Raw genomic sequence first — 57,671 nt, forward strand, 5'->3', positions numbered from 1 at the left:
GAAACAACAGCGAGTAGTGGAACAAGTAGTTGTTCAGCGTCATCAACATGTGGATCATCGTCGTGCTGCGGTTCATGCTAAGGTTTCAAATATCCTAAAGATTATGAAGGGAATTCAAATGAAAGATATAAGAATATATAATTACAAAAAATCACAAGATCATTATATTATTCGTTTATTAAGAGAATATACTAAAGACATAGGAGCATATTATATTGCTCGCTCGTGGGAACATGGTCCACATATAGTTGTAACTTTTAGTGAAACGGTGCCTTTGGAACAGATACTTGTATTGAAAAATAATATACAACAACAAATAGATCAAATTTCAATAGACCCAGAGCAGTATGAAGAGATAAAGAGTAAATATCAGAAAAGTCTAGAGACCATCGCTTTATTAGAAAAAAAAGAAGCGGGTAACGTTTTAAAAGAACATGGTACTGTCGAAATTCAAGAAAATAAGTTTGTATACTACAATCAAGAACTAACTAATGTAATACATCAAGCTCGTATTCAGTTACAACCTATTTTAGAAGAGACATACTTATATCTATATGAAAATGAAATAAAACCTGAAGTAATGTATCCAGCTTTATTTCATGCTGTTTCAGAATGTTACAAAGTAGATGGTGCAAATAAAGGGTATTTCTCTTTTATATCTCATGTTCAAGGATTTTTAGAGCTCTCTAAAAATCAATCATTAAAATATACAGAGAGTGGATTTGAAATGTTTTTTGAAAAAAACATTTCTGAAGTTCAAACGTTTGCTAACGAGCATCAAGATTTTATTGCTAGATGGCAACGAGAGTGGCAACTAATATTTGAAAGTTATGCAGAAAAAATTATTGAAAATATTGATAAACAATATCTTAAGGATCTAGAAACAACATTTTCGGAATTAGAAGGGAAATTTAAAAATGATTTTCATAGCAAGTTTGCTATGTATGCTAAGAATACAAATTTTGCTTCAAACCAAAATGCAACAGTATATCGATTCTTAATTAATATTCTCTATCTTTCGTTTCCCTTTTTGAAAATCAGCGCATTAAAGAAACAATTATTTATTTATATGGCTTATCGGTTTACAGAAACAACCTATAACATAAATTGGAGAAAGGAGATTTCTCTTGAAATATGAGATTTTAAAAAACCCAATAGTTCTGTATAGAGGAAGTGACGTTACAAAAGGTTGGTACAATGAAATGATGGCAACATCAGCTTCATTACAGGATGTATTACATGTCATAAAAAAAAATGAAGATCAATTAGCAATAATTAAAGAAAGACTAATTGTTAAGATTGAAAATGAATTTGCTTTAGTAAAAGAGATGAGTTTATTAAATTTAAAAAGAGATATTCATAACATAAGGATAGGTCGTATAGAGAAATATATTAAAATATGTAAAAATACTGAATTGAAATCTATGCTTGGGAATTTTGTTGACCTATTAGCACAAAATGCAAAACTTACTGAAGAACTTGCTGAGGAATACACACGTGTATTGAAAGCTAATAGAGAAATTTTGCAAAAAAGTATAGATGATGAAGAAGTTTTAAAATCTATCGTATTTTATAATAATGAAATTTATCAAAAAATTAAGAAATATACAAGTGAAGAAGTTGAAAAACATAGTAAGAAATTAAAGAAATTGGATTATTTTCTTCTGAAAATGTTAGTTCGTTCTTCAATGAAAACAAGTCCATTTTCTCATCTAACAAAAACAGGACTGGTCTCTAACACGGAAGAGATTGAATTTGAAAAAACATCGTATAGTGAATTGAATCATGCGGTTATTTTACAAACGATCCACCGTTATCTACGAAGTAATGAACAAGCATTACAACGTATTCCAGTGAAAGTAGAGAACTTTGGAAGCAAAGAACAAGGTATTTATTATGTGACACAAAATGATGTGGAACAATCAAAGAAAGTATTAGAGACTAGCGATAAATTTGTTGAATATAAACTTGATGAAAAGTTAATTCAATTTTTACATGAAAATAAACAGAAAGTAATTGGGTTTGAACAATTTAAACAAATAGCAAGCAAGATTACGATTTACCAAGGCAAAGAACTTCAATTATTTCGTAAGTTAGTCGAATTGAAGTTATTACGACAGTGTATAACAATTCCAAATAATAGAGGGATCATTACTTCTATCATTCAATTTTTAGAAGAATATGAAGTAGGAAAAGAAATAATACCTTTATTAGAAGAGCTACATGCTGCATTACATTCTTTTGAGAAAAGTAGTTCTTTTGAGCGGATCAATGATTGGAATGAAATAAAAAGAATTCTCTCATTACTACAAAAAGGGGATAAAAAGATTGGTAGTGAGATTATATATGAAGATGTAATCTTTAAAGATGTTCGAAAAGATACCATTACACCTAAGATTCGTAAATCTTTTTTAGAGGGGCTAGCTGATTTCATCTTATTATTTGATGTCAATGTGCGTGTTCAATATGAGATAGCTCAATTATTTTATGAGAAATATGGAAAAAGTACTGAAAAACTATCGAATAGTAATTTGTTAAATGAAGTTTTCTTTCGTGAAATTCATCAATTTTATCCATATTATCAAAACCAGAAATATCGTTATAAAGAAGCGAAAGCAAAAGAAATTCAGCAGTTGGATGAACTTCGAGATCAATTTTTGAAAGAATTTGAATCGCTTATTTTAAACGTAGATCAATCAGTAGAAGTAATCGATATTGAACTGTTAATCGAAAAATATACGAGCCTTATTCCAGAATATATAAAAAAGGATAGTAATATTTCTTATACACTATTTTTGCAAGAAACAACTGATGAAAATATTGTGCTTAATAATGTATATGATGGCCAAGAAAAATTCATATCACGATTTAAAGATTTTTTCATGCCGCATTATGAAACAAAGGAATATTCGAACTATATAGAGCGTGTACTTAATGAAGATAACTGTTACGAGGTAGATGAATTATTTGGATTTAACGGTGGAATTCATGAAAGAAAATCTCATAATATCGTCAATTTAGATGTAGGTTATCAACGATTTAATCATAAGGATGCGAAGCAAGTAAGAGATTTTAAAGTACGTTATAACACAGAAAAGAAAAAAATAGAATTTTTAGATGATAATGACAAAATATGTAATTTAGTGTATAAATCATCACTTGTTCCAATGTTTTTACCTGGTATTTTATCTGTTATGTTGTATCTATTTCAATCAGGGAGATTAAATTTTGATATTACTTCGCTGGTAAAAGAAGAAAATTATGTGCCACGAATTACGTTTGGTAATGTAGTTTTATCAAGGAAAAAATGGAAGGTGATAATGGAAGATCTAAAGGGCATTTTAGAATCAAAACTAGAAGCACATGAATTATACGAGGAATTAAATGGGTATTTCAAGCAAAAACAATTACCAAAACAATTTTTCCTTAAACATTATCGTCAAAATGGAGATTTTATGGTAGAAAAACCAATCTTTTTTGATATTGAATCACCGGTCATCATGAAGTTCTTTATACATGAGATCCAAAATGCGATTGAAAATTCAGGAGCATTATATATAGAAGAAGTTTTGCCAGAAGCAAATATCCCACTTAATGAATATTTGGTTGAATATTCGTTCAAAAAGGAGTAGATAAAAATGTTAAATATAAAAGTAAAAAATATTCACAAATCATATGGAGAAAAAAAGGTTTTAAAGGGATTAAATTTCGAAGCAAAACAAGGAGAAGTTATTGCTGTTATTGGTAAGAATGGTGCAGGAAAATCAACCTTTTTAGAAACACTTATGACAATCCGAAAGTATGATGACGGAGAAGTTATTTTATTTAATAAGAATCTTAAAGCATTAAGTGGAAGTGATTTAGATAGTATAAAGGAAAACATATCTATTGTGTTACAATCTACTAATTTTTATAAAAATTTAAAGGTGATAGAACTATTACATCTATTTAAATCTTATTATGGTAAGTCTATAAATGTTGATGAAATTATTGAAAATTTCCAATTAGAAGAGCATCGAAAAACATATTTTGATAAATTATCTGGTGGTTGGAAGCAAAGAGTAGCATTAGCAATAGCTTTTATGACTAATCCTAAGCTTATTATTTTAGATGAACCAACAACAGGGCTGGATCCACATATGCGCGATGTGTTATGGAAAAACATTATTAAATACAATAAAGAACAAAATGGAACAGTATTATTATCAACACATTATATGGATGAGGTAGAACGTTATTGTGATAAGGTACTTCTTATTAATAATGGAGTAGATGAAGTATTTGATACGCCAAAGAATATTTTGAAGAATGAAGGGCATCAATCAATTAATGACTTTTATTTATCACAAGTAGGAGTATAAAAGGAGGAGTAAATATGCTTGTTACACAATTAAAATATGATCTTAAAATGTTTTTTAGAGAACTCTTTTATTTAGTCTTCACAGTTATTATGCCACCAGCATCATATGTGTTTATGGGACAGCTATTTGACAATAAGGTTTATGGAGACAATTTGAATTATGTACAATTTTACACACCATCATTTATTATCTTAATTACATTTTCAGTTGTTTTCTTCGCATTTGGTTTTGATCAAGTAATGAATCGTTCATTAGGGATTGAAAAGCGAATTAGTGTAGCTCCTGTTAATGCACAATTGTTACTCATGTCAAATATTTTAAAATCTATTATTATTACATCTTTAGGATTTACAACAATTTTAATAATTGGAATGACTGTATACGATCTATCATTAGAATGGAAAACTTTATTATTTTCTTACCTTGCATTTATCGGAATTAATGCGATTTTATTAACAATATCTTCAGCTATTTATTCATTCTTTAATGAAATGAAAAGTGCATTAGTATTTTCAATTGTTATTTTCCAAGTAGTCATGTTTACTGGAGATTTTACAATGCCAATCGCAAGCAGCCCTAAGTTCGTACAATATATTGCAAAAGCGAATCCAGTTTACCATATTAACCATATTTTCATTGATATTTGGAACCAAATGTTTGAGTTAAACAGTAAAACAGTTTACTCTATCGCTTATGTTATCGTAGTCTTTTTAATCGCATTAGGAGTAATTGTAGGGAGAGCTAAAAAACAGAGAGGATGAGATAATTGAACTATTTAAAGTATAGAAGTGCTTTTCGATTCTATTATAAAGATAATAAAATGTTTTTTGTGAGTCACAATCAAAAATTCACAATTAAAATTGATGAAGAAGAATATGTGAAAATTCATCGAATGTTAGGAGTCTTTGCAGATGGGTTAGAGGAAAAGCAGGCATATGAAGCATATCCTCAATATAAGAAGATTATAGATTTTCTAAGAAAAATTGGCATGATCTACTCGATTGATCGGGCATTGCTAAGGAAACATCAAGATAAACTATACTATCCAATTATTGAAACACAATCAAATTCAATTACAGATGATTTAAGTGTAATTGAAGCATGTACAGTAGAAATTAGAGAGGATTTTTTAGCTGCTACTGAAATTGCTAATTTATGTGACATGAATGATGTATCATATAGACTACTAAAACATAGTGAAGAAGATCTAGTTGTTTCAATTAATAATTCAAGGATAAAAGTAATAAATAATTTTTTAAACGCTAATAATGAAATAATTATTGCGCCTAAAGAAAAAAGTAAGCTCCTATATATGAGAGAAAAAAGTGTGAGTCGCGATAAAATCACACCGAAATTACTATCAAAATTCAATTTTTATAGTTTAATTGAAGCAATCATTTTGAGAGAAGAAGAATCCGTATTTCTAATTAATGATGAATTAGAAGTGAAAAAGAAAAAGTGGTTTAACCTTAATTCTTTTAATACGAAAGAGCAGCTTACAGAAGAGTTAAGTGATTCAGATTCTATTAAATCATTAAATGCCTTGGAGATTTTCTTAGATACGTATTGCTCAAGGATTCAGTCTTTTAATGGGAATCCTGAGTACGGTATTTACAATCAGTTGCCTTTACAAGTATTTACAATACAGTATTACTCTACTGATAACAAACTTGTAAATATGTATTTAGCTGACTTAAATTATGAGCGACTTAGTAAATATGTAACTGAAGTGGTTTTTGCCGAAGTATTAAGGGAAAGTTATGGAAACCATTATACAATTTTGCAAAATGAAAAGATAATTCATGACACTGTTAATAGTTATACAAATAAAGTTGTAAAGAAAGTGGAGTTAGAGGAGTTAGAAGAGTTTGAAACGATCCAAGAATTGTTAGCTGAGAGAAATATTGCAGTATATACTTCTATTGAATTGCAAGATGATGGTAAATATCGTATTCGTATTACAGATCAGCAGCTAGACAAGGTTTATCAATATAAGATTCCTATTTATCAGCTAGAGTACATTCCAGGAGTGATTTATACATTTATAAGTTCAATTGAGAATGGGATTGAGTTAGAAAAAGCAGGATTTTTTGAATTAGAACTTATAAATCAAAGAAGGCTAAATGGAAATTATGGAAGTGCAGAGCATAATGTGAATGTACTTAATAGGAATAATATTTCATGGAATCATACGAATATAAGCTCTATTCTTAAAGAAATAGGATTCGCATATAATGTTTGGGAGATGAGAGCATGAAAGTAAAATATATAACAGATTTAGCTAATTATCATGAAGTAGGAATTGGAGAAATATCAGTTTACTTTAATAAACAATTTATATTTATTGGTCCTATTCGCACCTATAGTTCTGCTTGTTTTAATTGTTTTCAAGAACGAGTAAAAGAGCAGAAATTAAGTGAATATTATTTTTCTACTGCTAAGCATTTGGCACTTAATGATGTGGAAGAAGAGATCGTAAAATCATATTTAGAAAAAATTGCAGATGAAGAAGAACAAGGCATCATTTATATTTTTAATCGAATTACAAAAGAATGTGAATTAGTAAGCACATTTAAAAGAGGAGATTGTCTACACTGTTCATCTGACGATATCAATTATGTAAAGAGAGATAGTAAGAAAGAAGGATATCTATTTGAAAAATTAAACCCTCGTCAAGATAAATGGGAGAATGTAAAAAATCGATTACAGAAGTTTAAACCACTTCTTTATAAAAATAGGTTCTCTTTAATTAATAGAATCAATAGATCTGGTGATTCTTATGGATTACCTATGGTAGAAACAGAGGTATATTATAAAAATGTTTCTATGCTATCTTATGGTAGAACAAGTACATATGAAAAATCGCGTTACACAGCTATTTTAGAATCATTAGAACGTTATGCAACTGCTTTTCCATATAAAAGATCTCCTTACCATTTTCGGGAGAAGGAGAATGAAAATATTGATTTAAAGATTTCAGAAATCATTGAGTTAAATAATCTTGAGACGGGTGAATATAGTGCGGATACTCCTATCTATTATACAGAGGTAGATGCCTTGCATAAGAGAAAGAAAGCATTAATCCCAGAGCAAATTGTGTATTTTGATTCACATCATTCTTCGGATGAGAAGCGATATATTTTTGAAAGCTCGAATGGAAGTGCATTAGGATCTACTCTTGAAGAGGCAAGTTTATTTGCAATGTTGGAATTGTTTGAACGTGATTCTTTCTTATGTACATGGTATGGAAAAATCCCGCCAATCCGCATTGAAACAGAGTCTTTAAAATCATCAAAGATTCAAAACTATATAGTAGCTTTGCAAAAGAAAGGTATTAAAGTTCATGTTTTTGATATTTCTATAGAATTAAAAATTCCTACAATATGGGTATTACTTGAAAAGCAGGATCCTAAAGAAAGTGATATGGCATTTTATACAGCTGCAGCTACATCGTTTGATTTAGAAGATGCAATTGAAAAAGCATTAATTGAAGCAACAACTGCCATTTCTGTATTTTCTAATTTATTCCGAGGAGAAGATTTTCAACAGAGAAAAAAAATGCTTTTAAAGGATCCAACTAAGGTAAGTAGACTAGAAGATCATTTATTACTGTATTCTAATCAAGAAATGAGATCATATTTAGAATTTGCACTTAATACGCCATATCATATAACAGATGATGAATTAGAAAAATATTATTTGGAATTTAACGGGAAATATACGGAAGTATTAGAGTATTTCCATGGAAAAATATTAGAAATTTCAGATAAGGCGTACCGAGCAGCTACAGAAAATATGAATTTAAATGAATTAGGGTTTGTTAATGTGAAATATGTTGTCCCTAAAATGTTAACAATGACATTTGGGCATCAAAATAGAAGAATCGTGAAATCAAGAGTGGAAAAAGCAATAGCGTATAAGGGAAGAGGGTATGTGGATACAGAGTGGATGGAAAAAATCCCACATCCATTTCCATAAGGAGATGTATGAGAATGGATCAGTCTTTTTTATCTAAATTTTCCGATGATAGGTATGAGTATTTCTCGTATGGAGAGTGGATTTCTCCACATAGATATTTTTATAGAAGGAAAGAACAAAGATATTTCGAGAACCTAGAAAGAAAAATCGAATTAAAGGAAGCAGATACTTTCGAAAAACTCTTATATTGGGTGTTCAATATGTTAGAAGTTATTCATCGAGTAGATTTTGCTAGTAAATATTATTTTCACACCTTAACACCAAAGGCTAGGAATCATCCATCGATTCGTGTAGCCGTGGTTCATCATAATACAATGTACTCTTTTTGCCCAATCACAAACGAAATTATAATGAATAAGAACAATTTAGTGAAAGTTAACCCGGGAGAAACGTATATTCTATTGTTTTCTGATGATAGTAAGACTCAATTTTTGTATGGTGAATTTCATAAGATGCTTTCGGCTCTAAGTGTGGGACATGCCATGTTTAACATTGAATACGCAATGCAGCAAATAGACGTATCGTATGATTACTGTTCTGAATTATTAATGACAACTGAAATGAAAGAGTATTTTAGAGGTAACTATATTACAATTCCGATTGCAATGAAAGTAAATTTGAATAATTATAACGTTACAGAACCGATAAATCACGATCAAAATTATATGAATCATTCTTTTTCGTCTCATAATCTAACTAATCTAGGGGAAATGATGAATCTATTTACTATATCGGATTTTCGGGCTAGATCATCCAATCAAGTGAGAAGTGGAGATGTTATTTTTAATAGAAGTTTATCGGAAGAATCATTTACAAGTATAATTTATTATTTGAAGGAATGTATAAATAGTACACCAATTGAACTGTATTTTTACATTAATGATGTTAAAAATTTCAAAAGAGGGTACTATCGTTTGAATAGGAAAGGCTTAATTTTTGTAAGTAAAGCAAATTGTCATTTGGAATATAAAGATATACTGAAAGAGTATCATGAGTATATAAACTTTACCGGAATTAATTTCTGGTGTTTTATGAATATTCCTGACTATAAAGAAATAAAGGATATACAAATTGTTTTCCATACAATGGGGATGTTAGCACAATTTCTCTCTACCTATATGGCAAAGGCGGGGTATTCTTCTAGATGTTTAAAAAATTATAATGATCGATATATAAAGTTAAAAGTAGGTTTGGGTTCTAATGATTTAATTGGTTATTCGGTAGTAGCGTTTCAAAATAGAGGAGAAGTAGGTTCATTCTATATATAAAGATATAAAAATTCTAATTAAAATAAAATAGAAGGGGTGAAAGAGAATGTGGACATCAAAACATATTTTTATTCATGATTATAAGCTAGTGGATGTGTTTCTACAGGAGAATCTTCTACCATTAATTAATAGATACGCTTTAGATAAGTGGTTTTTTATTCGGTATTGGCAAGGGGGACCACATATACGTTTGAGGTATAAGATTAAGGAACTGCAAGTGAAACATGATTTTGAAAAAGAATTAGAAGATACATTAAGAGACTTTCAGTTGGAGTATCAGAATGAAAAATTCTCTGAAGTGTCTTATGATGATCGAGTTGTTCAATTAGAAGGGGTCAAGGATTTAAAAGTATATCCTAATTTTTCTATACAAGATATTTTATATGTTCCAGAAGTAGCGAGGTATGGTGGAGAAGAGGCTGTTTCATTCTCAGAAGAATTATTCTCATATTCTTCTGAATTGGCGAGTTATGTAATTCAGGAGATAGCTTGGCCTAAGAGGTATATTATAGCGTTTGATGTGATGTTTTATAGTTATAAAATGGCTGAAAAGCTTGGAATTGCTCCAGCAAGAGAAGTATTTTTTAGTAACTATAATCAAGTTTGGAGTTCTTTTAAAGATAGAGAAGAATTAAGTAAGATACAAGGTTTATTACAAACAAGATTAGAGCAGCTTGAGAACAAAGAAAGTATTCCCAAGGTATATAATAAGTATTTTGAGAGTATGGAGAATAATCTTAAATTAATTATGGAACATCAAAATGTTTATACAAAAGAAACGATGTATTACATTTTAATTTCTCACATTCATATGTTAAATAATCGTCTAGGTTTATCACCACAAAATGAATACTTACTATCAAGGGTATTTTTGAAAAAAGGGGATTATTCAAATGAAGTTATGGGACTTTAAGGTAGATGTAGCACCAAAGTTTATTGACTATCATTATGCATCAATAAATGATCCAGCTTATACAATGACGCAAGTCTATAAACATCGGGAACGAACTCCTACTATCGAGAAACAGTCTAATAGTGTCCCTTTAGAATATAAAATCCAAGAAGAAAATGAATTTGAAAAAATATTATTAAATCGTCATTCATGGCCTATGCCATTTTTAAACAACCAACATATCAATTTAGACTTGATAGCAAAATTTTCGCAATTGGCCTTTATTGGAAATTCTAAAAGGAACCGTAATTATCCTTCAGGTGGAGCGCAATATTTAGTCAACATTCATTATTTGTTTAATAATAACCGAGTAGATCAGGATGTTATACAAGCGGGAACTATTTGTAGACTTAATATGGATAATCACACCTTAATAGGTGAAAGATTTGTCGATTGGGATATTATTCGAAAAGCATTTATTGCACAAGCAGGAGCAGCTACAGCACAGTTCGCCATAGTATTAAGTGTAGATTTAATGAAAATCTCTGAGAAATATACGGATATTTCATATAAGCTTGTTCAGCAAGAAGCGGGACATATTGGACAAAATATACAACTCGTAGCTGAGTATTTAAATATTAAATCTTTGCCCCTAGGTGGCTTTTATGATAATGCAATGAATAAACTCATAGGGAATTCTAAAACAACTTTATATACACTTTTATTAGGGTAGGTGGCTAATATATGTACATGTTAAAACAAAAATATTTTCTAACAGAGAATAATAGTGTTATTACTATTGAAGATATTATTGCTAAAAAAATTGTGTGTGCTTTCCGTGCTAAACAATTAAATTATAATATTTTAGAAAAATTATTTTATATGGGCATAGGGAAAGAATTTGTGTATTCAAAGGAAATAAAGGAACATTATTTTGTTAAACAAGTTCAAATGAAATATCCAGAATTATTTTATTTTTGTAATTCAACACAGGAAGCAGAAATATGTATAGCAGTAAGACAAAATTTATTAACGATGAAGGATGTATTTATTTCATCAAGATCTTTCGAAAAAACATTTCAATATTTAGGGGAATATATCGAAGGAAAAAGAAGTTCTAAAGTATTGTTAATTACGAGTGAAGATAAGTATAAATCTTTATTTAAAATGTTAAAAGAAATATCTTTTATAGAAATTGAAAAGAACGATAAGGTAGATTTTGAATCTTTACAAGATTATGGGATTGTAATGAGTGATTTAACACATTATGAGTCTCTACAGCAAATGGAACACTTGAAAACAAAGGTGTTGGTATTTGATGTAGATAAAGAAAACATTGAAGTTGGACCAATAGTTTTTACAGAGACATTTATTTTACCTAAATTAGAATTTAAGAAACAAAGTCTTTCCTCAATTCAATTTTCAGATGAAGCACTATTGTTCTTTTTTATTCAAAGAATATTATTTATTAATGCGTTTGAATTGTATAATGAAATTGCAGAAAATATTCAAGTACCAATCCGAAGTCAGTTGAGTATTAACAAATTAACTTTGGAGGGATATAGTAAAAATATAATTTTATATCCTAAAACTGAATATCATAGAGAGATGTACTTAGCAAAATGAAGAGAAATATGAATAGAACTTTAAAGTAAGGGTTCCCTAAAAATTGTGAAATTTAGTGATAGATTCAAGGAAGAGGGGACTCTTTTTAGTATAAGGTGGAATGTAATGATATAAGTATAGCGTTTATTGCCTGATTAACATTGGCGTATATGAAAGTATGTAGAATATAAATGATTCAACTTCATAAACGATTTAATTTATAGTATTATTCTCCAATGAAGTATGACAACATAGTTGTTGTCTCACTTCATTGGAGAATAAATAGATCTAGTAAACATATATGAAAGAAAATTTTTGATTAAGGATATAGTTTTCTATCGTAATGAGACGTGCTAAAAGCCAAATAGTAAACTTAAAATCCCCCATTAAGGAGCACCCCTTAATGAGGGATTTTTTTGTATTTTAGCAGATAAGTCAATTTTTAATACACTTATGAAATGAATAGAAAAAAGGAATTCACAATTAGGATGAAAAAAAACTAACATATTATAAAAATCAATCCTTTTAGTATACAGCTTGTATTATTGGTTACAGAGGTGATAAACATGAAGGAAGAGGTAGGAATTGAAGTTAATTTGACGGAAGAAATTGCTAGTAAAATAGCCCTTTGGACCAATAACAACTGCAAAGGTGGACAAATTGAATATTTAAAAATGAAATTAGGTATTGAGACAATTCTCATTAATTTTTCAAAAGCTATATTTGTTTATGGAATGGCTATTTTGTGTGGGGTATTGTTTCAGACTTTCATTTTGCATAGTGCGTATTTTGCAGTAAGAAGAGTCTCTTTTGGATTACATGCGAAATCAAGCGCTCATTGTACAATAATTAGTGTCATTTTGCTTGTTGGTATGTCTTTAATAGCTCCGTATATTGTGTTAAGTAATTATTCAATTTTAGGCTTAAGCCTCATATTTATCCTATGTTTATATCGTTATGCACCAGCTGATACAGAAAAAAATCCTTTAATAGGATTAGATAGAAGAAAAAAATTAAGAAAAGAAGCTATTGTAACATGTTTATTTATTATATTTATTGCGTTAATTGTTCCTAATCAAATGATCAAGTCTTTACTTGTTTTAGGTATCGCTCTACAAATAGTGTTTATTTTACCGATTACATACAAACTATTAAAAAGGGGTCGAAATAATTATGAAAAATATGAAGAAGAGATTAATGGATGAAGTGAAGTATAATGTATCAAAAGCACTTGGATATATTGCAATCAAGAGTGGGGAAGCAGCAACTGAGAAGTTGTGTATAGGATTTGGATATGAACCGAGCGTCCCTACTGAATTACTGAAACTAAATAAAGAAAAAGAATAGTGTTAATTCCAAAAAGATTATTTTGAAGATTTAATATTCTGAAAAGATTTTTTTTGAGTGGATAGTTTGAAGTTAATTGGTAAGAATTGTGATATAATGATATGAAAAAACATAGAGGTGGTATTGTTTGTATGATTTTTTCATTATATTTATGGAAATGTTAGCAATCGGCCTATCCATTCATATTTTGCATGAAAATAGATTGAATATAAAGTTTACATTAAGTATGGTATTAGTGACTCAAATTATAGGATATTTTATTTATAGTAAAATGGGTATTTTAGGTGTCTTTTTTATAATATTATTTATTCTTATTAGTTTAGTCATAAAAACAAGAAGTATCTTTTTGAGTATTATTATTCCTGTTATTTCATTTATTCTACTGGTTATAAGTGAATATGTGGCTCAATTGGTCAATTTTTATTTTCTAAAAAAAACGGTAGTTATGATGAAAAGTAATTCGATGGACTTGATATTACTAGGATTAGAAATTTTTGTGATACTCCTTCTCTTAACATTAGCTGTCAAAGCTGTATGGGGAAAATTGAAAATATATGACATATTTAATAAAAGATATGGTATTTTAATTGCAATTTTAGTTATTATGACATTTATCATTTTTTATGTGAATATATTGATGGGAGAACAGCAGGGATTTACAAAGGAAAATATTCAAATCAATAGTATATTATTTTCTTTTTATTTTCTTTTATTGCTTGTTGTTTTTTTTGTTTTGACACGAATTATAATAAAAGAAAATAATATTAAGAATCAACAATTACAATACGAAAGATTACAAGAATATACAGCAAATCTAGAAGAACTATATACAGATATGCAAAAGTTCCGGCATGATTATATTAATATTCTTTCTACTATGTCTGAGTATATTCGTGAAAAGGATGTTGAAAGTTTAGATCGCTATTTTAACGATAAAATTATGCCGATTAGTCAAGGAATGCGATCAAATAATTACAAACTTGGAGCATTGAAAAATTTGAAGATTCAAGAAGTAAAAGGGATATTGTCTTCAAAATTAATCAAGTCTCAAGAATTGAATATCGATACTGTTATTGAAGTAGTAGAACCGATTGAAAATATAAATATGGACTCTATTAACTTATGTCGATGTCTTGGTATTGTGCTTGACAATGCAATTGATGAAGCGCAGTTATGCCAAAATCCGACTATACGTGCAGCTGTAATGAAAAGGGAAGGATCAGTCCTTATTGTTGTAGCGAATACTTGTCGTTCAAATGTACCTCCACTATATAAGATTTATCAAAAAGGTTTTTCAACAAAGGGAGAAAAGCGTGGATTAGGGTTAAGTAATTTGAAAGAAATAGTTGCAAAGTACGAGTATGTTATTTTGGATACATATACAAAAGATGAACATTTTATACAGGAATTAGAAATATTTGAGTAGGAGGGAGAGTTACATGTTAGAAATATTTATTTGTGAAGATGAAATAGAACAAAGGGAGCGTCTTAAAAAATACATAGAAAATTATATTATGATCGAGAATTTAGATATGAAAATTGTAGTTTGTACTGGAGAACCACAAGAAGTTATTGATTATTTAAAGGAAAATAATTCAACGGGACTCTATTTTTTAGATGTAGATTTACAAGCAGATAAAAGTGGAATTGCTTTAGGTGCAGAAATTCGCCATTATGACACAAGAGGTTCTATCGTGTTTATCACGACACATTCTGAATTGACCTACTTAACGTTCGCTTACAAAGTTGAAGCAATGGATTACATTACGAAAGATGAATTCACTGATATTCAAAAAAGAGTAATTGATTGTATTGATACAGCCAATAAGCGTTATATTACAAATAGACATGGAAACAAGAAAATATTCCAAACAAAACTGGGGGATAAAGTAATTAGTGTTAATTATGATGAAATTCTCTTTTTTGAAACTTCATCTCAACTGCATAAAATTATTTTGCATGGTATGAATAGACAGGTGGAGTTTTATGGGAAGTTAAAGGAGATAGTCGAGTTAGATAGTCGTTTTTATCGCTGTCATAATTCTTATGTGGTGAACAAAGATAATATTGCCGAAATTGATATGAAAAAGCGTGAAGTATATATGGTTAATGGTGAAGTTTGTTATGCATCTAGTCGCTTTTTAAAAGGTTTAAAGAATATTGTTCAGCGATAAGAAGCTTTTTTGAAACTGAATCAGATGAAATATGGAATAACCCCTTTAAAAGGGGTTATTTTTTTGTGAAATTTTTAAGAAGTTTTTGCAAAATATTTATATTTCCAGTTGACATTGAAAATGAAAATCATTATCATTTACTCGAGATATGATTACATTCAGATTTATATATTTTGGAGGAGATGTAAGGTTGAAGAACAATAAAAGAAAACATATAAATGCAATGTTAATAGCGGCGACGTTGTCGTTGCCGTTTGCTACATATTCTACGCCGGCATTGGCGGCTGTAGTAAGTGAAGCGAATAAATCGGGATCCACGTTAAAGGATGGAACTTATGATGTTGTTTTAAAAGCATATAATGGGGCAACAAATGAAGAATCAAGAGCTACATCTTATATAAAGGAACCAAAAGTAACAATTGAGAACGGTAAAAAAACTATAACAGCTACGCTAAATGATAGTGATTTTTTCCAATATCTCAAAATAGAAGATAGTCAAAATCCTGGTACTTTTCATGATGTGAAAGTACTATCAGAAGATAAAAGGAAAAATGGAACGAAAGTTATTCAGTTTGAAGTTGGAGAACTAGGAAAAAGATATAAAATGCAACTGCATGTTTTAATTCCATCTATGGGATATGATGAAAAGTATCAGGTACAGTTTGAAGTGAAATTAGCTAATGGTGATAATACTAATAAGGAAGAGCAAAAAGAAAATCAAACGGAACAAAATGAAGAAGCGAAAAACGTAATAGTTGATACTAAATTACAACAGTATATTAACAAGCTTGTTTTAGAACGTAAGGATCTTAATGCACCTATCACGAAGGAGGATGCTGCTCAAATTAAAGAAATATTAATATATGCTGGAAAAGGTATTAATAGTTTAGAAGGTTTACAACATATGGTTAATTTAGAGAGATTCGTAATATTCGAATCTGATGTGAAAGATATTTCCCCTATATCAAATTTAAAAAAATTAAAAAGCTTAAATGTTGATAGAAGTCAAATTGAAAATATTGAACCTATTGCTCAGTTAGAAAAACTTCAATTTCTATATTTACGAGATAATAAAATTAAGAATTTAAAACCATTGAGTCAGTTAAAAAAGGTGAAAGAGTTAGATGTAATAGGAAATGAAGTTACAGATATTAAACCTTTATTTACGATGCCTTCTTTAGAGAAATTATATATTGCTAATAATAAAATTAGTGACGTAACGGGGATTGAGCAATTAAATAAAGTGAAGTTATTGTGGGCTGGTAGTACTAATATTAATAACCTTGATTCTATTAGTAAAATGGAAAACCTTATCGAACTTTCAATTAATGATGCGGAGATTAGAGATGTAACACCCCTAGCTAAAGTGAAAAATTTACAATCATTGGATTTAGAAGAAAACTATATTTCTGATATATCACCTCTTAGTGAATTGACGAATTTATATGAACTTAATTTAATTGCGAATCAAATTGCTGATGTAAGACCTATTCAAGAGTTTGCAAAGCGTTTTGTAGTTAAAGTGCATAGACAAAAAATCTTCTTAAATGAAGGAGTAGTAAATGAGGACATTAAGATTCCTGTATATGATTTAAATGGAGAGCCTCTTCAAAATATTAGATGGGTAAGTGAAGGAGGCACACATAATAATGGTTTTGTGAAATGGAATAGCCCTGGAGAGAAGGCATATGAATTTAATTTAGAAACAGGTTCTCCAGATCATAAATTACGTTTTAATGGAACTATCATTCAAACTGTAGTTCCAACACAAGAAAATTTAAGTGTTATTCCAGATAAAAAACTAAAAGAGCATATTAATAAAAATAGTTTAGGTAGGACGGATGTAAATACTCCTATTACGAAAGAAGATTTATTAAAGGTTAAAACATTAAAGATAACCGATGGACAGAATAATGGAATAGCCGATTTATCCGGATTAGAGTATATGACAAATTTAGAAGACCTCACATTAGAAAAATTTGAGTTAAAAAATATAGATTTTATCTCGAATTTGAAAAACTTGAAGTCAGTGAATTTAGCGAATAATAAAATAGAAAATTTAGAGCCGCTAGTTAAGCTAGAAAAAATTGAGGCATTAAATATAAGTAACAATAATGCCAAAAATATAGAAACATTATTTACATTAAATTCGTTGAAGAAGTTAAATGTTTCAGCTAATAAAATTAATAATGAATCTTTACAAGGAATTCAACAATTAACGAATTTAGATTCATTAATAGTAAATCATAATAATATTAGTAATTTGGATGAAATCAGTAATATTCCTAAGTTATTTGAACTAGAGATTAAAGAGAATAAAATAGAAGATCTAATGCCATTAACGAAAGCTAAAGAATTAAGGTTTTTAGATTTGTCAGATAATAAAATTAAAGATATAACAATTTTTAGCTCGATGCTAGATCTTATTAAATTAAAATTGCCTGGGAATGAAATTCGTGATGTAAAACCAATTATCCAACTATCCCAATGGAGTACAATTGATCTTAGAAAACAAAAAATTATGTTAGAAGATGCTCAAGTGAATCAAGCGGTGAAAATTCCTGTTCATGATGTGGAAGATAATCCTCTTGAAGATATTACACTGAAAAGTGAAGGCGGAACATTCAATGACGAAGAGGGTACAATTGTGTGGAGTACTCCAGGAGAGAAAAAATATGAGTTTGCTTTTGATGGAACGGATTATTATGAACTTGGCATATGGTTCAGTGGAGAAGTGATTCAAAATATTGTAGAAAAAATTGAGTTACCAGAAAAAGAAGAAGCAAGTAAACCAGAGGCAGAAGTAGAGAAGCCGAAAGAAGAAACAAATAAACCAGAGGCAGAAGTAGAGAAGCCGAAAGAAGAAGCAAGTAAACCAGAGGCAGAAGTAGAGAAGCCGAAAAAAGAAACAAATAAACCAGAGGCAGAGATAGAGAAGCCGAAAGAAGAAACAAATAAACCAGAGGTAGAGGTAGAGGTAGAGAAGCCGAAGGAAGAGTCAAATAAACCAGAGGCAGAGGTAGAGAAGCCGAAAGAAGAAACAAATAAGCCAGGGGCAGAAGTAGAGAAGCCAAAAGAAGAGACAAGTGAACATGTAACAGAGGGTGAAAATATAAATAAGCCAGAAGAAAACGTTAAGAAACAAACAGAGGACTCAAATGAATTAGGAACAGCTAATGTGCAGAAGAATGAAGCGGTACAAGTACCTGCACAAGAACAGGGAGTAGTGAAGCAAGCAACGAAAGAAAATGTGTCAAATAAACAAGTTAGCAAGAAGAAAGAAGAAAGTGAAAAATCTTTAGCAGCAACAGGTGGGCAAGAAAATAATGTATCTTTATTTGGTGGCCTAGCATTAGTTTTATCTGCACTGAGTATGTTTGTGTTTAGAAAAAATATATTTAAAAAATAAATAACGTTTTATTTTATTATATAGTTTTTAAAAGGTGTTATCATGGCGATTTCATTTTGAAATGTGCTTATGATAACGTCTTTTTTATGTTGGAAGGATATGAATGGAAAAAGTATAATAATATTAAAGAAGGAGGGGGAGGGTATGTATATTAGTTCTACTTTAAAGATTGAAGAGATTGCATCATTTATAGCAAGTATGAATAAAGATGCTACTCATCATGTTGGTTATTGTGGAGATGAGAAAGAGGAGTTGTTACATACAATTCTTCATGATTTTTCTGATATAGGATGGGAAAAATCTTTTGTTGTTACTTATGAGGGCAATAAAATAATTGGTGTATTGGGGTTTGATGTGGATGAAGTAAAGAAATGTGCGGAAATATGGGGACCGTTTATTAAAGCAGAGAATTGGGAAGAGGTTGCTTTACTTATGTGGAAGGAACTTATAGAAAAGGTGCCTTTTCATATTGAAAAATTTTATGGTTTTTATCATGTGGAAAATAATAATTGTGCCCGTTTAATGAAGAAATTATATGCAAAAGAACAAGATCGACATAGTATTTTCATTTTAAATAATATTGTGGAGCAACGTATTATATGTAATGTAGAAGAGGCTTTACCACAAGTGTTTGAGCAGTTTATCGCTTTACACAATCATGTTTTTCCTAATACATACTATGAAGGAAATGAAATTATCGAACGTTTAAGTGATACGAATAAATTATTTGTAAGTATGAAGAATGGTAAGTTAGAGGGTTATGTATATGTTGAAGTAAATCCGGAGTTTCACGAAGCGAATATTGAATTTATTGCAACCGCTGAAAATAGTAGAAGAAAAGGTGTCGGAGAGCAGTTATTACAAGGGGCAATTCAGTATATTTTCTCCTTCCAAGAGATGAAAGAGATAGAACTATGTTTGAATACGAATAATGATCGTGCGATGAAGTTGTACAAGAAAGTAGGTTTTGAGGAGAAGGCGTGTTTACAGCACTATATAATAGAGTAAAAAATCCATGCATATGAAAATGATATTTCATATGCATGGATTTTATTAATCTACTCTTTTCCTCATTTATCACGGATTTAGAAGTAATTTGAGGTGCCAATCGTTACATAACCTTTTTTATTTTTTGAGATACTTCTTTTGTTTGCAAATTAACATCTTCTTTTCGAAGCTCCTTAAAGAGCGAAATGACCATAAGAACGACTACGATAGAAAATGGTAGTGCTGCGATTATCGCTGCAATTTGTAGCGCATTTAATCCTCCAGCTTGTAATAAAATAGCTGCGATTATCGCGATTGTTAATCCCCATATAAGTTTTAAACTATTTTTCGGTGATAAGCTTCCGTTACTCGTTTGCATGGAAACAACAAATGTTGCCGAGTCGGCAGAAGTAACAAAAAATGTCGCTACTAAAATTAATCCGATAATTGTTAAAAATGTAGAGAATGGTAGGTGTGAAATAACAGCAAATAATCCAATCTCTGTACCATTTTTGGCAATTTCATCAGCTATTCCAAGCGATTGGAACATTTCCATATGGATAGCGGTACCGCCAAATACTGCAAACCAAAATGTACAGATAAGAGTTGGGACTAATACAACTCCAAAAATAAATTCTTTTATTGTGCGTCCTTTAGAAATACGAGCGATGAATGTACCGACGAATGGAGACCAAGAGATCCACCATCCCCAATAGAAAATAGTCCAGTTTTCAATCCAAGCAGAAGATTTTTCATTAAATGCTCCTAAATTTAACCCCATACTAGGTAAAGCGCCGATATAAGAACCGAGTGTAGATGTGAAATATTTCATAATAAATACAGTTGGTCCTAAAATTAAGAAAGAGACGAGTAAAATACCTGCAAGCGAGAAATTTAAGTTACTCAAATATTTAATCCCACGATCTAAGCCAGTTTGTGCACTTGTTAAATATAAAACAGCGAAGATGGCGATAAGTATGAGCTGTGTAAATAAAGTGTTATGAATAGAAGGGAATAAATAGCTTAATCCTCCGGCGATTTGTTGAGCACCAATCCCAACAGATGGTACAATACCGAATACTGTGGCTAAAACAGCTAAAATATCGACTGTTTTTCCGATAGGAGAATTTTTCGATCGATTAAATAATGGAGTAACTGTAGCCCCAATTGTGCTACCTTTTTGTTTGCGGAATGTGAAATATGCAATTGTTAAAGCAACCATTGCGTATAGTGCCCATGGAAAGAGGCCCCAGTGGAAAAATGAATATTGCATAGCGAGTTTGGCACTTTCCTCTGTACCTGCTTTTCCTGTTAATGGATCTGTAAAATGTGAAATCGGTTCAGCGATTCCATAAAAGAGGAGTCCAATTCCCATTCCTGCCCCAAACAACATGGATAGCCAAGATGGATAACTATACTTTGGTTTTTCTCCATCTTTACCAAGACGAATAGAACCGTATTTAGAAAATGCTAAATACGTGGCTAAAATAATCATTGCAGTCATAAGTAGAGAGTAAAACCATCCAAATTTATTGAGGATAAATGAGTTTAAAGAAGATGTAACGCTTTGTAAATCATAGCCTTGTATCCAACTTGCCGGGGTAATTCCCCATATGATGAATAATGTTGTTAGCAAGATGGAGATATAGAATACACTGTTTTCTTTTTTTATCATAGAATCCCACCCTTGTTTAATAAAGTTAACAATTATATTAATCATAACAATTGAAGGGTTAATTGTCAAAAAATTCGATTTTTAACATGTGTAAAAGGCCAGTTTAATCGCTATAGATTCATAACTATTGGAAGTTAGATAGTGGGGAAATTGTTCACGATATGTACAAAATGTAAGAAGAAATAATATGAAATATTGCATTTTATATTGTTGTATCCAGATTTTATGTTAAATTCGTGAATGGAATATTTGAATAGGGGGCAAGGATATGAACAAGAAATCAAAGATTAATAAAGTTATGCTTAGCATTAGTACAATGGCTCTATCACTGGGGGCAATTCAAACTCATGTATCAGCAGAAGAAAAGGTGCCATATAATGTATTGCATTCGAAACCGGTTGGAATTGAAAAGCCAGTAGATGAGATTGGGTACGTTTCTAAAGCAGAGGAGACATTATCGTTTAAAGAACGGTTAAAAGTAGGAGACTTTTCACAGCGACCAGCATCTATTATGAAGAGCTCAGAAGTTAAGCAAGTTAAAGAAAGCTATTCAATGGCTGATTTAAATAAAATGAATGATCAAGAATTAGTTGAAACGTTAGGAAGTATTAAGTGGAATCAAATTACAGACTTATTCCAGTTCAATGAAGATGCAAAGGCTTTTTATAAAGACAATGGAAAAATACAAGTGGTTATAGATGAATTAGCTCATCGAGGTAGTACATTTACGAAAGATGATTCAAAAGGAATTCAAACGTTTACGGAAGTGTTACGTTCAGCTTTTTATCTTGCATTTTACAATAATGAATTAAGCGATTTAAATGAGAGAAGCTTCCAGGATAAATGCTTACCTGCTTTAAAAGCAATCGCAACAAATCCAAACTTTAAGCTCGGTACATATGAGCAAGATTCAGTCGTATCTGCATACGGTAAATTAATCAGCAATGCTTCAAGTGATGTAGAAACGGTTCAATACGCAGCTAATATTTTAAAACAATATAATGATAATCTTCGTACGTATGTAGACGATCGTATGAAAGGACAGGCTGTATACGATATGATGCAAGGTATTGATTATGATATGCAATCTTATTTATTTGAAACTCGTAAAGAGGCAAAAGATACAATATGGTATGGGAAAGTAGATGGGTTTATTAATGAAATAAATCGTATCGCTCTTCTAAATGAAGTAACACCAGAAAATAAGTGGCTCGTTAATAATGGAATTTATTTCGCTAGTCGTTTAGGAAAGTTTCATAGTAATCCAAATAAAGGATTAGAGATTGTTACACAAGCAATGCATATGTACCCGCGTTTAAGTGAGCCGTATTTTGTTGCAGTAGAACAAATTACAACAAATTATAACGGGAAAGATTATAGCGGCAATGTAGTAGATTTAGAGCAAATACGTAAAGAAGGAAAAGAACAGTACTTACCAAAAATGTACACATTCGATGATGGATCTATCGTATTTAAAACAGGAGATAAAGTATCAGAAGAAAAAATTAAGAGACTATACTGGGCTGCAAAGGAAGTGAAAGCACAGTATCATCGTGTAATTGGGAATGACAAAGCGTTAGAGCCAGGCAATGCAGATGATGTATTAACGATAGTGATTTATAACAGTCCAGAGGAGTACCAGTTAAATAGACAATTGTATGGATATGAAACAAACAACGGTGGAATTTATATTGAAGAAACAGGAACATTTTTTACATATGAGCGTACATCAGAACAAAGCATTTATAGTTTAGAAGAGTTATTCCGTCATGAGTTTACTCATTATCTTCAAGGGAGATATGAAGTGCCAGGTTTATTTGGAAGGGGAGATATGTATCAAAATGAAAGATTAACTTGGTTCCAAGAAGGAAATGCAGAATTTTTCGCAGGGTCTACTCGTACAAATAATGTAGTACCGAGAAAGAGCATCATTAGTGGATTATCATCTGATCCTGCAAGCCGTTATACCGCAGAGCGCACATTATTTGCGAAATATGGTTCTTGGGATTTCTATAATTACTCGTTCGCATTGCAATCTTACTTATATACACATCAATTTGAAACGTTTGATACAATTCAAGATTTAATTCGAGCGAATGATGTAAAAAATTATGATGCCTATCGTGAGAAGTTAAGTAAAGACTCTAAACTAAATAAAGAGTATCAAGAGTATATGCAGCAGCTAATTGATAATCAAGATACGTATAATGTACCAGAAGTAGCAGATGGTTATTTAGCTGAACATGCACCAAAATCGTTAACAGCAGTAGAGAAGGAAATTAGTGATACGTTACCGATGAAAGATGCAAAAATGACAAAACATAGCTCCCAATTCTTTAATACATTTACACTAGAAGGTACATTTACAGGTAGTGTAACAAAAGGTGAGTCAGAAGATTGGAAAGCAATGAGTAAGAAAGTAAATGAAGCTTTAGAACAACTGGCACAAAAAGAATGGAGTGGCTACAAAACTGTTACAGCATACTTCGTCAATTACCGTGTGAATGGCTCAAATCAATTTGAATATGATGTAGTTTTCCATGGTATCGCAAAAGATGAAGGAGAAAATAAAGCTCCAACAGCTACTATAAATGGCCCTTATAATGGACTTGTAAAAGAAGGAATTCAATTTAAAAGTGATGGCTCAAACGATGAAGATGGAAAAATAGCTTCTTATTTATGGGAATTTGGAGATGGGAGCACAAGTGCAGAGGTTAATCCAGTCCATGCATATGAAAGAGAAGGAACTTATAAGGTAGCGTTAAGAGTAAAAGATGACCAAGGTAAAGAGAGCAGAAGTGAAACAACTGTTACGATTAAAGATGGAAGTTTAACAGAATCAGAACCAAATAATCGTCCAGAGGAAGCAAATCGTATTGGGCTAAACACTACTATAAAAGGTAGCCTTATCGGCGGAGATCACACTGATGTTTATACATTTAATGTAGCATCAGCGAAAGATATCGATATTTCCGTTTTAAATGAGTATGGAATCGGGATGACATGGGTGCTTCACCATGAATCAGATATGCAAAATTATGCTGCTTACGGTCAAGCTCATGGAAATCATATAGAGGCAAAATTTAATGCAAAACCAGGTAAGTATTATTTGTATGTATATAAATATGATAATAGCGATGGGACGTACGAATTATCAGTAAAATAAGTGCTTTTCCAATGTATGTTTAACTTTACTTTTTGTGGAAAATAGTATATTATATAGATATATAATATATCGGTTATTTACTAGGAGGAGCCTGTCACAATAGGTTTCTCCTGTTCTTTTTTAGGGGGCCTGTCTTACAGGCTTTTCTTTAAAGGATAAATAACTGAAAATTAAGAACAATAATCTTTGGAAGAGGTGGGGCATACACATAACAAAAAAGGGATTGTTTAAGAGAGGGGGATAAGAAATGGTTTTGTTTGGTTATCCACTTGAGACAATTTATTTATATGGATTTATTATTGCTACTATACTCACTGTGATTTATATCTTTTTTGGAGATATATTTGAATCCATATTTAGTTTTGGAGGCGGCTCGGTATCCGTTGTTACTTTATTACTTAGTTTCTTCGCCATGTTATGTGGACTTAGTTATATAGGAGAATATTTATTTTCCTTTAATAGCATTCTTATTTTCGGGGCTGCATGTGCTATATCCTTTATTGGTGTATTCATAATGAAAATACTAATTTTAAAGCCGATTGCAGAAGCAGAACAAAATACTGTGCAACGTATGGATGAATTCATTGGTTGCAAGGGAGAGGTCATTACGACAATTCCTACAGAAGGATTTGGAGAAGTATTAATCTCCTCTCAATTTGGAAGTAATGCAATTCCAGCTAAAACAATTGGGAGAAAAGATATTTCACAAGGAACTGAAGTTATTATCGAGGGAGTCCAAGATGGTGTTTTGCTTGTACAAAACATCGCTTATTCTTTAAAAAAACCAAAATTATAAGGGGGAATTCACATGACAATTCCATTAATTATTGGTGGAGTTTTACTCGCAATTTTAATTCTACTCATTTTAGTATTCATTACGAAGTATCGAACAGTTGGCCCAGATGAAGCATTAATTGTTACAGGGAACTGGCTTGGTGGCGGGAAAAATGTAGTTACCACTGATGATGGAAAGAAGATTAAGATTATTCGCGGTGGCGGTACTTTCGTAGTTCCAATTATGCAAAGAGCCGAGCCTTTAAGTCTATTAAACTACAAATTAGAAGTTGGTACACGTGATACGTATACGAAGCAAGGTGTTCCGATTACAGTAAACGGTGTTTCTATTATTAAAGTAGGTTCTACCATTGAAGAAGTATCTACAGCAGCTGAACAATATTTAGGAAAAGAAACAGAAGAGTTAAAGATAGAAGCAAAAGAAGTTTTAGAAGGTCATTTACGTGCGATTTTATCTTCTATGACAGTAGAAGATGCGTATAGTAATAGAGAGCAATTTGCTCAAAAGGTGCATGAAGTAGCTTCTACAGATTTAAAGAAGATGGGTCTTCGCATCGTTTCATTTACAATTAAAGAAATTATGGATAAGAACGGTTACTTAGATGCACTTGGTCAGCCGCAAATTGCGACAGTTAAGCGTGATGCAACTATTGCGAATGCAGAGCGTGAAAAAGAAGCTCGTATTGAGAAAGCTCGTGCTGAGAAAGAAGCGAAAGAAGCTGAATATCAACGTGATGCCCAAATCGCTGAAGCTGAAAAACATAAAGAGTTAAAAGTACAATCTTATAAGAGAGAGCAAGAACAAGCTCGAGCAGACGCGGATCTTTCTTACGAATTACAACAAGCGAAAGCACAACAAGGTGTTACAGAAGAGCAAATGCGCGTTAAAATCATTGAGCGTGAGAAACAAATTGAATTAGAAGAAAAAGAGATTGCGCGTCGTGAGAAGCAATACGATGCAGAAGTAAAGAAAAAAGCAGATGCAGATCGCTATGCTGTTGAGCAATCAGCGGAAGCAGAAAAAGTAAAACAAATTAAAAAGGCAGATGCGGATCAATATAAGATTGAAGCAGAAGCGAGAGCTCGTGCAGAAGAAGTACGTGTAGAAGGTTTAGCGAAGGCGGAAATCGAAAAAGCGCAAGGTCAAGCAAAAGCAGAAGTACAAAAAGCACAAGGTACAGCGGAAGCAGATGTTATTAGATTAAAAGGTTTAGCAGAAGCAGAAGCGAAACAAAAAATTGCAGAGGCATTTGAATTATATGGCCAAGCGGCAATTATGGATATGGTTCTTAAAATGCTTCCAAGTTATGCGAAGGAAGTTGCAAGTCCACTTAGCAATATTGATAAAATTACAGTTGTCGATACAGGTGGCGGTGGTAAAAATAGCGGCGCCGGAAAAGTTGCAGGTTATGCGACTGATTTAATGGCAACGATGCAAGAAACATTAAAAGCTTCTTCTGGCATAGACTTAAAAGAGTTATTAGAAGGATTTGCTGGAAAAGGAGCAGTACAACAATTGTCCAACGATAAACCAGTTGTATCTGTAGTAGAAGATGAGAAAAAAGAAGTAGCAAAAGATAAAGAATAGCAAAGTGGGAGGAACCTCTAGTAAGTGAGATACTAGAGGTTCTTCTGTGAATTATAATATTTCGAATAATATACATTTTTATATATTGTTTTAATTATATAAATTATATAGAATGAAAAAGGTATGTATGAACTCTTTAGTAGAAAAGAGTTCATACATTTTAATCGTATAATTTATATAAAGAAATTAAATGTAAGATAATTACATTTGAAACGGTATGGAGGGGTAGAGATATGTTTCAAGGGAAATTAAGGAGAAGTAGTTTAAAAGCAAAGTTACTTGTATCATTTGTTATCATTTTAGTTCTTCCAAGTATTGTAATTGGTTGGACGTCTTATCAACAAGCGAAGACAAATTTTAATGAAACAATTTTACAATCAGCGGAAGATAACGTAAAGATTTTAAATAATGTTATTAACAAAGAGATAGACAGTAAAAAGGTAGACGCAGTATATTTTACAAAGTTATTTAATGGGGTAAGTTACGGAACTGATCAGCTTCAAAATGTACAAAATAAATTAGAAGAATATAATAAATTACATCCAGAAATAGAAGCAATTTATACGGGATCTAGTACGGGACAATTTATTCAATCACCGTCTATTCAAATGCCAGATGGGTATAATCCTACCGAAAGAGATTGGTATAAAGAAGCAGCGAAAAAAAGCGGAGAAGTGGTTATTACAGCTCCATATAAGTCAAGTACAACAGGGAATATTGTTATTACAATAGCAAAACAAAATGAGGATAAAAGTGGTGTTCTCGGTATTGATTTAATTATTAATGATATTGTAAATACTTCAAAAATGGTCAATATCGGAAAAAAAGGATTTGTAGCAATCTTCGACCAATCTAAACATGTAATAGCACATCCGACGATGAAGCCAGGTGACAAGATAGAAGAAAAAGTGGAGAAGGAATTGTACAAACAGGAAACAGGTGAATTTAAATTCAAACTCGATGGTGATGATCGCAATATTACCTTTATAACAAATAAACAGACTGGATGGAAAATAGCAGGAATTATGCCTTCAAAAGAAATTATTGAAGCAGCTAATCCTATTTTCTATAAAACGATAACTGTTATTGGTATTTCATTAATAATTGGCGGGATTTTAATTTACTTCATAATTGCTTCTATTATTAATCCGTTAAAACAACTTGTTATATCATCGAAAAAGATTAGTGAAGGTGATTTAACAGAATCCATTACAGTTCATTCTAAAGATGAAATTGGACAGCTAGGAGAAAGCTTTAATGAGATGGCAACATCTTTACAGAAGGTCATTTCCAATATAAATACTTCAGCAGGTCATGTAGCGGCATCTTCAGAAGAATTAACAGCTAGTATGAAGCAGACGAGTGAAGCGACAGAACAAATTACACAAGCAATAGAGCAAGTGTCGAGTGGGGCGGAAATACAAACGAAAGAAGTCGAAGAAGGCGCAACATTATTAGAAGAAGTTACAGAAGGAATTCAGCGTGTTGCAGATAGTTCTTCATTAGTATCCACAGCATCTATGTATACGAAGAAAAAGGCTGAAGATGGTGGGAAGTTAGTTGAACGAACTGTGAATCAAATGCAATTAATCCATGATTCTGTTTCACAATCAGATAAAGTGATTGTTTTATTAGATGATAAATCGAAACAAATTGGAGCAATCCTTGAGGTGATTCAACATATTGCAGAGCAGACCAATTTATTAGCATTAAATGCTGCAATTGAGGCTGCAAGAGCTGGAGAGCAAGGAAGAGGATTTGCAATTGTAGCAGATGAAGTGCGAAAGTTAGCAGAACAATCAGGACAGTCTTCTACGGAAATTGGAAAACTAGTAAAAGAGATACAATTTGACATAAAAGAAACAGTAAGCTCTATGAAGCAAGTTGGGGCAGAAGTACAATCAGGACTTGTAGTTGCAAATGAAACGAAGCAAAGCTTTGTTGAAATATTGAAGTCTACAGATGATACAGTTGTACAAATTGATAGTATGGTAGAAGTAGCGAAACAAATGACAGTAGATGCAAAACAAGTTAGTGCATCTATTAATGAAATTGCAGCTACGATTGAAGAAAATGCAGCAAGTGTTCAAAATATTGCCGGCTCTTCAGAAGAACAATTAGCTTCAGTAGATGAAATCAATGCAGCAGCAGTTCATTTATCGCAAATGGCAGAAGAATTACAAGAGATGATTGGGAAGTTTAAAGTGTAATAACGAATGTTAAGAAACGAGGTAATAATTTTACTTCGTTTCTTTTTTTATGAAGAGAAAAGGAAAGAAATATAGAGTAACCATGTTATGATTAAGTATAATTAAAGAGACTGTATATTCTTTAAATTCTATCTTTAATCATGTTAGGGGAATGGTTTTGAAATTAAAAAAATTAAAACTACAACCGAGAATTACATTAACTATTAGTACACTTATTTTAGTTGTACTTATGCTAACGAGTTATTTATTTTATTACATATTATCTGAAACGGTAGAAGAGCAAATTGGGAAACGGGCTTTGCATGTTGCGAAAACAGTTGCTGCTATACCTGAAATAAAGGAAGCTTTTCAAAAAGAAAATCCAGCTTCTATTATTCAACCGATTGCAGAAAGAATTCGAATGGATACAGAGGCGGATTTCATTGTAGTTGGGAATAAAGATGGGATTCGTTATGCACATCCTAAGAAAGATAAAATAGGAGAAGCAATGATTGGTGGAGATAATAAAGGAGTTCTGTTGGAAGGGAAATCTTATGTTTCGAAAGCAACTGGATCATTAGGACCTTCATTACGTGGAAAAGTTCCAATTCGTAATCAGGAAAATGCAATCATTGGTGTAGTATCTGTTGGTTTTTCAATGGATGATATTCATGGAGCGGTAGAAGTGTATGGTAAGCGTGTGTTTTGGATTACAATAATAGGTTTGTTGATTGGGATCATTGGCTCTATATATTTAGCAGGAAGTATAAAAAGAATGATGTTTGGAATGGAACCAGAAGAAATTTCATCTTTATATGAAGAACATAGCACAGTGATTCAATCTGTACGTGAAGGGATTATTGTTATTGATCAAAATGGCATGATTAGTTTAGTCAATCAAGCAGCTTATGATATTCTTTCGCTAGATGAACAACGAAATATTATTGGAGAATTTATTTTAAATGTAATTCCTAATTCAACGATACTAGATGTACTTCAAACTGGTGAAGAACAGTTTGATCGTCAATTAAATATAAAAGGGCAAGCTGTGATTGCGAACCGTCTACCTATTAAAGTGAAAAATAAAGTAACTGGCGTTGTATCGAGCTTACGTTTGAAATCTGAAATGGATCAGTTAACAGCAGAGTTATCTCAGACGAAGCAATATACAGAGGCGTTGCGAGCGCAAACACATGAATATAACAATTTGTTGTATACGCTTTCAGGTCTTATCCAGTTAGAATCATATGAAGATGCTTTAGAGCTTATTCATGAAGAAACAGCGGTATATCAAGATTTTGTTCAATTTATTATGAAGCGAATTCAAAATCCATGGTTAGGTGGAATTTTAATTGGATTCTATAATAGAGCACGAGAGTTAAAGATTGATTTTATGCTAGATCGAGAAAGTAGCTTAGATAAATTAAGCCCGCACATTGAGAGTAATTATGTCGTTTCTATTTTAGGGAATTTAATTACGAATGCATTTGAAGCAATTGAAAGAAATGAAGAGAATGATAAGCAGATAAGGATGTTTGTAACTGATATCGGAGAAGAAATAGTAATTGAAGTGGAAGATTCAGGACAAGGAATTCATGATGAAGTCATTACTAGCATATTCTATAAAGGCTTCTCGACGAAAGAGGGCGGGAAGCGAGGCTATGGATTAGCAAAAGTGAAAGAGTTAGTGGAAGATTTAAATGGAAGTATCGCAATAGAAAAAGGGGATTTAGGTGGTGCATTATTTATTATTGCATTACCAAAAAAGAGAGGCGAATTGTAATGGGTGAGGATATTGAAGTATTGATTGTAGAAGATGATATTCGAATTGCGGACATTCATCGGCGTTTTGCTGAAAAGGTTGAGGGATTTAAAGTAATTGGAACAGCAACGACTGGAGAACAAGCGAAAGAATGGCTCGATCTTGTGAAGCCACAACTCGTTTTATTAGACGTGTACTTACCTGATATGCAAGGAACGGAACTTGTCACGTATATTAGGCGTAATTTACATGATACAGATATTATTATGATTACAGCTGCATCAGAAACAGATATAGTGAGGCACGCTTTACGAGGCGGAGTAACAGATTATATCGTGAAGCCACTTATGTTTGATCGATTTAAGGCAAGTTTGGAAAGTTATAAAAAAAAGTTTGTGCAATTAAAGAAAAGTAATCAATTATCTACAGAACAAATAGAACATTTATGGTCTCAAAGAGGCGTAAAGGGAAATGAAATAGAGTATGCTCCGAAAGGGATAGATCCCTTAACTTTAGCAAAAATAAAAAAGCATATGTTAACAGTGAATGAAGAAGGAATTACAGCAGAAATGTTAAGTGCAATGGTAGGAGTAAGCAGATCGACAGCGAGGCGTTATTTAGAATATTTAATATCAGGAAAGAAAGTTCATGCCGAGCTTATATATGGAAGTGTTGGGAGACCAGAAAGAAGGTATTTTCTTGTTTCTTCATAATAAAAAAACAGTAGAGGATATGTGTCCGCTACTGTTTTTTATCTTATATTGGAATAATCCCAATTACAATTCCAGTAATCAACATTACCATTGTCGTTCCAACTGCCCACAATAAAGTGAAGCGTTGATGTTCACCAAAATCAACTTTGGCCATTCCGACTAATAAATAAGTGGATGCGACAAGAGGACTTAATAAGTGAACAGGTTGACCAAGTAATGAAGCGCGTCCCATTTCAGCTGCACTAATTCCGTAAGCAGCAGCAGCTTTCGTCAAAATAGGTAATACGCCGAAGTAAAATGCATCATTGGACATGAAAAATGTGAACGGCATACTAAGAAGAGCTGTAATAATTGGTAGTTGTGGGCCAAGAGCGTCTGGTATAAGAGTGACTACACTTTTAGCCATTGCATCTACCATTTTTGTTCCTGATAAAATTCCAGTGAAAATCCCAGCGGCAAATACGAGAGAAACAACCGCTAATACGTTTCCTGCGTGAGAAGCAATACGCTCTTTCTGTTGTTCTAAGTTCGGATAGTTAAGCATAACAGCAATAGCGAAAGCGATTGTAAATAAAACAGGTAACGGCATAACTTCTAGTATGAGACAAACAAGTAAGGTAGCGGTTAATAAAAAGTTAATCCATAGAAGTTTAGGACGTTTATGAACCGCAGCTTCTACTGTTGCAGCTTGTTCATCCATTGTTTGCATTTGTTTTAAATATTGTACATCCATAATTCCTAAACGCTTTCTCTCTTTTTTTCCAAGATAGTAAGCAACGAAAACTACCCAAAGTGCACCAGCAATCATTCCTGGTATAAGTGGTGTAAAGAGCTCTGATGCGTCTAGTCCAAGTGCACTCATAACACGAGCTGTCGGTCCACCCCACGGTGTAAGATTTGTCACGCCTGCTCCTAACATAACAACCCCAGCTAATATAAGTGGATTCATTCCAAGGCGTTTATATAGTGGGTACATTGCGGAAACAGTAATCATATAGGTTGTCGTTCCATCTCCATCTAATGAAACGATAATCGTAAGAATTGCTGTGCCAACAACAATTTTTAAAGGGTCTCCTTTTACAAATTTCAAAATCCTACTAATGACAGGATCGAATAAACCGCTATCAATCATAATTCCAAAATATAAAATAGCAAACATAAGCATAATACCAGTAGGTGCTAGTTTTTGAATTCCTTCTAACATCATAGGCCCCATGTCTGCATAAAAGCCTCCAATTAATGCGAAAGTAATTGGAATTAATATTAATGCTACTAGTGCTGACATACGTTTCGTCATAATTAAAAACATAAAGACAAATACCATCGCAAATCCAAGTAGTGCTAACATGTAATCTCCCCCTTAAAAATGATTACGCTTTCAAAATAAAATAAAAATTCAGAAAAAAAGTTTTTTTGTTTATCATAAAAGCATCCATCCAAATGGTAAATAATTTGAAAAATAACATCATTAGAAGCATAATTTTTATTTTGGTCATTTTGTTCACGAAAGTTAATTTGAATTTTTAAAAAGTAAGCTGCTCTCCATAAGAATGGTAGAATAAGATGAAAATATTGAAGTGTGACATAGGGAGTAGATTTTATATGAAAAAGAGAATGGAAGAGATTTATAGTTCTTATGAAGGAACAGTAGAAGAAATTTTTGTTAATAAATCTTCTTACGTATATGAGTGGGAAAAATTAATGATGATCCGAAAAAATAACGGTGAACTTGAAAAAGTTGTGGTCGGTATCAGTGGAAATATAAGACTAGTAAATGTAGTTGCTGGGCAGCAAATTAATACAGAAACGTTATTAGTTACGTTAGAAGATGATTTATTAATTACAGGTTGTGAATGATGAGAGATGTGTAGAAATGACTACACATCTTTTTTGTTCCATATATTACAAAAGCCACATTGTTTTTTCACAAATCGCACACAAGTTTTTGATATGCTCCTTGTAGAAGATACGGTTAGGGAGGAAATCAAATGAGAACAAAGTATGCGATGCTTGTTATATGCTTATTCCTTGTCTTTACAATAGTAGGATGTGGTAAGAAACGAGCAGAGGCTGTGGCAATTGATGAGAAACATGATAAGTGTGATATTTGCCAAATTGGGGTAATGGATAATCAATTTGCAACAGAAGTTATTTTAGAAAATGGAAAAGCGTTAAAGTTTGATGATATCGGTTGTATGTATAAATGGATGGAGATTAATCCGGGTGAAAAGACGAAAGAAAAATTTGTTCGAGATTATGATTCGAAAGAGTGGATTTCATTAGAATATGCGACTTACGTATATGATAAAACAATAACGACACCGATGGCTTATAATGTCATTTCATTTGAAAATAAAAAGGATGCGGAAAGCTTCGTGTCTAACTATAAAGGGAAAGTTCTTTCATATAAAGAGCTAGCAGAGCATAAATGGGAAATGAATAAAGAGATGATGGGGAATCCGAACAAGGGAAATCACGGTGGTCATCATTAAGACTAGAAAGAGACAACTATATAGTTGTCTTTTTTAGTATTACTCAAGTGCAAATATAGAAAAGGTGTAAAATTTTTAGAAGAACGGTTACAATGGAATATAGTGACCTAAAGCAATCGTGTATGTACTTTTTAGAAATGTATACAAATGCGGTAAAATCGTGCTAAACTAATTGCTTCGCTAATATAGGTTGAGAAACATAGGTATAAGTTTAGATAATCCGATTAAAGAAGGAATATAAAGGGCTTATGGATAAATGTAATCAAGAAGAGTTATTGTATGTGATGGAGGAATGGTTAAGAAAACATTATCTTTCATAGGAGCTGTAGTTGTGAGAAAACAAAAAATTTTATTATGTATGTTATTAGGACTTTTAATGACGGTAGTGGCTTGCGATAAGCAAGAGGAGCCAGAATCGAAACCGGTTCATGTGAAAAACGAAAAGAAAAAAGAAAAGCATAAAGAACAGGAAGAATCTAAAGAAGAAAAAAGTATAAATTTAATGGACAAACAGTTGCTACTTTCTGCGACTCTTGGAGATACAGAAACAGCTATGAAGCTGATTCAAGATGGAGCCAATATAAATGTAGAAGGTGACAACGGAGAAACGCCTATCCTTGCAGCAACATATCAAAATCACGTAGAGACAGTTAAAGCGTTAATTAGTGCAGGTGCTAATATTGAAAGTAAAGATGAGAAACAAAGTAATCCATTTCTTTATGCAAGTAGAGAAGGGTATACAGACATTGTAAAGCTACTAATTAATGCAGGGGTTAATACGAAAGAAATTACTAAATCAGGTGGAACAGCACTCATTTCTGCATCTGAACGTGGCCATGTAGAGGTCGTAAAAGAATTGTTAGAGCATACAGATATTGATGTGAATTATAGAAATGCTCGTGGTGGAACAGCTTTAGTAGAAGCAATCGTATTAGGAAATGGTAGTGAAAATCATAAGAAAGTAATTCAAATGCTTATTGACCACGGGGCAGATGTAAATATGGCCAATAAGGAAAATATTACGCCATTGCAATATGCTGAAAAAAGAGGCTTTAAAGATATTGCAAATATGTTGAGGGTAGCTGGAGCGAATGAAGTAATACAGCCACAACCACAACCGGTGGAATAACAAGTATGAAATAATCCCATTTAGATAGACAGAATGAAGAAGTCATTTCGTATGATGGATTCAGTAATGTGTATGTAAATGGGATTTTTGTTTTGAAAAAATTATTTGAGGGGATAGATACATAGTAAAAGGAATAATAAAGTGTGTAAATGAAACATGGTAATAAGAGAAAGCTGTATCCTGAAAAAGGATACGGCTTTCTTTACAAGGAGATAAGGGATCAAAAAAATGAAGAAGTCTTATCTCTTTTATATGAGTAAAGGGTCTAGAATGAATCTTGTCCTTTTCATTATTTGTTTAACTCCATTGCAACTTGTTTCCCATTTACGAAAACCTCTGCCACTGCTACTACAACTTCCATCACTTTTTTCATGTCTCATCTCTCCTTGTTTTTTGTTTCATTTCTTACTTTTAGTATAAGGAAATATAGCAATTGCAACTATCGAATTGGATGACAAGAGACTTACATTGTTGTAAGGATAATCGTTTTGTTTGTAATAAATATGAGTTCGGAATTTTCTGTTGTTTTGAACTATAATTAGAAAGAGAGTGGTTTAGAAAGAAGGGGATAATATGAAAAGGATTCTTGTTATTAGTGATATTCATGGAGAAATAGAAAAGTTCGAAAAGTTATTAGAAGAAGCTCAATACGATGCAAGACAGGATCAATTGATTTTATTAGGGGATTATGTAGATCGTGGTCCAAATGCGCGTGCAGTAATTGAAAAGGTAAAAGCGTTAAAAGAAGAGGGAGCCCTCGTTCTAAAGGGCAATCATGAAGACATGATGATTAAAGCGTTAACGACGGATGAGGAACGTTCATGGAACCATTGGGTAAAAAGGAATGGTGGAGATAAGACTTTATACAGCTATGGCTTTGTAGAAGAAGATATTGTGGTCAATGAGGAAGTCTTCCGAAAACCAATGTTACAATCTCATGTTTTAGAGGAACATGTAAAGTTTATTCAAGAATTAGATCATTACGTTGAGACAGAAGAGTATATATTTGTACACGCTGGTGTTGAGCCATTGAAGCGAGTTTCGGAATGTGAACCATATAAGTTAATGTGGATTCGTAATGAGTTTCATAATGGATATAGCGGGGAAAAGGTTGTTGTATTTGGTCATACGGAAACAAAAACACTTCATGGTAGTGAGAATTGCAGCGTGTATTTTGGTAGTAATCGTATTATAGGAATTGATGGCGGAGCTGTGTATGGTGGTCAGCTAAATTGTTTGGAGTTGCCGAGTAAAAAGGTATACGTAGTAAAAAATTGAAAGAGATAAGAGGAATCTTATTTCTTTCAATTTTTTATTAAGCAAAATTTAAGGAAGAGCTTTTATAATAAATCTTCCCAATTTTATATCGAAAAAAACGTTAAAATGTAGTTATAAATAGAATTGAACTATATGGTGGAAGGTGAGAATATGCGTTTACTCGTAGTAGAAGATAATGCTTCTTTATTAGAGTCTATTGTCCAAATATTACGCGATGAATTTGAAGTAGATACAGCATTGAATGGAGAAGATGGATTATTTCTAGCACTGCAAAACATATATGATGCCATTTTGCTTGATGTGATGATGCCAGAAATGGACGGTTTTGAAGTAATTCAAAAAATACGTGATGAAAAGATTGAAACACCAGTCCTATTTTTGACAGCGAGAGATTCTTTAGAAGATCGCGTGAAGGGGTTGGATTTTGGCGGGGACGACTATATCGTTAAGCCATTTCAGGCTCCAGAATTAAAAGCGAGAATTCGTGCGTTGTTACGACGAAGTGGTAGTTTAACAACAAAGCAGACTATTCGTTATAAAGGGATTGAGCTGTTTGGAAAAAATAAAGATGTTCAAGTAGATGGACAAAGTATGAAGCTAACATTAAAACAATATGAGCTTCTAGAGTACCTTGTTCAAAATAGCGGAAAGATTTTAATGCGTGAACAAATTTTTGATCGTGTTTGGGGATTTGATTCAGATACGACAGTAGCAATTGTAGAAGTATATGTACATCATTTACGTAAAAAATTAGAGCCATTCGGTTATCAGAAAGATATTCAAACCGTTCGAGGTATTGGATATATATTAAAAGAACAATGAAAAAAGGAAGCATGTTTCAGAAGACACGCATTCGATTGACTATATTGAATTCATTAGTATTTATTATCTTGATAGGTGTATTAGGCAGTATTATTTATTCGTACACATATAAGCGTATTTATAGTGGAGTAAATGAATCGATAGGAAAAGCCGTTCAGTATAGAAAAAATGCAGATGATAAAAAACCACCTAAAAAAATGAGGGGATATCCTCCAATTGGGGATCCAAGGATAATGGAGTTAACTTGGAATGGAAACACAGTGGAGATAGGTGTTGAAAACGGCAAAAGACGTTTGATTTTTGAAGAAAATTTGGAAAAGTTTTCGCCAAAAAAATTAGGAACTTTGCGAGATATAGAAGTGCAAGGACTATATTTTAGGACATTTGCATTTCAACAAGATGGAAAAATAGTTCAAATCGTACGCGATATAACAGCTGAAGAAGAAATGTTAAATACTTTATTTTTAATTCTTGTTATAGGTTGTAGCGTAGGAAGTTTATGTGCAATAGGAATTGGATTTTTCTTAGCTGGCAGGGCGCTCGTACCCATTCAAAATTCATGGGAAAAACAGCAGCAATTCGTTTCGGATGCATCGCATGAATTAAGGACACCACTTGCGGTTATTCAATCCAAAACAGATATATTATTTCAATCACCATCTGCGACAATAGAAGAAAAAGCGATGGATATTTCTACGATTTCAAAGGAGTGTAGACGATTATCTAAGCTTGTAGCTAATTTATTATTGTTAGCACGTTCGGATTCTAATCAAATTGAGATGGATAAGAAAACATTTGAAATGGATACATTGTTAGAAGAAATAGTAGATCCGTATAAGGAGATTGCTTCCTATCAAGAAAAAGAGATGATATTGAAAGTAGAGCATGGTATATCATTTATGGGTGATAGAGAGAGAATTCATCAAATGATGGTCATATTGTTAGATAACGCGATGAAGTATACGAATGAAGGTGGTTATATACAAATCGATTGTACGCAAACGAACAGCTCGATTCGTATACGAGTGAAAGATGATGGGATAGGAGTGAAAGATGAGGACATCCCAAAACTATTTAATCGTTTTTATCAAGGAGATAAAGCGAGAAGTGGGTCAGAAGGAGCTGGATTAGGTCTTTCAATTGCAAATTGGATTGTAGAAAAGCATTATGGAAAAATATTAGTAGAGAGCAAATGGGGAGAGGGCACTTGTTTTGAAGTAATTCTTCCTAAAAACCAAAGAATATAAGTGAGAGGACGATCTTGTTTTTACAAGGTCGTCTTTTTTTAAGGGAAAGTTAAGAAACTATTTATAACATGTATGCTATACAGAAAGTTCGCCCTATGAAGAAGCGATTATAAAAAGGTATTTGAGCAGATTATATCGATCATAACGTTATTTCGATTATGTATAGGGAATGATGGGAAAGAAAGTGTAAGAGGGAGGAATTAATTTTGAAAAAGAAAATGATGACGGTATTCACTATTGGAGTAATGAGTTTAAGTATATTAGGCGGTGCCTCTCCTTCTGAAACATCAAAAGGAAAGACAGATTATAAGCAGCGCAGCAAAGAACAATTGAACAATGGGAAGATACATGCGGTACATACAGAAGAAAAGGCGGAGAATCTAGGGATTGAAACGGAAGGGAAAGAACAAATTACGCTAGAAAAAGAAATCCATGAGACGGAAGTAGGAAGGGAAGCAGAACAGTTAGGAATTTCCATTGAAGGAAAAGATGTTGGAACTCTTTCAGAAGAAATCTATGAAACAAAAATAAAGCAAGAAGCGTTAAAGCTAGGCATATCTATAGAGAATACAACGATTGTAAATTTAATTAATCAAATTAATACGATTAAAATTAACGATGAAGCGGATAAATTAGGCATTTTGACAAATGGAAAAGAAATGGAGGACATTGAGGAAGAAATCTATGGAACGAAAGTAAGAGAGGAAGCAGGGAAGTTAGGTATTTCCCAAAAAGGAAAAGAGATAGAAACGTTAGCACAAGAAGTGTATGAACAAAAAGTACAGGAAGAAGCAAAAAAATATCATATTGATTTGTATGGGAAAGATATATATCAAGTATTAAAAGAAATTAATGAGCAAAAAGTATTACAAATGGCAGATGAGCTTAATATAGATAAAACGAATATGAGCGCTCAAGAACTAGCAGAAAAAATAAAAAAAGATCAGCCTGAAAAAGGAAAAGAACTAAATTTTGTACCAGTGATTCGCACGGATGCTGACGCGTTTTATTCTTATTTAACGAACTAAAAAGGGCGTGAAAGTGATACGGAAGTTTAAGTGGTATATATGTATAGTTTTACTCGGTATAGCAGTATGGGGGATATATACAAATGGAATTACAAAGTATGTGGAGAAGTTAACATTCTTCAATATACAAAGTGGAAAACAAGTGGAGTTTGATCGTGATGAAAAGGTTATCTTATCGAATGTACCTTTAATTCAGCAATTACCAGAGCTAGATAGAGGCTGTGAAGTGACGAGCTTAGCGATGATGTTACAATACGCAGGCATTACAGTGGATAAAATGAAATTAGCAAATGAAATAAAGAAAGTTGATTTTATGAACGATGGTGTACGTGGGAACCCGAATGAAGGATTTGTAGGAAATATTTATACCTTTTCTGAATCTGGGTATGGTGTATATCATGGACCACTTTTTCAATTAGCGAAAAAGTATTTACCTAACAAAGCTGTGGACTTAACAGGGAAGAGTATAGAAGAACTTTATAAGAGTGTAAAATCAGGAAAACCGGTAGTGATGATTACAAATGCAACATTTGAGCCATTAGATGAAGATGAATTTACTACATGGGAAACAAATAGTGGAGATGTTTCTATTACGTATAATGAACATTGTGTAGTGCTTATTGGATATGATAAGGAATTTGTATATATTCGAGATCCCCTAAGTGATAGTTTAGATGTAAAAGTATCCAGAGAAAGCTTTGAACAGGCATGGATGCAAATGGGGAGTCAGGCGATTAGTTATGTGAAAAGCTCTAAATGAAGTAGTAAGGAAAGAGATGTAAGGAATTGTAAGTTTTTTTGTTAAGAAATAAGAGAACTTCAGCTTATTATATAAACTGAAGTTCTCTTATTTTTTATGATTAAATCTTTAGAAGTAGTGAATATGTAAAAATGCATAATTGACAAAAAAATTACATGTTATCATTATATATTGTTTTATATATGTTAATTGTATAAAATTACACAAGTATTCACATTACATAAAGGAGGCTTATTATGCAAAAAATATTTAACTGGGTTAAATGTATGAGTATCAAGAAAAAATTAATCATTTCATTTTTTCTTATTTTAACTATACCAGGACTTATTATCGGTGGTGTTTCATATCAAACTGCCAAAACAAATTTTGAACAACAAATTACAGGTAAAGCAAAGGAAAACATTTCGATTTTAAATACTGTTATTTCTCAAAATATAGAAGAGAAATTTGTTGATGCAGCATATTTTGCAGACATTTTAACAGAGGATACATATCCAAACGGACAAGAAGAAATAGTAAGAACTAAATTAGCACAATATATAAAGCTTCATCCAGAAGTAGAAGGCATTTATATTGGAACGCAGACGGGAAAGTTTATAAGAGAACCATTTATCCAAATGGCTGATGGATATAATCCAACAGATAGAGATTGGTATAAAGAAGCACATGAAAATAAAGGGAAAGTAATTGTTACTGCACCATATCAATCAGCATCTACAAAAAATATGGTAGTGACAATTGCTAAAGAAGTAAAAGATGGTAAAGGTGTTATAGGAATTAACTTAAATTTAGATAACATCTTGAAAATCTCCAAAATGATTAACATAGGGGAAAAAGGTTATGCAGTTATTTTAGATCAAAATAAGCAAATTGTTAGTCATCCATCTAGAAAACCAGGTGCAAAAGTTACTGATCCTTGGGTTAAACCAATTTATGAAGAAAAACAAGGGAATGTTTCTTATACAGAACAAGATGATAAAAAGAATTTAATTTTTGCAACAAATGAGAAGACGGGCTGGAAAGTAGTTGGAGTTATGTTTGATGAAGAAATTACCCAAGCTGCGAATCCAGTTTTTTATAAGACTTTTATTGTCATTGCTATCGCTATTGTATTTGGTAGTGTATTAATTTATTTCATCACAAAGTCTATTACAAGACCATTAAGAAAAATAGCTGACTCGGCATATAGAATTAGTAAGGGGGATTTGACAGAGAAAATTACAATCCATTCCAATGATGATATAGGGAAATTAGGGAATTCATTTAATGAAATGTCTGCCTCTTTACAAGATGTGATTACTCAAATTAGTTTTTCAGCAGAGCATGTGGCGGCATCGGCTGAAGAGTTAACAGCGAGCGTACAGCAAGCAAATGATGCGACAGATCAAATTACAATTGCAATGGAACAAGTATCAGGTGGGGCTGAATCACAAAGTCAAGGTGTTGAAGAAGGTGCGGCTACATTACAACAAGTAAATACAGCAATTCAAGATGTAACTGGAAGTGCGGAATCAATTTCTATCTCCTCATTACATGCGAGAGAGCGAGCTAAAGAGGGTGAAGACTTGGTTGAACAAACTGCAACACAAATGCAGTCTATTTCTAGGTCGGTATCCGAGTCGGATGCTATTATTAAACTTCTTGATGAGAAATCAAAGCAGGTAGGAGCTATTTCTGAAGCAATTCAAAACATCGCTACTCAAACGAACCTTTTAGCTTTAAATGCGGCTATTGAAGCAGCAAGAGCAGGCGAACAGGGCCGAGGATTTGCTATTGTAGCAGATGAGGTTAGAAAATTAGCGGAGCAATCAGGAGAATCATCTGGAGAGATTGCAAATTTAATTGCAGAAATTAAGGCGGATATTGAACATACTGTTAAAGCGATGGATAATGTGAATGGAGAGGTTCAACAAGGCCTTGATGTTGTAACAAAAACGAAAGCAAGCTTTACAGAAATTTTAAGTTCTACTACACATATTGTTTCTCAAGTTAATCAAATGGTAGAAACAACGAAGAGAATTGCTGGAGATGCAAATGAAGTGACAAATGCTATTGATGAAATTGCAGCGGCTGCAGAAGAAAATACAGCTAGTATGCAAAGTGTTGCTGCTTCAACAGAAGAACAAGTGAATTCAATGGAAGAAATTAGTTCAGCTTCGCAAAACTTAGCTGGGATGGCCGAAGAACTACAAGCCATGACTAGTAAATTTAAAGTATAATAACAGCAGATAAGTAAGGTGATATTATTTTCACCTTACTTATTTTTCTATTCAGCAATTAGGGGAGTCATTAACGGGATGATAAAAAGAAAAAGACTATGGAATTTATGGAAAACGATTACATTGTTAGTTTGTACAGTTGTAATTTTTTCTTTACTTGTGACAGATATATTAATTAGTCATAATGTAGAACGGACGACGGAGGATAGCCAAGCAGAGAAAGCAAAAACAATTGCACACATTGTGGCGAACGATTCAATTGTAATCGATGGTTTGATTGGGAAGGCAGATACTTCTGCAATCCAAACGCATACAAATAGAATATTAAAAAACACAGGTGTTCAATTTATTGTAGTTATGGACATGAATGGAATAAGAAAATCACATCCAAATCCTCAAAAAATAGGCCATCATTTTATTGGGGGAGATGAAGGGCCTGCACTGAAAGGAAAGGAACATGTATCGCTGGCAGAAGGAACTTTAGGTATTTCAATGCGAGTGTTTGTACCTGTATTTTCTGAAACAGGTGAACAACTTGGAGCGGTGGCCGTTGGTATTTCAGCAGATAATGTAAAAGAGAGAGTTAAGGAAAGTAGACATATCATTTACATTGGTGTCGGAGTTGGAGTACTAGTCGGAATTATAGGAGCAATATTACTAGCTAGACATATAAAGAAAAGTTTATTCGGTCTTGAACCTCACAGGATAGCGAAAATTCTTGAAGAAAGAAATACGATGCTACAATCTGTAAAGGAAGGTATTATTGCTGTAGATAAAGAAGCCAATGTAACTTTAATAAATAATGAGGCAAAACGATTATTTAAGAAAAGTGGACTTGAAGAAGATTTTATCGGTAAAGATGTTGAGTTGTATATGCCTAATTCACGTATAAAAGAAGTATTACAAACGGGAGAGGTACAATTAAACGAAGAACAAAATATTTATGGAATTACGATTGTGACGAATCGTGTTCCTTTATATGTAAAAGGAGAAATAGTTGGTGCAATTGCAACATTTCGTGATAAAACAGAGATTAGAAAATTAGCAGAAGAATTAACTGGTATTAGGCTATATGCGGAAGCGTTACGGGCACAATCGCATGAATTTATGAATAAAATGCATGTCATATTAGGGCTTACACACATGAAGCAGTATGAAGAATTACAGAAATATATAAGCGGTATGGTATCAGAGCATCAATATGAAATTGGTGGGGTTATGAAAAGAATAAAAAGTCCAGTATTTGCTGGTTTTTTACTCGGAAAACTTAGCTATGCTAGAGAGAAAAATATAAAATTAATTATTAGTGAAGATTCTCATATGCCGGAAATAGATGATGAAAGTATTACTCATGAACTAATTACGGTTGTCGGAAATTTAATTGATAATGCATTAGAGGCAGTGACGAATTGTGAAAAGAAGCAAGTTGAAGTTGAGATACATTATGGGGATACACTAACCATTACAGTACAAGATACGGGAAAAGGTATACAAGAAGAAGAAATAGGGGCATTATTTACGAAAGGTTATTCCACAAAGGGAGATAACCGTGGTTATGGTTTGTATCTTGTAAAAGAAAGTATACAGCGAATAAATGGGGAAATTTATGTGCATTCATTAGTAGGAAAGGGAACAAAGATAACAATTGAGATACCTAAAGGTAGGGATGAGAGGCAAATATGATTAAAGTTTTAATTGTAGAAGATGACCCGATGGTAGCAATGTTAAATACGCATTATTTAGAGCAAGTAGGAGGATTTGAACTTGTTCAAGCAGTTAACTCCGTAAAATCGGCGATAGAAGTATTAGAGGGATCACGAGTAGATTTAGTATTACTTGATATTTTTATGCCTGAAGAGACTGGATTTGAGCTTTTAATGTATATTCGGAATCAAGAAAAAGAAATCGATATTATGATGATTTCAGCTGTACATGATATGGGGAGTATTAAAAAAGCATTACAATATGGCGTAGTAGATTATTTAATTAAACCATTTACATTTGAACGATTTAAAAAGGCGTTAACTATATATCGAGAAAAGCTTACTTTCATGAAAGAACAACAAAAAATTAGTCAATCGGAATTAGATTCGTTAATTTTGCAAAAAGAAAAAAGAGAGCCTACTGTCACTAAAGAGCTTCCGAAAGGATTAACGAAGCAAACGATGCAATTAATTTGGCAGAAGATTGAGTCGCTGAATGGACGAGCATTTACAACAGAGGAAATGGCGCAATTAGTTGGTGTTTCAAGGGTTTCTATTCGAAAGTATGTAATGTTTTTAACTGAAATTGGAGTATTAGAAAACGAAATGGTGTATCAACATGTAGGAAGACCAGTGAGTAAATTAAGATGTATTGACCAAAATAAAATAGAGTTTTACGTATAAGCGACTTATTATAAGTCGCTTATACTTTTTTTAATTACAAAATCAATTACAAAACTTACAAAAACTATTTTTACTATTGAAAGCGTTTTAATATTGTTATTAAGAAAACAAGGGGGTGCCATATGGGAATTCAAAAGAATGTGGAAGCGGTATCATTTACTGAAGGAAATGAAGTACAAAGAGAATCTTTCGCTTCTAAAATTATGAATGTAAAAATCGGTGTTATACCTTTACCGTTATATGTAGTATTGGCTGCTATTATTTATGGGGCATCTGTATATAATAAATTGCCAGCAGATATGATTGGTGGATTTGCAGTTATTATGATCATGGGTATTTTCTTAGGAGACATTGGGATGAGAATTCCAATTTTAAAAAATATCGGCGGTCCGGCAATACTTTCATTATTTATTCCATCATTACTTGTATTTTTTAACTGGATGAATCCAGCTTCAATGGAAGCTGCGACTATGTTAATGAAAAAATCGAACTTTTTATACTTATATATTTCTTGTTTAGTAGTCGGAAGTATTTTAGGAATGAACCGTAAAGTGTTAGTACAAGGTTTCGTTCGTATGTTTATACCTTTAGTAGTAGGGACCTTAGCTTCGGTAGCAGTAGGATTATTGGTCGGTTCATTATTTGGATTTGAAATGAAGCAAACATTCTTCTTCATCATCGTACCAATTGTGAGCGGTGGTATTGGAGAAGGGATTTTACCATTATCGCTAGCTTATAGTGATATTTTAAACGAATCATCAGCAACGTTTGTATCACAGCTTATTCCAGCGGCTATTATTGGAAATATGTTCGCAATTGTGAGTGCAGGGTATATGAAGCGTTTAGGTGAGAAGAAACCGGAGCTTAGTGGTAACGGTGTATTAGTGAAAACAGACAATCAAGCGGAGTTATTAAAAGAACAAAATACAGAGAAGCCAATTGACTTCTCATTAATGGGAGCGGGTTTATTAATTGCGTGTACGTTCTTCATCTTCGGAGGATTTGCTTCTAAGTTCATTGGTATTCCTGGGGCAATCATTATGATTTTCTCAGCAGCACTTGTGAAATACTTTAAATTAATGCCAGCAAAAATGGAGCAAGGAGCATTCCATCTATATAAATTTATTTCGAAGAATTTAACTTGGCCGTTAATGGTTGGACTAGGATTGCTATATATTCCGCTAAAAGACGTAGCAGCAGTTCTTTCAGTAGGATATGTTGTTGTGTGCGCATCAGTTGTTCTTACAATGGTAGCATCAGGTTTTCTTGTAGGGAAAGTGATGAAAATGTATCCAGTTGAATCAGCAATTGTAACGGGATGTCATAGTGGTTTAGGTGGAACTGGAGATGTTGCTATTTTATCAGCTTCAAATCGTATGGAATTAATGCCATTCGCACAAATTTCGACTCGTTTAGGCGGGGCAGCAATGGTTGTAACAGCGACAATCTTATTAAAAATGTTTTCATGATCAAACAAGCTAGCTATATTCATATAGCTAGCTTGTCAAATTAAGGGGAGATTATAAGTATGTTAGAAAATCAAATTAATGAGAGATCATTGTTATTGCATAAAGAATTAGTAGGGAAAATTGAGATTACAAGTAAAGTAGAAGTAAATTCAGCGGATGATTTAAGTCTGACATATACTCCAGGTGTAGCGGAGTCTTGTAAAGCAATTGCAGCAGATGAAGAAACAGTGTATGACTATACAGCACGTGGTAATATGGTGGCAGTTGTCTCAGATGGAACAGCGGTACTTGGCTTAGGGAATATTGGACCGAAAGCAGCTATGCCTGTTATGGAAGGGAAGAGTATTTTATTTAAGAAATTTGCGAATGTAGATGCTTTCCCGTTATGTTTAGGTACGACTGATGTGGATGAAATCGTTACCCTTGTGAAAAATTTAGAGCCTACGTTTGCAGGAATTAACTTAGAAGATATTGCGGCACCACGCTGTTTTGAAATTGAAAAGCGATTAAAAGCAGAAACAAATATTCCTGTATTCCATGATGATCAACATGGAACAGCTATTGTCGTATTAGCAGCTGTTATTAATGCATTAAAAGTTGTTAGCAAACAAATGGATAATGTAAAAATTGTTATTAACGGTGCGGGTTCGGCAGGAATTGCAATTGGAAAATTATTATTAAAGGCTGGTGCACAGCACATTACGTTAGTTAGCTTAGAAGGTATTGTTTGTGAAGGTGAATCATGGATGAACGAAGCGCAAATTGAAGTTTCAAAAAAGACAAATCGAGAATATGTGCGTGGAACGTTAAAAGAAGCAATTCATCAAGCGGATATTTTTATTGGCGTATCTGCTCCTAACGTATTAAAGAAAGAACTTGTACAAACGATGAATGAGAAAGCAATTGTGTTTGCTATGGCGAATCCAATTCCAGAAATCTTCCCTGAGGATGCATTAGAGGCTGGGGCAGTTGTAGTAGGAACTGGGCGCTCGGATTATGCGAATCAAGTAAATAATGTATTGGCGTTCCCTGGAATATTCCGCGGTGCGTTAGATGTGCGCGCGACTGATATTACAGAAGAGATGAAATTAGCGGCAGCATATGGGATTGCTAACATCATTACGGACGAAGAACGTAATGCGAATTATGTAATTCCGAATCCATTAGATAAAAGAGTTGTTCCAAGTGTTGCGGAAGCTGTAGCGAAAGCAGCCATCGAGTCAGGTGTGGCACAAATTACAGAAATGCCAAGTTATTAATAGCTAAAAGCAGTGCCTAAAAGGCACTGCTTTTTTGAGATAAGAAATCAAAATAATGAAGAAGTGTAAAATTATTTATTTGTGTTTCCTCACTATTTATTTAATTCAATTGCAACTTGTTTACCATTTACTAAAACCTCAGTTACTGCTACGATCACTTCTATCATTTTTTTCATCTCTCATCTCTCCTTGTGTCATTTCTTACTTTAAGTATAAGAGAAGAGAGATACTTAAACTATCGAAGTATATGACGTAGAAATTACATTGTTGTAAGAAAGTGTTTTAGTTTTGTCACTTTACTCAGCGGTGATTACAAACTGATCATAATATTTTTCATTTACATATATGTTTAATACCCATAATCCAGATGAAGGTAGTGACATAGTGAGAGGGAGTTCGTGTGTAGTGGAATCAATTGTATTTGAAGTAGTCCAATTTGGTTTGGAAGTTTCTTTTTGAAAGAGTACGGGTGTTGGAGTTACTGATCCTTGCTTTAGTGCGATAATAGATAGTTTTCCAGTTGGCATTTCAGAATCTAAAAAGTACCACATGATTTCATTTTTTTCATTTGCGATAATAGGGCTATCAGCCATTGCGATTTTTTCTTCGATACCTTTTAAAGGTGTTTTTTCTTGTATGAAGGAGGGTGTTTCTTCCCAATTTACATCTTTTAAAACGCTAAGATGAAAGAAGGAAGGTGCATTAACTTGGGTGGATGACGTGGCGATAGCTTCTTTTTTAGGTGCTTCTGAATCAGGCTGCGCTTGTGTGCATCCAGCGATGAGAAAGGAGAAAAGTAGCATAGTTCCAATTTTTTTCATGGTGTCACACTCCTAATTTTTACTGTTAGTGTAATTGTATTTGCCAGAAAGAGGGACAATTCCTTTAAAGTATAAAAAGAGGTCGTAAGTTTTGTACGACCTCTTTTGACATTTTTTATATTTGTTCAGTTGAAAAGGTTGGTTCTCGTTCTTTTTGAGGCATCGTTAAGAAAATAACAGAAAGAACGATACATACGCCGCCTAGTAATTGATACGCTCCAAATGATTCATTTAGCCAAGCGATTGAAACGATAGCTGCTACAAGTGGTTCAATGCTAGATAAAATGCTCGTTTCTGTTGCTGCTAAATATTTCAGACTACCGATATAAAGGAGGAAAGAAAGGGTGCCACTTATGATGATAAGAATAAGCATAGAAAAAGTTTTTGGTGTAAAAGTTTGTGAAAGCTGATCCCATTCAAACGAGCGATTACAAATAAGCAGGGCAATGCCGCCAATTAACATTCCCCAGCCAATTACTACAGTTGTTCCGCATTCTTTAATAAGAGAAGCTGGATGAAGGGTATAAAATGCAAAGCCAATTGCTGTTAATAGGCCGAAAATAATGGCTTCTTTTGATAAAACAATATTTTCAATTGAGCCGTTTGTAATAATAAAGTACGTTCCCGTTAGGGCAGTAATAATTGCGAGTAGTTGCATAGAAGCAGGGAATTTTCTTTGTCCAAATGCGACATAAATGGTAATAAGAACAGGACCTAGAAATTGAAATAATGTCGCTGTGACCGCATTACTAATATGAACTGTTTCGATAAAGGCATATTGCGCACCGAGCATGCCGAGAATAGAGAAAATAATAAGTTGTATAGAATGTCTAGGATGTTTCCAAATTTGAAATATGTTTTGTTTCTTTATAAGTAAGAAAGATAAAATAAATATTCCCCCAAGCAACAAGCGAATTGTTAAAAAATCAACTGATGATACGTTAGTATGTTGAAATAGCCACTGAATCATCGGGCCAGATAATCCCCATAAGGTAGCTCCTGTAATAATCATAATGAGTCCAATCTGTCTATTGTTGTTCATGATCATGCATCCCCTCTCGAGTATTTGATTTTTTATGTGTGACATGATAAAAGGAATTATATATAATTTCTGGTACTGTAAAAAGTATCAGATTTCGGTTTTATTAAGGGGTCAGATATTATGTTAGAATTAACGCCTAATTTAAATATGAATAGTAAAAAGGCATTGTACGTGCAATTGTATGAGTATATAAAAAAAGAGATTAAAGATGGAACGATTCCGGCTTTTACAAAATTACCTGCTAAAAGAAAGCTGGCGAGCTATTTACAAGTGAGTAAGAATACAGTAGAAGCGGCTTACGAGCAATTACTTGCAGAAGGTTATATTGAATCAGCATCTAGAAAAGGTTATTTTGTATGTGAAATTGAACAAATGATTTATGTAGAAGGAAGCGAAGCGAAAGTAGAAGAAGTATCGTTTCGGGAGGAGAACTATACATTTGATTTCACACAAACAGGGGTTGATACGAACACTTTTCCGTTCACTACGTACCGTAAGCTTATTAATGATGTATGGCAGCCACATAATAATGAGTTGCTTTTTCTTGGACACCCTCAAGGGGAATTGAGCTTAAGGGAGGAAATTGCGAACTATTTGTATGAATCTAGAGGTGTACGTTGCTCAGCTAGTCAAATTGTATTAGGAGCAGGAACACAAATATTAGTAAAGCTGCTGTTTCAATTGTTAAAGGGAAGCAATTATGCAGTTGAAAACCCAGGTTATCATAGGAAAATGGTCGTTTTTGAACAGGGCGAAAAAAAGGTTCAAATGTTGTCTTTAGATAGGGATGGAATTTGTATGGCAGATTTAGAGAATAGCGATGCAAATGTTGTATTTGTTACACCTTCTCATCAATTCCCATATGGAATGATTATGTCTATTACGAGAAGGACGCAGCTTTTACAATGGGCGAAGAAAGAAGAAGGTAGATATATTATTGAAGATGATTACGATAGTGAATTTCGCTATTCAGGAAAGCCAATCCCGGCACTGCAAGGATTAGATACAGATGGGAAAGTTATTTATATGGGGACGCTCTCAAAGGCTTTATTACCTTCATTACGGATGAGCTATATAGTATTACCGAAGAATTTAATTAACAAGTATCAAAAGGAATATTTGTTTTATACGCAAAGTGTTTCAAGAATGGACCAAGAAGTGATTAGAAAGTTTTTAAATGAAGGTTATTGGGAAAAACATATTCATAAAATGCGTGTCGTCTACCGGAAAAAGAGAGATCGACTTGTTTTTGAAATAGAAAAGTATTTCTCTAGTCAGGTTGAAGTAATAGGAGAAGATTCGGGATTACACATTTTATTACAAGTGCATAATGGAATGCGAGAAGAAGAACTCATTCAAGAAGCTGCGAAACATAGTATCAAAATATATCCTGTGTCTACGTACTATCAAGACGGTACTGCGCCTGAAAATGTAGTTTTACTTGGGTTTGCGATTTTATCAGAAGAAGAAATTGCGAAAGCGATTCAATTATTACATAAGGCATGGTATACAAGAAAGTAAAAAAACATCCTCCAAGCATGAGGATGTTTTTTATTATTTATTTTCATCTAAGAATAAGACCATATGCTCTTCGTCCCAATATTGTCCGTTATATTTTAATGAACGTTCTTGTACACCGAATGTTTTAAATCCTAATGATTCATAAAGTTTTTTTGCCCCATCGTTGCCAACGACAACATCAAGCATAACTTGTTCTACTTCTAAAGATTTAGCAAGTTCAAGGCATTCTTTAATAAGTGCTTTTCCTGCTCCAAGTCCGCGTGCTTTTGGAGACACATATACAGAACCGATTTTAGCTTTATGTTCTTGTTTTACATATGGTTTCGTTTCCAGTGTTGCAACCCCGATTAATTGTCCATCTTTAAATGCACCTAGCGTATAGTTTTCATCTTGTGCTAATTTTTGTGCTTTATATTCAATCGCACACTCTTTATTAATAATATCTTCATAAGAAGAGCTGAAAGCTTCAGGGTTTTGCTTTAATCCTTCTACACGAAGTTCTAAGTAAATTTCCGCTTCGTCTTTTGTTAATACATGGATATCCAATTATATCACCCTCCAAATCTTTGCAAATGTACCTTTATTTTATATTGAAATAAGAATAATTTCAAAAGCTTAGCTTATATGAACTGATTTTATGAACAAAATAACACCAGTAGTGTTTACTACTACTGGTGTTTTCACACGCATCTTATTCAAAAGGTAGCTCGATTATAAAGTTTGTTCCTACTCCTAATTGGCTTTTTACTAGAATGGAACCGTTATGCAATTCTACAATTTCTTTTGCAACAGCTAGCCCAATACCTTTTCCTCCAGTAGCTCTCGTTCTGGATTTATCAACACGATAAAAACGATCAAAAATATGCGGGATATCTTCTTCAGGAATACCTTCGCCTTCATCGTCTACACTTATTGTGAAAGAATCAGTTTCCGTGAGTACACGTATCGTAATAGATGTGTTTTCTGGCGAATGTTGATAAGCGTTGTGTAATAAATTTAACATAACTTGCTCCATACGTCTTTCGTCTATGCAAACTTCTAAATCATCTTTGCAATATACATGGAGTTGCATTTGTTTATTTGTTAATGTTGTTTTTGTTTTTTCAATCATTCGTTCTAAAAATGGTTTAAGGATTACTTTTTGTTTTTTGATAACAAACTGGTGTTGTTCTAACTGTACAAGCATAAATAAATCTTGGACGAGATCAGTGACACTATCTGTTTCATCCTCAATGATTTGCAAGTATTCTTCTCGCTCTTCTTTCGTTAAAGAGTCTCTCTTTGCTACCTTCGCATAACCTTTCATATAGGTCAATGGAGTTAATAGTTCATGGGCGACACTAGCGAGAAATTCATTGCGTTCTTTTTTCATATAAGTTAGTTCACTTGATAAATCTTCAATCGTTTTTGCTAAGCTCCCAAGTTCATCATTCCGTTTAATACCTAAGTGAATTGGCGTATTTAATTTTGACATTTTTTCTGTGGCCCTCTTCATTTTTATAAGAGGTTCTGTAATAACACGAGAAAAAACAAAGACAGAAATAGTTGTTAAAATAATTGTTAAAACACTAATGATAAGGAATTGGTTCATGAGTTTAAGTAACATATTTTCTAAGAAAGATGTTTTTAATAACATATATAACTTTCCTTGAAACTTTGTTGTGTTAAGTGGGCTTACTGTTGTGATGAATTTTGATTTTTTCCAGTTTCTTTCGACGATTAATCCGCTTTCTGGGACAGATTCTGTTTTACAAGTAAGTTGTTTTTGCATTTCTTTTGTTACGGGTTCTGAGGTGGAAATAATTTTGCCGTTATGGTCAGTAATAATGATAGCTATATCGGAGTTAGAAATTGATTCCGATTCAACTAAGTGTGCAGCCGCATTTGCAATCTCGAACTCAGGGTACACGGGGCGTTTAGGATTTTTATTGTGTTCAGCGTGTTGCATTTCTTTATAATATTCATCCCGTCTCTCGCGAATTTTAATTTTTTTACTATAGCGATTACCTTTTTCTAAAAGAGCAAGTGTTTCTTCCTCAATCCGCATTGTTGAAATGCTTTTGTAAAAAGATACGAAAGCAATTGTTTCAATACATAAAGCTAATATTAAAAAGTATGTCCCAATTTTAAGTGAAAGTTTACTCATTTTCTCACCATACCTTATTTCATATAAAGGGTCAGTGATATACTATTGCTCACTGACCGAAATAATTATTCACTTTTCCATTTATATCCGACTTTATAGACAGTTTCTAAGTAATTTTCAACTGGAAATCCTTTTTTGCGTAGTTTATCACGGATATTGCGAATATGTGAATCGATTGTTCTATATTCAATGTCTGTTTCATAACCCCAAATTTTTTCAATTAAATCATCTCGGCTATAAGCACGGTTTGTATTTTGTAAAAATAGTCCAAGCAACGAAAACTCGATAGGAGTTAGTGAGATTTTTTCATCATATACTGTGACAGTATGTTTCGTTTTATCCCACTCGATACCATTGAAGCTAACAAATCCATCTTTCTTTGTACGGCGTAATATAGCCTCAATTCGTGCAACTAATACATGCTCATCAAAGGGTTTTGTAATATAGTCATCTGCGCCCATAGTGAGGCCTTTCACCATATCGTAATTTTGATTACGAGCTGTTAGCATAATAATTGGAACGTTGGAAATTTGACGGATTTGATAGCAAGTATCCCATCCATCCATATTCGGCATCATAACATCTAACAAAATAATATCGAAGTCTTTTTGTTCTATTAACTTTAGTGCTTCAAGGCCAGAGGTAGCTTTCATACAAAAATAGCCACGAGGACTTAAGAACAGATCTAATAATCGTAACATGCGTTCTTCATCGTCTACTAATAAAATTTTTACCATAATCTTGTGCACCCCAAACTGTTCATTCTACTTGTATAGTTTACATGAAAATAATAAAAAACTCTTTTTATGTGATTGAGTGGAAGAGTTATTTTTACGCTCAGAGTAATTGACATAAAAAATGCACTAGTTTTGCACAACTATTTTTTATAATAGAAAACGTAGCGACACAAAATACCCTATGTTGCGACATAACGTCATGTCATTTTATTTATAAAATGACAATTCCATTCTATTGTGTATGTGAGATAGAGAGGGTTTTCGTATTCACCTCGCATCGGATAAGAAAAATTTCCTATCTCACACTTTTTTTAAAAGGAGATCATACACATGAATCCAAAAGAAGAAATTTCAAAAAAAGAAAAGCAAGATCGTAATACGGTTGTCATGTGCATTGCCGTATCTATGGTTATTATTATAAGTTGTGTAAATAAAATTTTGGGGATTTTATAATATAAAAAAAGCTTATTGCTTCTTAAGAAGTAATAAGCTTTTTTCGTTGTTAGGGGGAAGGCGTGAAACAGCTCGCTAATGTGTTAACCCCCCTGACGTTAATCGTCCGTTAGGTCGAAACGTTAGAAACCCCCACTTCAAGCTTTGCTAAGTGGGGGAGTGTTCATATGATAAACCAAGGTAAAATTGCTAACCCAGAAGTTACAATTGCTGTAGTAAATATTAAAAGCATAGCTCGTTTGTTTTGTTTCATGTCACATTCTCCTCTACCTATCAATTGAATGCTATACGTTCATTTCATAATTGATGCCGCACTAACTAAAGTGTCACTTTATATTTTTAGTATAATGAATGGAAAGGTTTGGTACGATCGATAAAGGTGACATGAAGATTACATTGTTGTAATGAAAAAAGCATCTTTCTTAATAAAAAGATGCTTTTACAAACTATATTGAAGTATTAATCATTTAAGAACAGAACCATATGTTCCTCGTCCCAATATTGACCGTTATGTTTTAATGAACGCTCTTGTACGCCGTAAGTTTGGAAACCTAATGATTCATATAATTTTTTGGCACCAGCGTTACCAACTACAACATCGAGCATAAGTTGTTCTACATGTAATTTATCGGCATTTTCAATAATTGCTTTAATAAGAGCTCGTCCTGCTCCAAGGCCACGCGCTTTTGGGGAAACGAAAACGGAACCGATTTTTGCTTTATGTTCTTGTTTAATAAAAGGCTTTGTTTCTAAAGTAGCAATGCCGATTAAATCATCATCTTTGAAGACCCCTAGAGTATACTTATCCGGATTGCTTAATCGTTTTGCCATAGCAGCTACAGGATCCTCATGTTTCAGAACATCTTCATAGGAAGAGCTAAAAGCTTCCGGGTTCTTCGTTAAACCTTCCATACAAACTTTTAAATATATTTCTGCGTCCTCTGTCGTTAATAAGCGAATTTCCATAGTTGTAACCTCCTTGGTCGATTTCAAATAAATCCATTACTTTTATAAGATTGTATATGTGTTTTGTGAGCAGTCTCTTTTAATTTGTAAAAGAATGAAAAGATATATGCTACAATGTTTTGTTTTTTTAATATGTAATGAAATTATATATTAACTTTATTAACTATTCAAGTATTTAATATATTACATTTTCATAACTAAAATAACTCCTCAATTGAGGAGTTATTTTAGTTATTCGATTGATAACCATCAATTCGATGTGGATGTGTGTAAATATTACAAGATTCATTTCTAATAAATCCTACGACTGTAATGCCTAAATCGTGAGCAAGTTGCAATGCTAATTTTGTTGGAGCAGATTTAGATAGAACAATTTCACATCCGATTTTTGAAACTTTAAGTAAAATTTCGGATGAAATACGTCCGCTAAATGCAATGATTTTTCCTTTAACAGATATATCGTTGCGCAAACAATGACCATATATTTTATCTAATGCATTATGTCTGCCAATATCCATTCTTGATAGGAGGATATTGTTTCGATCACATAGTGCGGTATTGTGAACACCGCCGGTTTGGCGAAAGGTAGTGGAAGATTGTTGTAACGTATTCATTAAGTAAAAGCATTCTTCAGGAGTAATTTTCACGTGTATATCATGTAAATCTTTTGCTTTTGCCGCATCGTTTACGAAAATAAAACCTTGTCTACCTTTTCCGCAGCAAGAAGTGATGTATCGTTTATTATATAAAGTTTGATAGAGTGGATTTACTTTTGATGAGGTTACATGGACAATTCCGTTATCTTTTTGAACCCATATTTCTTCAACATCTTTATAGGAAGAAATAATTCCTTCAGAAATTAAAAAACCAATTACCATATCTTCGATGTAATTTGGTGTACATACGACTGTTACATATTCCTCACCGTTTAATTTAATAGTAATAGGAGATTCTGTAACAATCTCATCCAGTTGTTTTGAAAATGTACCAGATTGATAGCGTACAACTGTATAAGTCTCTTGCGTAGGCCCCATATAAAATCCCCCTTTTAAATGTATTTCTCTCCCATATTTATCATAAAACAATGGGGAAATAAAAACACCTATTAGGAAGAAAATCACAGATTATTTTGGTTATTATTGTATATGTACGATATAATAGAACTGTAGAATAGTGATATTTTCAAGCTTTCGTAGTTATACCTTATAACATCTAGAATCGACTTCATAAGAAAAGTATTTGGACAGAGCGTTTCAAAAATATGTACAGTAATGCGATTTTGAAAACGGATTCATAATTGTGTTGTACAGTTGGTTGTAAGGAGAGGGGAAACTATGGCAGAACAGACAGTCCGTGTAACCGTGGATGGTAAAGAATTTTCCACATCAGGTGAAAAGACAATACTACAATTATTTAACGAGAGTAATTTGGAACATCCTCAAATTTGTCATGTACCAGAAGTAGATCCAATTCAAACTTGTGATACGTGTATTGTAGAAGTAGATGGGAAGTTAATGCGTGCTTGTTCAACGAAGCTCGAGAATGGTATGCATATTGAAAGACAGTCACAGCGTGCAAAAGAGGCACAGACTGAGGCAATGGATCGAATATTAGAGAATCATTTATTGTATTGTACCGTTTGTGATAACAATAATGGTAACTGTAAAGTTCATAACACCGTACATATGATGGGAATTGAAGAACAGAAATATCCGTATGAGCCGAAAGTAAGTGCTTGTGAAGTGGATATGTCACATCCATTTTATCGGTATGATCCAAATCAATGTATTGCTTGTGGACAGTGTGTAGAAGTATGTCAAAACTTACAGGTTAATGAAACTATATCGATAGACTGGAACTTAGATCGCCCACGTGTTATATGGGATAGTGGTGTAAGCATTAATGACTCATCTTGTGTAAGTTGCGGGCAGTGTGTAACAGTATGTCCATGTAATGCGTTAATGGAAAAATCAATGTTAGGTGAAG

The 57,671-nt window shown here is 32.8% G+C and carries 47 protein-coding genes and 2 pseudogenes (1 of these 49 running past the window's edge); 40 read left to right on the forward strand and 9 right to left on the reverse strand.

Annotation, left to right across the window (positions count from 1 at the left end; genetic code table 11):
• The 16 genes from VF726_RS25375 to VF726_RS25450 form a co-directional block, all read left to right on the forward strand.
• On the forward strand, positions 1-1,138 hold a 1,138-nt coding region (locus tag VF726_RS25375), incomplete at its 5' end, for a hypothetical protein (protein ID WP_440172923.1).
• Positions 1,128-3,632 (forward strand): lanthionine biosynthesis protein, encoded by a 2,505-nt coding sequence (locus VF726_RS25380; protein WP_440172924.1) that lies wholly within the window; start codon positions 1,128-1,130, stop codon positions 3,630-3,632. The genes VF726_RS25375 and VF726_RS25380, both read left to right, overlap by 11 nt.
• A gap of 6 nt (positions 3,633-3,638) precedes the next feature.
• Positions 3,639-4,361 (forward strand): ABC transporter ATP-binding protein, encoded by a 723-nt coding sequence (locus VF726_RS25385; RefSeq protein WP_001974674.1) that lies wholly within the window; start codon positions 3,639-3,641, stop codon positions 4,359-4,361.
• Positions 4,362-4,375: 14 nt separating this feature from the next.
• A complete protein-coding gene (locus VF726_RS25390; RefSeq protein WP_001974676.1) occupies positions 4,376-5,122 on the forward strand; it encodes an ABC transporter permease in 747 nt (248 codons plus the stop codon).
• Between the two features lie 5 nt (positions 5,123-5,127).
• A complete protein-coding gene (locus VF726_RS25395; protein ID WP_440172925.1) occupies positions 5,128-6,618 on the forward strand; it encodes a hypothetical protein in 1,491 nt (496 codons plus the stop codon).
• A complete protein-coding gene (locus VF726_RS25400; protein ID WP_440172926.1) occupies positions 6,615-8,339 on the forward strand; it encodes a YcaO-like family protein in 1,725 nt (574 codons plus the stop codon). The genes VF726_RS25395 and VF726_RS25400 overlap by 4 nt, the downstream gene beginning before the upstream one ends.
• A gap of 14 nt (positions 8,340-8,353) precedes the next feature.
• Positions 8,354-9,607, forward strand: coding sequence for a hypothetical protein (locus tag VF726_RS25405; RefSeq protein ID WP_440172927.1), 1,254 nt, complete (start codon positions 8,354-8,356; stop codon positions 9,605-9,607).
• Positions 9,608-9,653: 46 nt separating this feature from the next.
• Positions 9,654-10,520: a thiopeptide-type bacteriocin biosynthesis protein gene (locus VF726_RS25410; RefSeq protein WP_440172928.1), complete on the forward strand. Its 867-nt coding sequence runs from the start codon at positions 9,654-9,656 to the stop codon at positions 10,518-10,520.
• Entirely contained in the window at positions 10,501-11,232 is a 732-nt protein-coding gene (locus VF726_RS25415) for a SagB/ThcOx family dehydrogenase (RefSeq protein WP_002195054.1), read from the forward strand. The genes VF726_RS25410 and VF726_RS25415 overlap by 20 nt, the downstream gene beginning before the upstream one ends.
• 11 nt (positions 11,233-11,243) lie before the next feature.
• The gene (locus VF726_RS25420) at positions 11,244-12,125 is read left to right on the forward strand and encodes a hypothetical protein (protein ID WP_440172929.1); all 882 of its coding nucleotides are present in this window, start codon (positions 11,244-11,246) and stop codon (positions 12,123-12,125) included.
• Between the two features lie 545 nt (positions 12,126-12,670).
• Complete coding sequence (locus VF726_RS25425) at positions 12,671-13,309, forward strand: accessory gene regulator B family protein (RefSeq protein WP_002195056.1); 639 nt, start codon at positions 12,671-12,673, stop codon at positions 13,307-13,309.
• Entirely contained in the window at positions 13,278-13,451 is a 174-nt protein-coding gene (locus VF726_RS25430; protein WP_071716189.1) for a cyclic lactone autoinducer peptide, read from the forward strand. Before VF726_RS25425 ends, VF726_RS25430 begins: the two co-directional genes overlap by 32 nt.
• A 127-nt stretch (positions 13,452-13,578) precedes the next feature.
• The gene (locus tag VF726_RS25435; protein ID WP_440172930.1) at positions 13,579-14,877 is read left to right on the forward strand and encodes a sensor histidine kinase; all 1,299 of its coding nucleotides are present in this window, start codon (positions 13,579-13,581) and stop codon (positions 14,875-14,877) included.
• 13 nt (positions 14,878-14,890) lie between these two features.
• The gene (locus VF726_RS25440) at positions 14,891-15,625 is read left to right on the forward strand and encodes a LytR/AlgR family response regulator transcription factor (protein ID WP_002195059.1); all 735 of its coding nucleotides are present in this window, start codon (positions 14,891-14,893) and stop codon (positions 15,623-15,625) included.
• Between the two features lie 190 nt (positions 15,626-15,815).
• Positions 15,816-19,034 (forward strand): leucine-rich repeat domain-containing protein, encoded by a 3,219-nt coding sequence (locus VF726_RS25445; protein WP_440172931.1) that lies wholly within the window; start codon positions 15,816-15,818, stop codon positions 19,032-19,034.
• Positions 19,035-19,178: 144 nt separating this feature from the next.
• Positions 19,179-20,042: a GNAT family N-acetyltransferase gene (locus VF726_RS25450; protein ID WP_440172932.1), complete on the forward strand. Its 864-nt coding sequence runs from the start codon at positions 19,179-19,181 to the stop codon at positions 20,040-20,042.
• A gap of 103 nt (positions 20,043-20,145) precedes the next feature.
• Here the strand turns inward: VF726_RS25450 and opuD are convergent, their stop codons facing one another.
• On the reverse strand, positions 20,146-21,696 hold the full coding sequence (gene opuD / locus VF726_RS25455; RefSeq protein WP_440172933.1) for a glycine betaine transporter OpuD: 1,551 nt from the start codon (positions 21,694-21,696) through the stop codon (positions 20,146-20,148).
• A gap of 268 nt (positions 21,697-21,964) precedes the next feature.
• Here opuD and colA point away from each other — a divergent pair, with 268 nt between their 5' ends.
• The 7 genes and pseudogenes from colA (at position 21,965) to VF726_RS25490 (ending at position 31,909) form a co-directional block, all read left to right on the forward strand.
• On the forward strand, positions 21,965-24,862 hold the full coding sequence (colA, locus tag VF726_RS25460) for a collagenase ColA (RefSeq protein ID WP_440172934.1): 2,898 nt from the start codon (positions 21,965-21,967) through the stop codon (positions 24,860-24,862).
• Between the two features lie 247 nt (positions 24,863-25,109).
• Complete coding sequence (locus tag VF726_RS25465; protein ID WP_088316175.1) at positions 25,110-25,658, forward strand: NfeD family protein; 549 nt, start codon at positions 25,110-25,112, stop codon at positions 25,656-25,658.
• A gap of 12 nt (positions 25,659-25,670) precedes the next feature.
• Positions 25,671-27,245: a flotillin family protein gene (locus tag VF726_RS25470; RefSeq protein ID WP_440172935.1), complete on the forward strand. Its 1,575-nt coding sequence runs from the start codon at positions 25,671-25,673 to the stop codon at positions 27,243-27,245.
• 233 nt (positions 27,246-27,478) lie between these two features.
• A pseudogene (locus VF726_RS25475) lies at positions 27,479-28,513 on the forward strand (HAMP domain-containing protein); the annotation flags it as partial.
• A gap of 81 nt (positions 28,514-28,594) precedes the next feature.
• Positions 28,595-29,455 carry a methyl-accepting chemotaxis protein gene (locus VF726_RS25480; RefSeq protein ID WP_440173091.1) on the forward strand — a complete coding sequence of 287 codons (861 nt, stop codon included), beginning with the start codon at positions 28,595-28,597 and terminating at the stop codon, positions 29,453-29,455.
• 151 nt (positions 29,456-29,606) lie between these two features.
• Positions 29,607-31,217, forward strand: a complete 1,611-nt coding sequence (locus VF726_RS25485) for an ATP-binding protein (protein WP_440172936.1) — start codon at positions 29,607-29,609, stop codon at positions 31,215-31,217.
• Positions 31,217-31,909: a response regulator gene (locus VF726_RS25490; protein WP_440172937.1), complete on the forward strand. Its 693-nt coding sequence runs from the start codon at positions 31,217-31,219 to the stop codon at positions 31,907-31,909. The genes VF726_RS25485 and VF726_RS25490 overlap by 1 nt, the downstream gene beginning before the upstream one ends.
• A gap of 43 nt (positions 31,910-31,952) precedes the next feature.
• Here VF726_RS25490 and VF726_RS25495 read toward each other — a convergent pair whose 3' ends face one another.
• The gene (locus VF726_RS25495; RefSeq protein WP_440172938.1) at positions 31,953-33,257 is read right to left on the reverse strand and encodes a CitMHS family transporter; all 1,305 of its coding nucleotides are present in this window, start codon (positions 33,255-33,257) and stop codon (positions 31,953-31,955) included.
• Positions 33,258-33,511: 254 nt separating this feature from the next.
• Between VF726_RS25495 and VF726_RS25500 the strand changes: the two genes are divergently transcribed.
• The 14 genes and pseudogenes from VF726_RS25500 to VF726_RS25565 all read left to right on the forward strand — a co-directional run bounded on the left by VF726_RS25500 (position 33,512) and on the right by VF726_RS25565 (position 47,999).
• Complete coding sequence (locus tag VF726_RS25500) at positions 33,512-33,766, forward strand: hypothetical protein (protein WP_440172939.1); 255 nt, start codon at positions 33,512-33,514, stop codon at positions 33,764-33,766.
• Between the two features lie 131 nt (positions 33,767-33,897).
• Positions 33,898-34,401: a nitrous oxide reductase accessory protein NosL gene (locus tag VF726_RS25505; protein ID WP_440172940.1), complete on the forward strand. Its 504-nt coding sequence runs from the start codon at positions 33,898-33,900 to the stop codon at positions 34,399-34,401.
• A 292-nt stretch (positions 34,402-34,693) separates the two neighbouring features.
• The gene (locus VF726_RS25510; RefSeq protein ID WP_440172941.1) at positions 34,694-35,530 is read left to right on the forward strand and encodes an ankyrin repeat domain-containing protein; all 837 of its coding nucleotides are present in this window, start codon (positions 34,694-34,696) and stop codon (positions 35,528-35,530) included.
• Positions 35,531-36,103: 573 nt separating this feature from the next.
• Positions 36,104-36,808, forward strand: a complete 705-nt coding sequence (locus VF726_RS25515) for a metallophosphoesterase family protein (RefSeq protein WP_440172942.1) — start codon at positions 36,104-36,106, stop codon at positions 36,806-36,808.
• A 150-nt stretch (positions 36,809-36,958) separates the two neighbouring features.
• Positions 36,959-37,630 (forward strand): response regulator transcription factor, encoded by a 672-nt coding sequence (locus VF726_RS25520; RefSeq protein ID WP_440172943.1) that lies wholly within the window; start codon positions 36,959-36,961, stop codon positions 37,628-37,630.
• A gap of 11 nt (positions 37,631-37,641) precedes the next feature.
• The gene (locus tag VF726_RS25525) at positions 37,642-38,877 is read left to right on the forward strand and encodes a sensor histidine kinase (protein WP_440172944.1); all 1,236 of its coding nucleotides are present in this window, start codon (positions 37,642-37,644) and stop codon (positions 38,875-38,877) included.
• A 206-nt stretch (positions 38,878-39,083) separates the two neighbouring features.
• Positions 39,084-39,905, forward strand: coding sequence for a transporter (locus tag VF726_RS25530; protein WP_440172945.1), 822 nt, complete (start codon positions 39,084-39,086; stop codon positions 39,903-39,905).
• A gap of 13 nt (positions 39,906-39,918) precedes the next feature.
• Positions 39,919-40,665, forward strand: coding sequence for a C39 family peptidase (locus VF726_RS25535; protein WP_440172946.1), 747 nt, complete (start codon positions 39,919-39,921; stop codon positions 40,663-40,665).
• 266 nt (positions 40,666-40,931) lie between these two features.
• Positions 40,932-41,945 (forward strand): annotated as a pseudogene (locus VF726_RS25540) (HAMP domain-containing protein); the annotation flags it as partial.
• 120 nt (positions 41,946-42,065) lie between these two features.
• Complete coding sequence (locus VF726_RS25545) at positions 42,066-42,884, forward strand: methyl-accepting chemotaxis protein (RefSeq protein WP_440173093.1); 819 nt, start codon at positions 42,066-42,068, stop codon at positions 42,882-42,884.
• Positions 42,885-42,962: 78 nt separating this feature from the next.
• Positions 42,963-44,567, forward strand: coding sequence for a sensor histidine kinase (locus VF726_RS25550; protein ID WP_440172947.1), 1,605 nt, complete (start codon positions 42,963-42,965; stop codon positions 44,565-44,567).
• Positions 44,564-45,271, forward strand: a complete 708-nt coding sequence (locus tag VF726_RS25555) for a response regulator (protein ID WP_307879045.1) — start codon at positions 44,564-44,566, stop codon at positions 45,269-45,271. The genes VF726_RS25550 and VF726_RS25555 overlap by 4 nt, the downstream gene beginning before the upstream one ends.
• 122 nt (positions 45,272-45,393) lie before the next feature.
• Positions 45,394-46,740 (forward strand): 2-hydroxycarboxylate transporter family protein, encoded by a 1,347-nt coding sequence (locus VF726_RS25560; RefSeq protein WP_440026833.1) that lies wholly within the window; start codon positions 45,394-45,396, stop codon positions 46,738-46,740.
• Between the two features lie 59 nt (positions 46,741-46,799).
• A complete protein-coding gene (locus VF726_RS25565; RefSeq protein WP_440172948.1) occupies positions 46,800-47,999 on the forward strand; it encodes an NAD(P)-dependent malic enzyme in 1,200 nt (399 codons plus the stop codon).
• A 296-nt stretch (positions 48,000-48,295) separates the two neighbouring features.
• Here VF726_RS25565 and VF726_RS25570 read toward each other — a convergent pair whose 3' ends face one another.
• Together VF726_RS25570 and VF726_RS25575 are read right to left on the reverse strand one after the other, a co-directional pair.
• Positions 48,296-48,820 carry a DUF4871 domain-containing protein gene (locus tag VF726_RS25570; RefSeq protein WP_440172949.1) on the reverse strand — a complete coding sequence of 175 codons (525 nt, stop codon included), beginning with the start codon at positions 48,818-48,820 and terminating at the stop codon, positions 48,296-48,298.
• Between the two features lie 115 nt (positions 48,821-48,935).
• Positions 48,936-49,862, reverse strand: a complete 927-nt coding sequence (locus VF726_RS25575; RefSeq protein ID WP_440172950.1) for a DMT family transporter — start codon at positions 49,860-49,862, stop codon at positions 48,936-48,938.
• Between the two features lie 120 nt (positions 49,863-49,982).
• Between VF726_RS25575 and pdxR the strand changes: the two genes are divergently transcribed.
• Positions 49,983-51,383: a MocR-like pyridoxine biosynthesis transcription factor PdxR gene (pdxR, locus tag VF726_RS25580; RefSeq protein ID WP_440172951.1), complete on the forward strand. Its 1,401-nt coding sequence runs from the start codon at positions 49,983-49,985 to the stop codon at positions 51,381-51,383.
• A gap of 33 nt (positions 51,384-51,416) precedes the next feature.
• Here pdxR and VF726_RS25585 read toward each other — a convergent pair whose 3' ends face one another.
• The 3 genes from VF726_RS25585 to VF726_RS25595 all read right to left on the reverse strand — a co-directional run bounded on the left by VF726_RS25585 (position 51,417) and on the right by VF726_RS25595 (position 54,266).
• A complete protein-coding gene (locus VF726_RS25585) occupies positions 51,417-51,929 on the reverse strand; it encodes a GNAT family N-acetyltransferase (protein ID WP_000351216.1) in 513 nt (170 codons plus the stop codon).
• A 145-nt stretch (positions 51,930-52,074) separates the two neighbouring features.
• Positions 52,075-53,529, reverse strand: a complete 1,455-nt coding sequence (locus VF726_RS25590) for a HAMP domain-containing sensor histidine kinase (protein ID WP_440172952.1) — start codon at positions 53,527-53,529, stop codon at positions 52,075-52,077.
• A gap of 65 nt (positions 53,530-53,594) precedes the next feature.
• On the reverse strand, positions 53,595-54,266 hold the full coding sequence (locus tag VF726_RS25595) for a response regulator transcription factor (RefSeq protein ID WP_000238949.1): 672 nt from the start codon (positions 54,264-54,266) through the stop codon (positions 53,595-53,597).
• A 330-nt stretch (positions 54,267-54,596) separates the two neighbouring features.
• Between VF726_RS25595 and VF726_RS25600 the strand changes: the two genes are divergently transcribed.
• Positions 54,597-54,719 (forward strand): hypothetical protein, encoded by a 123-nt coding sequence (locus tag VF726_RS25600; RefSeq protein ID WP_001068388.1) that lies wholly within the window; start codon positions 54,597-54,599, stop codon positions 54,717-54,719.
• A gap of 459 nt (positions 54,720-55,178) precedes the next feature.
• On the opposite strand, the gene VF726_RS25605 is transcribed toward VF726_RS25600, so the two are convergent.
• Together VF726_RS25605 and fdhD are read right to left on the reverse strand one after the other, a co-directional pair.
• The gene (locus VF726_RS25605; RefSeq protein ID WP_000405868.1) at positions 55,179-55,685 is read right to left on the reverse strand and encodes a GNAT family N-acetyltransferase; all 507 of its coding nucleotides are present in this window, start codon (positions 55,683-55,685) and stop codon (positions 55,179-55,181) included.
• Between the two features lie 227 nt (positions 55,686-55,912).
• The gene (fdhD, locus tag VF726_RS25610) at positions 55,913-56,719 is read right to left on the reverse strand and encodes a formate dehydrogenase accessory sulfurtransferase FdhD (RefSeq protein WP_429602016.1); all 807 of its coding nucleotides are present in this window, start codon (positions 56,717-56,719) and stop codon (positions 55,913-55,915) included.
• Between the two features lie 300 nt (positions 56,720-57,019).
• Between fdhD and fdhF the strand changes: the two genes are divergently transcribed.
• Positions 57,020-57,671, forward strand: the 5' portion of a protein-coding gene (gene fdhF / locus VF726_RS25615) for a formate dehydrogenase subunit alpha (protein WP_440172953.1). 2,285 nt of this gene lie beyond the right edge of the window; 652 of the gene's 2,937 nt are visible here — the first part of the coding sequence; its start codon is at positions 57,020-57,022; its stop codon lies off the right edge, out of view.

Origin of the sequence: Bacillus sp. Brlt_9, from assembly GCF_051948935.1 — a bacterium.
Lineage (GTDB): Bacteria > Bacillota > Bacilli > Bacillales > Bacillaceae_G > Bacillus_A.

Bases quoted from the DNA above. Each gene is read 5' to 3' on its own strand.
- VF726_RS25385 (WP_001974674.1), top strand. From the start codon at position 3,639: ATGTTAAATATAAAAGTAAAAAATATTCACAAATCATATGGAGAAAAA.
- VF726_RS25390 (WP_001974676.1), top strand. From the start codon at position 4,376: ATGCTTGTTACACAATTAAAATATGATCTTAAAATGTTTTTTAGAGAA.
- VF726_RS25400 (WP_440172926.1), top strand. From the start codon at position 6,615: ATGAAAGTAAAATATATAACAGATTTAGCTAATTATCATGAAGTAGGA.
- VF726_RS25405 (WP_440172927.1), top strand. From the start codon at position 8,354: ATGGATCAGTCTTTTTTATCTAAATTTTCCGATGATAGGTATGAGTAT.
- VF726_RS25410 (WP_440172928.1), top strand. From the start codon at position 9,654: ATGTGGACATCAAAACATATTTTTATTCATGATTATAAGCTAGTGGAT.
- VF726_RS25415 (WP_002195054.1), top strand. From the start codon at position 10,501: ATGAAGTTATGGGACTTTAAGGTAGATGTAGCACCAAAGTTTATTGAC.
- VF726_RS25420 (WP_440172929.1), top strand. From the start codon at position 11,244: ATGTACATGTTAAAACAAAAATATTTTCTAACAGAGAATAATAGTGTT.
- VF726_RS25425 (WP_002195056.1), top strand. From the start codon at position 12,671: ATGAAGGAAGAGGTAGGAATTGAAGTTAATTTGACGGAAGAAATTGCT.
- VF726_RS25430 (WP_071716189.1), top strand. From the start codon at position 13,278: ATGAAAAATATGAAGAAGAGATTAATGGATGAAGTGAAGTATAATGTA.
- VF726_RS25440 (WP_002195059.1), top strand. From the start codon at position 14,891: ATGTTAGAAATATTTATTTGTGAAGATGAAATAGAACAAAGGGAGCGT.
- VF726_RS25450 (WP_440172932.1), top strand. From the start codon at position 19,179: ATGTATATTAGTTCTACTTTAAAGATTGAAGAGATTGCATCATTTATA.
- opuD (WP_440172933.1), bottom strand. From the start codon at position 21,696: ATGATAAAAAAAGAAAACAGTGTATTCTATATCTCCATCTTGCTAACA.
- colA (WP_440172934.1), top strand. From the start codon at position 21,965: ATGAACAAGAAATCAAAGATTAATAAAGTTATGCTTAGCATTAGTACA.
- VF726_RS25465 (WP_088316175.1), top strand. From the start codon at position 25,110: ATGGTTTTGTTTGGTTATCCACTTGAGACAATTTATTTATATGGATTT.
- VF726_RS25470 (WP_440172935.1), top strand. From the start codon at position 25,671: ATGACAATTCCATTAATTATTGGTGGAGTTTTACTCGCAATTTTAATT.
- VF726_RS25480 (WP_440173091.1), top strand. From the start codon at position 28,595: ATGAAGCAGACGAGTGAAGCGACAGAACAAATTACACAAGCAATAGAG.
- VF726_RS25485 (WP_440172936.1), top strand. From the start codon at position 29,607: ATGGTTTTGAAATTAAAAAAATTAAAACTACAACCGAGAATTACATTA.
- VF726_RS25490 (WP_440172937.1), top strand. From the start codon at position 31,217: ATGGGTGAGGATATTGAAGTATTGATTGTAGAAGATGATATTCGAATT.
- VF726_RS25495 (WP_440172938.1), bottom strand. From the start codon at position 33,257: ATGTTAGCACTACTTGGATTTGCGATGGTATTTGTCTTTATGTTTTTA.
- VF726_RS25500 (WP_440172939.1), top strand. From the start codon at position 33,512: ATGAAAAAGAGAATGGAAGAGATTTATAGTTCTTATGAAGGAACAGTA.
- VF726_RS25505 (WP_440172940.1), top strand. From the start codon at position 33,898: ATGAGAACAAAGTATGCGATGCTTGTTATATGCTTATTCCTTGTCTTT.
- VF726_RS25510 (WP_440172941.1), top strand. From the start codon at position 34,694: ATGGTTAAGAAAACATTATCTTTCATAGGAGCTGTAGTTGTGAGAAAA.
- VF726_RS25515 (WP_440172942.1), top strand. From the start codon at position 36,104: ATGAAAAGGATTCTTGTTATTAGTGATATTCATGGAGAAATAGAAAAG.
- VF726_RS25520 (WP_440172943.1), top strand. From the start codon at position 36,959: ATGCGTTTACTCGTAGTAGAAGATAATGCTTCTTTATTAGAGTCTATT.
- VF726_RS25525 (WP_440172944.1), top strand. From the start codon at position 37,642: ATGTTTCAGAAGACACGCATTCGATTGACTATATTGAATTCATTAGTA.
- VF726_RS25545 (WP_440173093.1), top strand. From the start codon at position 42,066: ATGGAACAAGTATCAGGTGGGGCTGAATCACAAAGTCAAGGTGTTGAA.
- VF726_RS25550 (WP_440172947.1), top strand. From the start codon at position 42,963: ATGATAAAAAGAAAAAGACTATGGAATTTATGGAAAACGATTACATTG.
- VF726_RS25555 (WP_307879045.1), top strand. From the start codon at position 44,564: ATGATTAAAGTTTTAATTGTAGAAGATGACCCGATGGTAGCAATGTTA.
- VF726_RS25560 (WP_440026833.1), top strand. From the start codon at position 45,394: ATGGGAATTCAAAAGAATGTGGAAGCGGTATCATTTACTGAAGGAAAT.
- VF726_RS25565 (WP_440172948.1), top strand. From the start codon at position 46,800: ATGTTAGAAAATCAAATTAATGAGAGATCATTGTTATTGCATAAAGAA.
- VF726_RS25570 (WP_440172949.1), bottom strand. From the start codon at position 48,820: ATGAAAAAAATTGGAACTATGCTACTTTTCTCCTTTCTCATCGCTGGA.
- VF726_RS25575 (WP_440172950.1), bottom strand. From the start codon at position 49,862: ATGAACAACAATAGACAGATTGGACTCATTATGATTATTACAGGAGCT.
- pdxR (WP_440172951.1), top strand. From the start codon at position 49,983: ATGTTAGAATTAACGCCTAATTTAAATATGAATAGTAAAAAGGCATTG.
- VF726_RS25590 (WP_440172952.1), bottom strand. From the start codon at position 53,529: ATGAGTAAACTTTCACTTAAAATTGGGACATACTTTTTAATATTAGCT.
- VF726_RS25595 (WP_000238949.1), bottom strand. From the start codon at position 54,266: ATGGTAAAAATTTTATTAGTAGACGATGAAGAACGCATGTTACGATTA.
- VF726_RS25600 (WP_001068388.1), top strand. From the start codon at position 54,597: ATGAATCCAAAAGAAGAAATTTCAAAAAAAGAAAAGCAAGATCGTAAT.
- VF726_RS25605 (WP_000405868.1), bottom strand. From the start codon at position 55,685: ATGGAAATTCGCTTATTAACGACAGAGGACGCAGAAATATATTTAAAA.
- fdhD (WP_429602016.1), bottom strand. From the start codon at position 56,719: ATGGGGCCTACGCAAGAGACTTATACAGTTGTACGCTATCAATCTGGT.